We start from the raw sequence: 56,278 nt of genomic DNA, 5'->3' as shown, positions 1-56,278 counted from the left end.
AGCCGCGCAGTACGGCGTGACGCTCGGCCCGATCGAGGAGTTCCAGACCACGGCCACCGACTTCAGCGCCGTCTTCACGCACGTCCGCTCGTCCGACGCGCAGGCACTGATGCTGTGGGGGACCGGCGCCCCGGCCGTCGCGATCACCAAGGGTTACGCCGCCTCCGGCCTGACCATCCCGCTGATGCTGACCGGCTCACAGGCCAGCAAACTCTTTCTGGAACCGGCCGGTCCGGCCGCCGAGGGCGCCCTGATCGCCAGCTCGGTCGGGGTCGTCGGCGACCACCTGCCGGCCGGTGCGCTGAAGACCGCCGTCGACGAGCTGACCAGCGCGTTCACCACCAAGTACGGCTACCCGCCACCGCAGTTCGCACAGGACGGCTACAGCGGCGTGAAACTGCTGGCCGCCGCGATCGAGAAGGCCGGCGGCACCGACCGGGCCAAGGTCCGCGACGCGCTCGAAGGCCTGACGCTGACCACCCCGAACGGCACCTACACCTACACCGCGGCCGACCACTCCGGCCTGACCACCGACTACATCTCGATCAACACGATCAAGGACGGGAAGTTCGTACCCACCGAGTTCTCCACAAGCCGGTTCAAGTGACCGTCGAACTCACCGTCGACAACGTCTCCCGCGCGTTCGGCGGCGTCTACGCCGTGCGTGACGTGAGCCTGACGGTCCCGGCCGGCGAGCTGCGAGCCGTGATCGGCCCCAACGGCGCCGGCAAATCCACCCTGTTCGCCCTGATCGGCGGCCAGTTGGCGGTCGACTCCGGCTCGGTGGCGCTCGACGGTGTCCGCGTCGAGCGCCGCCCCGCCCATCGCCGGGGGATCGGGGTCGTCTTCCAGTCGGCGCGGGTCTTCCACGGCATGACCGCGTTCGAGAACGTCATGGTCGGCGCGCACGCCATCACCCGCGCCGGCTTCCTCTCCGCCGCACTGCGCCTGCCCCGCCACCATCGCGACGAACGCCGCATCCGCGAGAAGGCGCTGACCTGCCTCGACCGGGTCGGGATCGCCGACTGGGCGGACCGGCCCGCCGAGGAACTCCCGCTCGGCCGGCAACGCTCCCTGCAACTGGCCCGCGCCCTCTGCGGCGAACCCCGCCTGCTCCTGCTCGACGAACCGGCCTCCGGCCTGCGCGCCGCCGAACGCGAACACCTCGCCACCCTGATCACCCGCCTCCGCGACGAGGGCCTCACCATCCTGCTCGTCGAACACGACGTCGCCTTCGTCATGCGCCTCGCCGACCGGATCACCGTCCTCGACCTGGGCCGCGTCATCGCCGACGGCTCACCCGCCGAGGTCCGGGCAAACCCCAAGGTCAAAACCGCTTATCTGGGGGTACGGCCGGACGAGCTCGCCGATCACGCAAAAGGCGTCGTCGAATGACCGGTGCTGTCGACATCGGCAACCTGACCGTCCGGTATGCCGGCGCCACCGCCCTCGACGACGTCAGTCTGTCCGTCGCCGAGAACGAGATGACCGCCCTGATCGGCGCCAACGGGGCCGGCAAGTCCACGTTGGTCAAAGCGCTGGCCGGTCTGATCCGCCCCGCTTCCGGGACCATCACCGTGCACGGCCGGCTCGCCCACGTACCCGAGGGCCGCGAAATGTTCCCGGACATGACGGTCGACGACAACCTGCGACTCGGCGGCCGGCGCATCCGCAACCGGAACACCGCCCCGATCTACGAACTGCTCCCCGACCTGGCCGCGATCCGCTCTCGGAAAGCGGGCAGCCTCTCCGGTGGCCAGCAGCAGATGGTCGCGATCGGCCGGGCCCTGATGGCCGACCCGGACGTGCTGGTCATCGACGAGCTGAGCCTCGGCCTGGCCCCGATGATCGTCACCACACTGGTCGACCACCTGCGGACCCTGCACGCCACCCGGGAACTGGCCGTCCTCCTGATCGAACAGAACGCCCGCCTGGCCCTCGACCTGTGCCACCACGCCTACGTCCTGGAGTCCGGCCGGATCGCCCTGCACGGCCCGGCCGCCACCCTGGCCCGCGACCCCCGGGTGACCGCCGCCTACCTGGGCGGCCACGTGACGGTGACCCCATGAGTGACCTGATCGGCTATCTGATCACCGGGCTCGGGATCGGGGCCGGCTTCGCGCTGGTCGCCAGCGGACTGGTCGCCATCCACCGGGTGACCAGGGTCGTCAACTTCGCGCAGGGCGGGTTCGCGGTCCTCGCCGCCCTGCTCACGTCGACCCTGCTCAGCGCGGGACTCCCGCACGGCGTCGCCGAGCTCGGCGGGGTGGCCCTGGGCGCGCTCGCCGGGCTGATCGTCGGAGTGGTCGCGATCGGCCGCCCCGACACCAGCCCCGGAACCTCGCTGATCGTCACCCTCGGGCTGGGCGTTCTCGCGTACGCCATCGAGGTCTTGATCTGGGGCGACCAGCCCCGGTCCTTCCCGGGCGTGCCCGGCGTCGCCGAGGTCGGCGGCGCCCGGATTCCGGCCCACTACCTGCTGATCATCGCCGTGACCGCGGTGGTGTTCGCGCTGATGACGTGGTTCTTCGGCGGCACCGACCTGGGCCGTGCGCTGACCGCGTGCGCCTCCAACCGCTACGCCGCGCAGGTCGTCGGCATCGACGTCCGCCGGATGGGGCTGCTCGCGTTCACCATCGGCGGCGCGCTCGGCGGGCTCGCCGGTGTCCTGACCACGCCGGTGCAGCAGGTCACGTTCGACAGTGACGTCACCCTGATCGTCAACGGGTTCGCGGCGGCGGTCCTCGGCGGACTCACCCGCCCGACGATCGCGCTGGCCGGTGGCCTGCTGCTGGGCGTCACCCAGACGGTCGTCGCGGGTTACGGCGGCGGCGCCTACCAGACGGAGGTCGCCCTGGTGCTGATGCTCACCGTCATGATCGTCCAGGCGGCCCGCACCGGCCCGGTCCCGGAGACGGCCCGATGAACCGCTGGGCGCTCGCCGGCGTCGCGGTGGTCACGCTGGCGCTGCCACCGCTCCTGCCGGAGCGCCATCTCGCGACGTTCGTGCTGCTCCTGCTGGCCGCGACGGTCACCGTCGGCGTCTCGCTGTTGATGGGGTACGCCGGACAGGTCTCGCTGGGACAGGCGTCCTTCTACGCGATCGGGGCGTACGCGGCGGCGCTGCCCGCGGTCCACGGCGTGCCGTCGCTGCTCGGCCTGGTGCTGGCACCGGTGGCCGCGGCCGTGGCGGCGGTACTGCTCGGCGCCCCGCTGCTGCGGCTCCGGGGTCACCACCTGGCGTTCGCGACCCTGGCCGTCCAGCTGATCCTGCTGTCGTTGCTGGCCCAGGCCGACTGGGCGGGCGGCGCCATCGGGCTCCAGGGCATTCCACGGCTCACCATCCTCGGGTTCGAACTCCGCGATCTCGGTTACGCGTACGCCGCATGGTCGGTCCTGGCCATCGCCCTGCTGATCGCGCGCAACGTGGTCGACTCCCGCCCCGGCCGCGCCCTCCGAGCCGCCGCGACGAGCGAAACGGCGGCCGCGGCCAGCGGCGTCGCGGTCGGCCGGCACCGCCTGGCCGTCTTCACCCTGTCGGCGGCGCTGGCCGGTCTGGCGGGTGGTGTGTACGCCTTCTACCTGGGCTATCTGTCGCCGGGTTCGTTCCCGGTCCTGCTGTCCATCGAGTTCGTGGTGATGGCCGTGGTCGGCGGGCTCGGCACCCTGGCCGGTCCGGTGGTCGGCGCCACCGTGATCATCCTGCTGGTCCAGCTCCTGAACACGCTCGGCACCCAACCCGGCATGCCGGACTACGCGCCGAGCGTCCTCTCCTACGCGGTCTACGCCCTGCTCCTGATCACCTGCGTCCTCTACCTGCCCAAAGGCCTGGTCCCGGCGCTCCGCCATCCACGAAAGGCCGGCATCACTCGCTAGACCAGAGTCACCGGAGCCGGGATGGGCCGCGATTCTGGTTCGGCCTCTGTGTGTAGCTGGGCCTCAAGTTTCGGCGAGCGGCACGTGGTGGCTGTTTTCGGGTGGCAGGGGGTGGGCTGGCGGCACGTGGTGGCTGCTTCCGGGTGGCAGGGGGTCGGCCGGCGGTACCTGGTGGCTGCTTCCGGGGAGTTTTAGGGTCTCTGGTGCGCCGCTGGCGGCGCTTCCAGGACGTTTAGGGTCTCTGGTGCGCCGCCGACACCACGTCTCCAAGACATTCAAGATCTCTGCTGTGCCGCGATACCTGGTCGTGGCCGCGCGCGAAGCGGCCGCCCCTGATTCCGGAGGCTCTCCAGACTCAGCCGGCCAGCACCTCGCGGAGAGTCGCGGTGAACGGCACCGGGTCGCCGTGCTGGCCATACTCGCCGCCCAGGAAACCCGAGTGATTACTCGGGAAGACGGTGGGGGAGAGACCCAGCCGCTCGGCGACACCCCGCCCACTGCGGTGGGCCAGCTCGTCCGCCGACTCCGCACCGACGCCGACGACGATCCGGGTCGGTGCCGCGCCCAGGGCGTCGAAGTCGGGCTCGAAAAGGCAGCAGGTCACCAGGTTCTGGCCGAGCAGCGTGTCGTTGCGGGAGCCGTCGTCCTCGGCGGGCAGACCGAACGCGGCCGGATCGGGCCCCGGCTCGTCGGCGAACCCGGGCGGGACCGGCCCCTTCAGCGACACGATCTGGATGAACTTCACCATCGCCGGCCCCAGACCGGACCGCTCGTAAAGGGCACGAATGCCCAGCACCGCGGCCTCCGCCTCGGTGCTGTCGGGCGTGAACCGGACCGCCGGCGGCTCGTGCGCGACGAGCGTCCGGACGAGAGTGGGATGCTCGGCGACCAGGGCCAGCGAGTTGACCGCGCCACCGCTGCTGGCGAACAGATCGACCGGCCCGCCGACCGCCTCGATGACCCGGCGGATGTCGTCGGCGTGCTGCCCGGGCGTCGACTCCGGAGCCGGATCGGTGCGCTCACTACGGCCGGTGCCCCGCGGGTCGTAGGTGATCACCGTCCGGTCGGTGAAAAGGCCGGCCAGTGTGACGAAGCCGCTCGCGTCCATCGGTGAGCCGATCAGCATCAGCGGCGGCTCGTCGGACGGCGTCGCGGGTGGGCGTACGTCATAGGTGATGACGGCGCCGGGGACGTCCAGGGCGTGGGTCGCGGTCATGCTGCGACCTTAACGCCGGAGCGCGGGGCCCGTCGGGCCCCGCGCGAGTTTCAGCTTTCCGCCGGGCGGGTGGCGGGCCAGGTCAAGACATCGTCCGGGATGACGGTACGCCGGAGCGCGCGCTCATCCCGGCCGGGGATGGCCCGGCCGTTCGCGACCACCAGCCGGGCCGTCTCGATCGCCCCGTGCGCCTGGAAGTGCGTGTTGTCCTGCACGCCGTCCGGATAGTTGACCGACTCGCCGGCGTCCAGCCACAGGAACTCGTCCTTGGTCGCCTCCGGCCCGAGCGCGCCCCACCGCGCGAACGACAGCGCGGTCAGGTCGATCAGCGGCGTCCGGGTCTCGGCGGCCAGCGCCCGCATCGAGTCCGGGTACTCGCCGTGCGACAGATAGGGCGTGCCGTCCGCCGTGAACCGCCGCCGCTCGACTGGCGTGACCAGGATCGGCCGGGCCCGGGCGGCGCGCGCCCCGTCCAGATACAACCGCAGATAGTCCTGGAACGTGGTCCACGGGAGGGTGCCGCGGGCCGGGTCGGTGGTCTTCTCGTCGTTGTGCCCGAACGACACGAGCAGCACGTCTCCGGGCCGGATCGCGGCGAGGATCCGGTCGAGGCGGCCCAGGTCGGCGAAACTCTTGGAACTGGCCCCGGACAGCGCCTCGTTGACCACCCGCACGTGGTGGCGCAGGAAGACGTGCAGGGCCTGTCCCCAGCCGGCTCGGGGATGGTCGGCGACCGCGTAGGTGGCGGCGGTCGAGTCCCCGGCGACGAAGACGGTGGGCCGGTGACCACCGGCGAGGGCGGGCTCGGCGACGGCGAGGGTCCCGGCGATCGTCCCGCCGATCCCGGCGCGGAGCAACGTTCTCCGTTGAATCTGCATGACGCCACATTGAATCAATCAACCTCGATGCAGGCAAGCGCTTTCCTGCTGGTGGGAAGCAATCAACCATTCATTGATCAAATCGGGACAAGATCGGATCGAAAGATGTCGGACGGACGATGTACGTTACGTTCGCCGAGAACTGTTCAGAGGGGTGGTTATCGTGACGACATCCGTGGAGCGGGCACGGCCCACGGACGCCGCGGGGGCGTCGTTCACCGCACGCGAGCGATGGGTGCTGCTGGTCGCGAGCGCCTGGCTGGTCATCGGGTTGCAGCTCGACGCGTATGCGCATGCCACCACACCCGAGCTGGAGACCTTCTGGACCCCGTGGCACGGCGTCCTCTACTCGGGCATCGCCGCATCCGGGTTCACCCTGCTCTGGATCATGCGGTCCCGGCTGCCCGGCATCCCCACCTACAGCTCCCTGCTGGCCCTGCCCAACGCCTTGCGGCTACCCCTGGCCGGCATGGCGTTCCTCCTGGTCGGCGGTGGTGTGGACACGCTGTGGCACAACATCTGGGGCATCGAGCGCGACATGGAGATCTTCGTCAGCCCGAGCCACGAGTTCATCATCCTGGGCATGGCCCTGGTCGCCATGGGCCCGACGCTGATGCTCGCGGCCGGCCCCGGCGACCGACTCGGCGTGGGCGGCGGCTTCCTGGTCGGCATCTCCACCCTGTTCGCCGTCCTGCCGGTGCACATCTACTCACTGCACGCCTCGTCGATCGGCTTCCGCCATCTCGGCAGCGGCCAGGAGCCGGTCCCGGTCTTCTCGCCGGACGCCCAGTTGATCCACGGCTACATCTTCAGCACCATCCTCCTGCTGCTGCCGTTCATCGTGATCGGCCGTCGCTGGCCCCTGCCGCTGGGCCTGCCGTCCATCCTGGTCGCGATCATCGCCGTGCTGATGCACCTGATGTTCGACTCCCGAGACGACTGGTGGCCCGCCCTGACCCTGGCCGCCGTCTCCTTCGCCATCGAAGCCGTCTGGCGCCTGGTCACCCCACTGCTCAAGATCCCGAGCAACGGCCGCTGGGTCCTGTTCGGCCTGGCCACCCCACCCGCCGCATGGGGCACGGTCCTGCTGGTCGGCAAGATCCAGGAGGGCAGCACCGGCTTCAACATCCACATGACGACCGGCCTGCTGACTCTGACCGCGCTGACCGGCGCGGCCACCGTTCTGGTAGCCCGCAGCGTCCAGCACCTCCCGAGGTGACCGGCCCACTCCCGCCCGCTCCCACCCCGGCCTCCCGCGACGCCGTTCAGGCAGGGATTTCCCTTGGTTCCGTGGTCTTTCGGGAGGCTGGTCGGGTCGCGGTTTCCGGCGGCTCGGTCTCGGCCTTGTGTGATGCCGTTCAGGAAGGGATTTCCCTTGGTTCCGTGGTCTTTCGGGAGGCTGGTCGGGTCGCGGTTTCCGACGGCTCGGTCTCGGCCTTCCGTGATGCCGTTCAGGAAGGGATTTCCCATGGTCCCGCCTCGGATGCGGTCTCTCGAGAAGCCGGTCGGGTCGCGGTTTCCGACGGCTCCGTCTCGGCCTTCCGCGATGCCGCCCCGGCCGCGGTTTCCCCAGACGCCGGCCCGAGTGTGGGTCGGGGTGGTTCCGGGTTGGCGGTGCTCGCTCGAATTGCCGGTCCCGGTGTGGTTTGGGATGGTGCCGATTCGGAAGTTCTTCTTCGTATCGCCGGTTCGGGCGGGTTTCGGGGTGGTGTCGGTTCGGCCGTGCTTGCTCGAATCGCCGGTCCAAGCGGGGAACCTTCTGGTTCGGGCGTGCTCTCGCGCGGTGCCGATTCGGCCGCGGTGTCCCATGCGGCTTCCCGCGGTGGCATTTCCGCGGAGGTCTTCTCCCACCCCGCCCCGGCGGCTCGCGGGAGTTTCTCGACCGCGACCCGCCGTCGGCTGGTGATGGTCTTCCGCCGCTCCGGCGGAGTCACACCGCATCCCCGCCCCGCGAACCGGCGGCACACCGCGGAACGAGGCGCTCGCAACACGGTGACCTCGGCGATCGGCGGATGGGCGGCACGGATGCTGTCGGTGCTGGTCACCGTCGCCGGGCTCCTCGCGGTCACCGGTGGGCCGGCGGCGGCGCACGCCGGCGGCCTAACCGCCACCGACGCCCGGGGCCGGGTGGTCTCGGTGACACCCGCGGTTCCCGGCTTGGAGATCACCGCGATCGAGGCCGGCGCCCGGCTGCGGCTGCGCAACGGCACCTCCGGCCCGGTGACGATCAAACCCGGCGGCGGTACGGCGACACCCGCCCTCATTCCACCCGGCGGCGAGCTGACCTGGATCGACGAACGAGCCACCCCCGACGGCCGAACCGTCGCCGCCGGTGAGACCGTCCAGTGGACGATCCCATTGGACGCCGCCGGCACCGAGGTGACCGTCACCGGCGCCCTGGTCGGGGAGCAGCGCCCGGCCGCCGCACTCTGGTGGCTCGCCGCCGCCCTCACCGCCACCGCGATCATCCTGGCCGCCCGCCGAACCCGCCGAGCCGATCTCCTGCTCGCCGCCGCCGGAACGATCGCGGCCATCTCGTCCATCGCGCACGTGATCGGCTCCACCCTGGCCGTCGAGTCCGCCCCGCTCGCCGGCACGTTCCTGAGCGCTGCCGGCATCAATCTCCTGGCCTGGCCCTTGATCATCGGCGGCGCGGTGACGGCCTTCCGTGGGCGTCCCGCGGGGATCCTGGCGGTCTGCGCCGGAGCGGCCCTGACCGCCGTCTTCGTCCTCCCCGACGTGACGTCGTTCCATCGCCCGGTACTCCCGTTCGAGGGCCCCGCCATACTCGAACGCATCCTGGTCTTCCTGGCCCTCGGCCTCGGCGCGGGCGTGGCGGTCGCCGGCGCCGGAGTCCTCCGAGACCTGGCCCAGAAGGCCGCGGCCCAGAGTGTCGTGTCCGGAGAGTCGGGCCAGCAGGTGGCGGCCTCGGTTGCGGCCGAAGGCGCGGTTCGGAAGGCCGTGGGCGGAGAGTCGGGCCAGCAGGTGGCGGCCTCGGTTGCGGCCGAAGGCGCGGTTCGGAAGGCCGTGGGCGGAGAGTCGGGCCAGCAGGTGGCGGCCTCGGTTGCGGCCGAAGGCGCGGTCCGGAAGGCCGCGACCGAAGACCCGGGCCAGAAGGCCACGGCTGCGGCCGAAGAACCGGCAGCGGACACGTGACCGTCCGGGAGCCGCTGGCGCATGGGGTGGGCAGCGTCGAGGGTCTGCCGCTGCCCCTCGACCTGGTGCTGCAAGCCGGCGCCGCGACCGTTGTCGTGTCGTTTCTGATCGCCGCGGTCTGGTGGCGGACGCCGCGGCTCAAGCCCTCCGAGCCGCGCCGCTTCGGAGTAGCCCGCCGGTTGCGCTATCCGGTGCTGGTCCTGGCGTTGTATATCACCGGCTTCGCGCTGGTCGGCCCACGCGACGGGAACCCGGCCGCACACGCCCTGTTCGTCTGGCTCTGGGTGGGACTGATTCTGATCAGTGTGGTCTTCGGGCCGGTGTGGCGGGCGGTCAACCCACTGCGGACGATCTTCACCCTGCTGGGCCTGCCCCGGACCGGGCTGCGTCCACTCGCGCCGGGCCGCCCGCGGTCGTCCTGGCCGGCGGCGGCGTTCCTGCTGGCGTTCGTCTGGTTCGAGTTGCTGGCGCCGCACCACGGCGATCCGGTCGCGGTCGGCCTGTGGATCCTGGCGTACGGCCTGTGCCAGGTGATCCTCGCGCTTCTGCGTGGCGAGGAGTGGTTCGCCCGCGGCGACTGCTTCGAGGTGTACTCCGAACTGGCCGGACGCCTCAGCCCGATCCGTCACCGACAGCCGCTCTCCGGCCTGGCTCCCGCCGGGAGAGGACAGCTGCTCTCCGGCGTGGCCCCCGCCGGAAGACGACAGCCGCACCTCGCCTCCGTTCCCGGACCGCATTCGGATCTCCCGGCAGCTCCGGTCCCGGAACAGCCCGCGTTCGCCGCCGCCGGGGTCGCCGGTTTCATCGCGATCTGGTGGGGCTCGACAGTCTTCGACAGCGTCTCGGCCTCACCGTTCTGGACGGGTCTCACCACCCGCACCGGTGCACCGCTGCCACTCGGCACAGCCGCCCTGATCCTGCTCTGCGCCCTGGTCTTCCTGGCTGTTCGCCGGACCGCCGCCCACCTGGAGATGTCGCTGATCCCGATCGCGGTCGGCTACACCCTCGCCCACTACCTGTCCCTGCTGATGGTCGAGGCCCCGCGGGGCGTCCTGTTGCTGTTCGGCGCCCCCGCCACCGACTGGAACCCACAACCGGCCCCAGCCGTGCTCACCACCGCCCAGATCGCCCTGATCCTGATCGGACACGCGATCGGAGTGATCGTCGCCCACGACCACTCCCTGGCCACCGCACCGCAGCGCCCCACGCTAGCCGTGCTGGCCGACGAGCTTCCGATGATCCTCGTCATGATCGCCTGCACCTGGGCCGGCCTGTTCCTGCTCTTCGTCCGCTGAGAAGCCGAGACGAAAGCCGAGACGGAAGCCGAGAAGACACGACTGACTTCTCACTGACACTTCCTATGAGAAGAAGTCTTTGCATAGATATCTTCTCACTCATGCGCCGCAACCTGACGGACATCGACTCGCTGAAGGCACTGGCCCACCCGCTGAGGCAGCAGATGTTCACCCACCTGAACCGTTTCGGACCAGCCACCTCAGCCGACCTGGCCACCCGCTTCACCGTCGACCGAGGTGCCGCCAGCTACCACCTCCGCCAACTGGAACGCTTCGGTTTCGTCGAGGAGGACACCGACCGCTCCGCAGGCCGCCGCCGCTACTGGAAGGCGATCGCCCTGGACCTGCGCCTGCCGTACGACTCGGACGACCCGACGGTCTCCGCGGCCGCCGACGCGATCGGACAGCAGTGGATGGACCAGGGCCAGCGCGACCTGCACACCTACCTGGCCGACCGGACCGCGTTCGGCGAGTTCGGCGAGGCCGCCATGCACTCGTTCAGCAGCACGTCACTGACCGCCGAGGAGCTGACCCGGTTCGCCGAGGAGTACGTCGCCTTCATCAGCCGCTGGCACCGCTACCCGGTCGAGGCCACCGACGGAGCCCGCCCGATCACGGTCCTGTTCAACGCGTTCCCCACGCCGTCATGACCCCGCTCTGGCGCAACCGCGACTTCACCCTGCTCTGGAGCGGCCAGGTGATCTCCAGCCTGGGTGCCGCGATCAGCAGCACGGCCACCCCGCTGTTGGTCCTGTCGACCACCGGTTCCCCACTGGACGCGGGCCTGGTCGGCGCGGCCGGAACCCTGCCCCACCTGATCGCGAACCTCCCGGCCGGCCCGCTGGTCGACCGCTGGAACCGCCGTCTGATCCTGCTGATCAGCGAGATCGTGGCGGGCATAGCCCTGCTGAGCGTCCCACTGGCGATCTGGTCCGGCGTGTTCACGATCGCCCAGCTGTGTGTGGTCACGTTCCTCCAGGGCCTGTGTTTCGTCTTCTTCGGACTGGCCCAAGACGCGGCCCTGCCGATGGTCGTCCCACCGGACCAGTTGGCCACCGCGATCGCCGCGGACGAGGCCCGCAGCCGCGGCGCGACCCTGGCCGGCCCTCCGATCGGCGGAGCCCTGTTCGGCCTGGACCGGGCGGCCCCGTTCCTGGTCGACGGCATCTCCTACCTGATCGCCGCCGCCGCGCTGCTGTTCCTGCGTCGTGACCTGCAGAAGCCCGCGGAGGGGCCGGCCGAACCACTGTGGCGGGCCGCGGTCACCGGCTTGCGGTACGTCTGGCACAACCCTCTGATCCGCGTCTCACTACTGCTGATCGCGGTGAGCAACTTCGTCTTCCAGGCCCTGATCCTGGTACTGGTGGACCTGGCCGGCCGGCAGGGCGGCACCGCCTCCGACATCGGCCTGATGCTCGGCCTCTACAGCGCGGGCGGCCTGCTGGGCGCGTTCGCGGCGAGCCGCCTGCACCGGATGGTGTCGTTCCGGGGCGCGCTGGTCGGCGTCAACTGGGTGTGGGCCGTACTGCTACCCCTGTTCCTACTGACCACGGCCCCATGGCAGATCGGCGTAGTGGGCGCACTGACCGCCTTCGTCGGCCCCCTATGGAACGTAGTGATCTTCACCTACGCCGGCGTAGTGGTGCCCAACGAGCTGCTGGGCCGCGTGATGAGCGCCGCCGGCACCCTCACCTGGGGCGTGATGCCGATCGCCTCGCTGACCGGCGGCCTGATGCTGACCGCGTTCGGAACAACAGGTTCGTTGTGGTCCCTCTCCGCGATCATGCTCATCGCCGCGATCGCGGCAACCCTCTCCCCTTCGGTACGCCGTACGCCCGCCGTGCCCGAACTGGTCACCGAGTCGCAGCCCTGAGCCTCTCCAAGCCCAGAGCCCACCCCACCCCGCACCCACCCGTGGCGCGACCACAAACGGCACACGTCGCGGGTGGGGAGGAGCGGTCGGTACCGGCTTCGTGCCAGGCGTGGGCCGTAGTTGATTTTGTGGCGGAGAGTGGCGGAAGAGTAGCCGCCATGACACGGAACAACCCGCGCTCCATCGCCCTCCGGACGTTCATGGCCCTCACTCCGGCCCTGCTCGTCACGGGCGTCGCCGTCGCCCTCGTCGGGGGCGGCCGGGCCACCGAGGCGTCCGCGGGTGCCATGCTCCCCGCCGCGCCCAGTCCCGCCTGCCTCACCGACGACCTGTCCGGCACCGTCACCGGGCACGGCGGCGACCGGGTGCGGGAGGCGGTGCTCAGCCTCACCAACACCGCCGATCACGCCTGCCGGATTCCGGGCTGGGCCGACGTCGCCCTGGTCACCCCGCCCGGCGAGGTGGTCCGGGTGCCGACGACCGAGATCGGTACGGCCGGCCCGGCGATCGTCCTCGAGCCGGGCGCCACCGCGTCGTCCAGTCTCCAGTGGGACACCTGCGCCGCGGGCCGTAAGGGATGCGGCACCGGCGTGGCGTTCCAGTTCATCGTCGACGCCGACTCCACCGGCACCGCCGCCGACGTGGCCGAACTCCCCGAAGCCGACGGCCCGGGCATCACCATGAAGGCCCTGCGGATCGGGCCGCTGCAGGCTCAGGCGTAGAGGGCGAGCACCTGATCGGCCACACAGGCCGGTCGCCGTTCGCCCTCGATCTCGGCCCGGGTACGCACGACGATCCGCGCCCCCGACCCGAGCGGACGTGACTCCAGCAACCGCACCACACCACGCAGCCGCGACCCGGCTCGCACCGGCGCCTGGAACCGCACCTTGTCGAAGCCGCCGTTGACGACGAATGTCACCCCGTCGACCTCCAGAACCTCGGTCAGGAACGTGACGCACAACGACAACGTGAGCGCCCCGTGCGCGATCGTGCCGCCGAACGGTCCCTCGGCCGCGGCCCGGGCCGGGTCCACATGGATCCACTGCCGGTCACCGGTGACCTCGGCGAACTGATCGATCCGCGCCTGGTCGACGGTGTGCCAGCCGCTCGTGCCGAGCTCGTCGCGCCCGAGCAGATCGTCGATCCCGGTGAACCGTGTCATGCCGGAAGCATAGAGACGCTCCCCTCACGGCCCGCAGTGGTCGGCTTTGCTCGCGATGAAGATCTCGTCGCGGGGCGGGCCGACCCAGGCGCTCCACCGGACGCACGCGCCGTTCTTCCCGCTGACCATCACGGCGAAGGTTCCGCCGTTGTCGTCGTTGACGAGATTCATATCGCTCTCGATATGCACGGCGACCGACGCCACGACGTCCTTGCCCTGCCCTTTCTCCTCCATCGTGACCGCGCAGTGCGAGCCGTCGACGTCTGAGTAGAGCAGGTGGAAGACACCCTTCAGCACGCCACGGGAGGTCTTCAGCTTCCGGGAATCGACCACCCGGTAACCACTGCCGTAGGCGTTGCAGATCTCGACCGGGGTGTGGTCGCGCGCCGTGGTCACGCTCGGGACGGACCGGGGAGACGAGGAGACGCCGGCCGTGGCCGACGGTTCCTCCCTGCCCATCGAGGCCGGGCTCTGCGCGGCGTCGGGTTTGCCGTCGTCGAGTAGCCGACCGCCCCAGGCCCCGGCGCCGGCCAGCAGAACCGCGAGTGCCGCGGCAAGCGTCACGATCCTCCAACGTCCACTCCCGGCCGCCGGTGCGGCGATCTCGGCAGACGCACCCGGATTCACCACGGCCCGGGCGGCACCGACGACAGAATCCGGCGAGGGCGAGGGCGAGGGCGAGGGCGAGGGCGAGGGCGAGGGCGAGGGCGAGGGCGAGGGCGAGGGCGAGGGCGAGGGCGAGGGCGAGGGCGAGGTGGGGGCGGGAGCCGCGATCGTTCGGGCGGCCGCGGCCAGATCCGAGGCGCCGGCGAACCGTTCGGCCGGGTCCTTGGCCATCGCCCGCGAGACCAGGGCGGCGGCTTCGGCGGGTACGTCGGACGGCAGCACCGCCGGCTGCCCGTGCACCAGTTGGGCCAGGACCGCGAGCGGAGTGTCACCGAGATACGGCGGCCGCCCGGCCAGGCACGTGAACGCGACCGCACCCAGCGAGTACACGTCGGTCGCCGCCGACACCGGCCGTCCCTCGGCCTGTTCCGGCGCCATGTAGTGGACCGTTCCGATGACCGCGCCGGTGCCGGTGAGCCCGGTCATCCCGTCCGAGCGGGCCACCCCGAAGTCGACCAGCACGACGTCGCCACCGGGCCGCAGCAGCAGATTGTTGGGTTTGACGTCCCGGTGCACGATCCCGGCGTCGTGGGCGGCCTGCAACGCGTCCGCGACCTGGGCGACGACGGCCATCGTGTCAGCCACGTCGAGCCGCCCGGCCTCCTGGATCCGCGTCGACAGGGGCGTGCCGTCGATGTACTCCATCACCAGGTAGTCGAACCGGTACGGCCCGACCGCCGCGTTCTCGCCGTAGTCGTGGATGGGCGCGATGCCGGGATGCCTCAGCGCGGCCATCATCCGTGCCTCGGCCCGGAACCGGGCGACGAACTGCCGGTCCGACATCAACGCCGGCAGCAGCACCTTGACCGCGATCTCCCGATGCAGCAGCAGGTCCTCGGCCCGCCACACCTCACCCATCCCGCCCGCGGCGATCGGCTCGGTGAGCTGGTAACGGCCGTGCAGCACGACTCCCGCGGAGAGCATCGGCCCATGCTAATCGGCGACATCCAACCGGGCCGATCCCCGAATCGGCCGGAGACGTGGCGGTACGCGATTAGATTCGGCTGCATCTATCGATTGGTGAACGGGGAGTCCGGTATGAGGTCGCGTCTGTGGTGGATCCCGGTGGGGCTGCTCACGGCCTATGCGGTCGCGTACTTCGTCCCGGGCCTCTCCGCGTACGCCCGTTACCCCGTCTACCACGTGAAATGCGGCGGGCCGCCGATCGTCGGCACCACCTTCGCGTCCGCCTACAACTACTGGCTGCCCGGCGATGGTGACTACTCGGTCAACCTCTTCTCGAACGCCTACTTCTGCACCGAGGCGGAGGCGAAGGCGGCGGGCTTCCACCGAGCGCCCTGAACCGGTCAGACGATGGCCGGGCCGAAGGTGTCCGACATGGCGGCCACACCCAGGCAGAGCAGCGGGCCGGGGAAGGCTTCGTCGACGTCGGTCAGGTCGTGCCACTGCTGGATCACCGGGTCGGTGGAGTGCCGGTGCAGCGAACGGTGTCCCGGATCGGGGACCTGGTGGCCGGCGGCCCGCAGCATCCCGGCCACCGTGTCGAGTAGCCGGCGGACCGCGGCCGCGATGTTGCCGGGTGCGGCGTTCGGGCCGGGCAGGGCGTGGTCGGTGACCCAGGCGGCCAGTTCCGGGCCGGAGACGACGTGGCCGCGGGCCCGGGTGCCGAAGGTGCGGCCGTAGACGACCAGCGAGGTCGTCTGCACCAGGACCTGGTGTACCGGTACCCGTCTGGGCAGGGTGATCACCGGATGTGTCGGCGCGAGCAGGATGGCGGCGCGCCGGGTGGCGGCCAGCCAGGAACCGGTGTCACCCGCCGCGACCTGGTTCGCGTACTCCCAGATTGTCGGCACCGGACGATCTTGGCGATTCGCGGGCCGGACGGCATCGGTCGTCGGGTCGGGCCCGGTGTCCTCCGAACGTGCGGTTTCCGGTCACGATTAGTACATCTGATCTAATCATGGGGTAAGGTGCGCGCATGAGCATCGACAGCGGTGCAGATTCCCGTCCGCCTCTGACCGCCCGCCAGCTGCGCATCCTCGCGGTGATCGAGGATTGGGTGCGTGAGCGTGGCTATCCACCGACGGTTCGGGAGATCGGCGCGGCCGTCGGTCTGGTCTCGCCGTCGTCCGTTTCCTACCAGCTCGGCGTCCTGGAGAAACACGGCCTGATCCGGCGACAGCCCAACAACTCCCGGGCCGTCGAGCTGTGCCGACCGGTGCCGGCCGAGGCCGATCCACGGGTGGTGCGGATTCCGCTGCTCGGCGCCATCGCCGCCGGTGCGCCGATCCTGGCCGAGGAGCACGTCGAGGATCATCTGACGGTGTCGGCCGCGATGGTCGGCGGGGGCACGCTGTTCGCCCTCAACGTCAAGGGCGACTCGATGATCGACGCCGCGATCTGCGACGGCGACGTGGTGGTGATCCGCCGGCAGCCGGTCGCCGAGAACGGTGAGATCGTCGCCGCGATGATCGGCGACGAGGCGACCGTCAAGGTCTTCCGCCGGCGCGACGGCCACACCGAGCTGCTCCCGCGAAACCCGGCCTACCAGCCGATCCCAGCCGACGACGCGGTGATCCTCGGCAAGGTGGTGAGCGTCTTCCGCCGCCTCTGAAACGACCCGGGAGGCCGAGACTGCAGCCCCGGAGGCCGAGACGGCGACCGGGAAGCGAGACGACGGCCGGGGACGGCGAAGCGGCGGCCCGGGAGTCGAGACGGCGACCCGGGACGGCGAAACGCGGTACCACCGGATCAGCCCGGCGGTCGCGTTTCGGTCCGGTGCCCGGACCGCGTCGCGGCGTAGGGAACGGTGCTCTTCGTGGCCGTACCGAATGGGGGTCAAGTGCGGTGGATCTCGACGCCGGAGGCGTCCACGGTGACCGGCGGGATCGCGGTGACCTTGCGGATCTCCTCGAGGCAGGTCTCGAAAACCGGCCGGAAGGCCGCCGGATCCCCGCCGACCGAGACGGCGGGTGAGGCGCCGGCCGAGACGGCGACTGAGGCGGCGGGTGAGGCGCCGACCGAAACGGCGGATGACCTGGCGGCCGAGGCGGCGGATGAGGTGGTGCGTGCGGCGGCCGACCCGGTCGAGGCGAAGAACCTGGCGTGTACGGACTCCCAGGTGAAATGTCGGGCTTCGTCGAGGTAGGTGCCGATGTAGGTGAGCCAGGCATAGACATCGAGCGCCGTGCACGAATGCCGCCCGAGGACCCGGACCACGTCCCCGTCGAGCGGGATCCAGCGCAGCGCCGACTTGGCGAACTCGGCGTCCAGGGTGACCACCGGCGGCCGGTCCGAGGTGGAGTCGAGCAGGCCGTGGCCGGGTCGACCGCGGCCGGCGACGAGGGCTCCGGTGCTGCCCGGCTGTTCGGCGACCCAGCCGTGCCGGAGGATGCGCTGAAACTGGCCTTCGAGTTCGGTGAACCAGCCGCCGCGCACCGACTGTTCGGAGAGGGAGCCGAGCGCGGCCAGGAATGCGTAGACCCGGTGCGGGTGCAGGGTGATCGTGCGGGTGCGGCAGCGGAACGCCTCGGTGCACAGGAACATCACCAGGTGGCGACCGAGCAGGCCGTACGGGATGCCCGCGTACCGGCTGAACTCGCCGTCGCCGGGGCCGGAGCGCCAGCTGCCGAGCCCGGCCCGGTAGTGGAGTTCGACGTCGCCGGGATCGTTGACCGGCAGGACCAGATCGGCGTGGGCCGGCGGGTAGAGGATCGTCTCGCCACCGGATGAGCCGCCCGGTGGGCGGTAGGCGCTCGGGCCGTCCGCCGGGTCGACGGTGATGTGCACGGCGACGTCGCCGTGCCGGAACGAGAAACTCACGTCGACAGCAACGACTGATCATGAAGAATGTGTCAGGCCGCCAGCATGCTGTGGTCGTAGCGCATCCAGGTGCCCTTGCCGTCGTGCTTGGCCGCGTACATCGCGGTGTCCGCGGCGTGCAGCAGGGTCCGCAGGTCGTCGCCCTCCTCCGAGCTGGCCACGCCGATGCTGGCGTTGGCGCAGACCGGAGCGCCGTCGATCATGATCGGTTCGGTCATCGCCTGCAGGATCCGCTGGGCGGTGCGTTCGGCGTCGCGGGCGTCGCAGTCGCGCAGCAGTACGGCGAACTCGTCGCCGCCGAGCCGGGCCGGCAGGTCCTCGGCGCGGACCGAGGCGCGCATCTTCTCGGCGACTCCGGCCAGCAGGGCGTCGCCGGCCGCGTGGCCGAGCGTGTCGTTCACACCCTTGAATCCGTCCAGGTCGATGAGCAGCACCGACACGCTGCCCGGTTCGGCGTCGGCGAGGGTGGCGTCGACCTCCTCGCGGAAGTGGGTGCGGTTGGCGAGCCCGGTCAGGTCGTCGAAGAGTGCCTGCCGCCGCAGCCTGGTCTCGTGTTCCCGCAGCTCGTGCAGCGTGCTGTCGAGTTGGCCGATGAGGGTCTTGTTGTCGTGGAAGGCGAGCAGTTGGCGGGCCACCACGAGGCTGACGATGACGCCGAGGCCGCCGACGGTGCCCCACAGGCGGGCGTCCTTGTTCTCGTTCTGCGACAGCATGATGATCATGACGGAGAAGACGATCAGGATCGAGCCGTACGGCAGCAGGCTGTACGGTTTGCGCCGCCGCGAGCCGAACGCGTACTGGTCGAACTGCGCGATGATCTCCTGGACCCGGGGGCCGACGGCGATGAACAGCGACGGCAGGAACCGGATGGCGTACGCGTAGGCCGGCATTGATCCTTCCGCCTCGGGGGCGACGAACAGGCCGGCCGCGTTGACGACGGCCGCGAGGATCAGCGGGACGGCCGCGTTGCGGTGCATCGGCGCGTTGCCGCTGAGGATCATCTTGACCGCGGCGAACGCCGAGGTGAGCACGAGGGCGGCGCCGAACAGCGCACCGATCAGGTTGGTCTCGCGGTCCTCGTTGTTGATGGCGAAGCACCAGGCCACGACGGCGCCGCCGACCAGCACGGTGGCCGAGTCGAGCCAGAACGCGAGCCGTTCCTTGCCGCTGCGCCCGGAATGCGGGTGGATCAACATCCCGATCACGATGAGGGTGATCCCGATCCCGAAGCAGGTCGACTGGAACGTGCCGCCGGCCGTCGACCACTGGCCCTGCTCCCAGTAGGAGGTCAGGGTCTGTACGGTGTCGCCGGTCGTGAACAGGATGCCGGCGATGGTCATGAGCCGCCAGAATCGGCGGATGGCGCCGGTGGCGATCCGGAAGACCCGCCACGAGGAGTACGCGAGCAGCACGTCCAGTGGCACCTGGAAAGTCCAGAAGACATCGACCTGAGTGTCCGAATGCCCGCTGAGGATGAACAACAGCGCGGTCCCGAGAAGGGTCCACGCTGTCGCCACGGCGAGCACCGGGTCGTGCCGTATCGATCCGCTCCCGATCACTTTGAGACTATCGGCTGTTTCGGCCGATGTCTGAGGAAACCGGTGAGCCGGGCGTGATCTTCGTCCTCGACTACGCTACGTGGTCTTGACAGTTTTGCCTCGACACCGTCAAAGTGCCAGCCTGACCTGCTGTTTTTGCTATCAGGGTAAAGGCTGGCGCAGATGGAATTGCATCCGGACGATCACGCAGAGTTGCTTAAGGGTGGCTCGGTGCTGGAGGAGTGGCGGCGTAGCGACCACGCCTTCGAGGTGGCCGAGGAGTTGATGCGGATGCACGGCGGCACGGTCCCGATGAGCGACCTGCTCTGGTTGGGTGCCGAGTCGTTCCTGCCCCGGCCCTGGAAGGCCGGCCGCGCCCCGGAGCCGGTCGAGGCCGCCGTCGAGGTCTACAACCGCTGGCGACGCCTGGAGCAGTTGCGTCTGAAGCGGCGTCAGCGGGCCGGCGAGGACGCCGCGTAACCGAGCGCCGCCGCGGCCGTCGTCTCGGCGGTCCAGCAGGCGCCCGGCAGGTCGCCGACCGGAACCGCCGGCGCCAGCGCGTGCCCCTGGGCGTAGTCGCAGGTCATTCTGGCCAGATGGGCCAGGATCGCCAGGTCCTCGACGCCTTCGGCGACCACTTCGAGGCCGAGGTTGTGCCCCAGGTCGATCGAGCTGCGGACCATCACCTCGTCCGGGGTGCCGGGGGTCAGGTTGCTAAGGAAGATCCGGTCGATCTTCAGCTCGTCAGCGGGTACGTCCCGCAACTGCACGAGCGAGCTGAAGCCGGTGCCGAAGTCGTCGACCGACACGGTCACGCCGCTCGCGCTGATCCGGCGCAGCGTCTCCAGCGCGGCCCCGGAGTCGGCCATGATGCCGGTCTCGGTCAGCTCCAGCCGCAGCATCTCCGGCGGCAGCCCGGCCGCCTGGATCGTGGCGAGCACGTTCTCGGCGAACCGCTCGTCGCCCAGCGCCGCCGTCGACACGTTGAACGACACCCGCCCTCGCCAGCCACCGGCCAGCCAGCCCGCGGCCTGCCGCGCGACCAACGCCAGCAGGTGGTAGGTGAGCCCGGCGGCCAGGCCTCCACGGTCGGCGACCGGCAGCAGGGTTTCCGGCATGACCAGGCCGCGGACCGGATGGTGCCAGCGGACCAGCGCCTCCACCCCGGTGACCCGGGCGTCGCGCAGGCGGACCTGCGGCTGGTAGTACATCTGGAGCCGGCCCTGCGGGTCGCCGGTCTCCACCAACACCCGCAGGTCGGCGAAGAGTTGCATCCGGTCGTCGTGCTGGTCGACGTCGGCACCCGGGTCGTAGACGACGACCCCGCCGCCGTGCCGTTTCGCCCGGTACATGGCGGCGTCGGCGTGCCGGAACAACTCGTCGGCGTCACCGGATCCGGCGGCCGGGCTCAGCGCGATTCCCAGGCTGCCGCTGATCGCGGCCGGTCCGTCGTCGAGCACGAAGTCCCGGTTGAGCTCGGCGACCAGCCGGTCGGCCAGGGTGGTCGCCTCGGCCAGGCCGGTCACGCCGGGCAGCAGCACCGCGAACTCGTCACCGCCGAGCCGGGCCACCACGGCGGGGGATTGGATGTGTGCGGCCAGCCGCCGCCCGGACTCGATCAGCACCTGATCGCCGGCGTGGTGGCCGATCGTGTCGTTGACCGCCTTGAACCCGTCCAGGTCGATGATCATGAGGGCGGACTGACCGTCCCGGGCCAGCGCCTTCTGCAGGTCGCGCTGGAACAGCGCCCGGTTCGGCAGGCCGGTCAGTGAATCGTGCAGTGCCTGATGGCGGCTGTCGGCGGCCTGGGCGACGAGCCGCCGCTGGTAGCCGAGCACCATCCGCATGATCATCGCGACCAGCGTGAGGCCGACACCGAAGCCCATCGCGGTGCCGACCAGCAGCCGGCCCTGCCGCTTGCCGAGCGCGATCACCTGCTGCTGGGCGTAGTCGTGGTAGGCCCGGGACACGTCGTCCACGTCGTTCTGGAGTGTGTAGAAGGCCGGAGTCACCTGGAGCCGGTCGAACGCCATGAAGTCCGGGTCGCTGTCGGCCACCTTCGCGATCAGGTCCTCGGCCAGTTCCCGGTACGCGATCTGCCCGGCCAGCAGGCGCTTCGCGTCGTCCCGGGTCTGCTCGTCGGAGGACTGGGCGATCTCGGCGAGGTTCCGTTCGGCCTCGGCCGCGACCTGGTCGAACCGTGCGCGTACCGCCACCGACGGCTCGACCTGGTAGTGGCGCAGGTTCACCTCCTGCATCGCGACGGCGATCCGGGCCTCGGTGAACTTCATGTCCACGATCAGGGCGTCGCTCTGCTGCTCGGTCGCGCGCGTGGTGCTGAACATGGCCTGGAGCACGAAACCGGCGAGGGCCAGCAGCACGACGGCCAGCGCCACCGTCATCAGCAGGCTGCGGCCTCGCCCACGTATGCGCCCCAACACACCCTGTCTGTCGGCAGCCGGATCACGTGTTCAAGGAAACCCGTTCAGGTTTGGCGCGCCCACGTCGATCGGACCGTAGAGACCACCGATCGGAGCCGCTCGTGTCACGCCCCGCAAGTGCCGCCGTCCTGACCGCTCTCCTGCTGCTGGCCGGCCTGTCCGGCTGCGGCGGAGAGGACGCCACACCGCAGACCGGCGGAGGTTCCTCGGCCGCAGCCGGCGAACCCATCCGGCTCGGCAGCCTCGCGCCCATCAGCGGCCGCAACAGTTCCTCCGGCGAGGCGATGGTCAACGCCGCGAAACTGGCGGTGGCCGAGGTCAACGCGGCCGGCGGGGTGCTCGGCCGGCAGGTCGAACTGGTGGCCGAGGACGACGCCTGTGACCCCGGAACCGCCGTCACCGCCGCCCAGACCGTGGTCAAGAAGGATGTGGCGGCCTTTGTCGGTGGCTACTGCAGCAGTGCCATGGTGCCCACCCTGAAGATCTTCCACGACGCCGGCGTCCCGATGATCATCGCGCTGGCCAACTCCACCGACCTGCTGGATCCCGGCTACAACAGCCTGTTCCTGATCTGCGGCACGGTCACCGCCGAGGCCGAGTTCGCGGTCGACTGGATGGAGAAGCTCGACGGCACGAGACTGTCGGTGGTCCACGACGGCACCAGCTTCCCGATCACCCTGGCCGACTCCACCGCCGCGTACGCCCGCAAGACCGGCAAGCTGAAGGTGGCCGGCGAGCTCAAGCTGAGTCAGGGTGCCGCCGACTACCGGCGCACCGCCCTGTCGATCATCGGCAGCAAGGCCGACATCGTCTACTACACCGGCTACTACGGCGAGGCCAACCAGCTGATCAAGGACCTGCGCGGCGCGGGCTTCACCGGCAAGATCGTTGTCGGTGACGGCGCCACCGACGGGCCGCTGCTGGAGAACCTGACCGCGGCCGAGAGCCGCGACGTGTACGGCACCGCGATGCTCGTGCCCGAGTTCATGCCCGAGCTGAAGGGCTGGTCGGAACGGTACAAGGCGGCCTACGGCATCGACCCCGGCCCGTCGACCGCCGAGTCCTACGACGCCGTGATGGTGGCGGTGGAGGCGATCAAACGGGCCGGGAACGTCGACCGCGAGGCGATCCGCACCGCGCTCGGCGACACCGACTACTCCGGGCTGTCCGGCCCGATGACCTTCAACGACGACGGCACCCGCAAGACCCCGAAGTTCCTGCTGCTCAAGGCCGACGGCAAGGAACTCAAGCTGGTGTCGTAGACAGCGGGTACGGCAGCGTCCCGGGCACGATCGTGGCCGGGACGCCGCGCAGCGCCGACGCTGTCCCGAGCGGGTGACGCCGGTAGAGCCGCCCGCCGAACCGGAACCAGCCCACCGAGCCGTCCGGGTCGCGCACGAAATCACCCCGGCTGTACGTGTCCGACCCGTCCGGCGCCCATGCCAGCACCCGGTCGCGCCGGTAGAACGGCAGCACCAGCGCCTCCTGCCCGCCGAGCCGCACGCTCAGTCGCCCACCGACACCGACCAGGTCCAGCTCGACCGACACCGGCACGCCGTCCACGCCGACCTGTTGAACGACGTAACGCCCCTGGTAGGGCGCCAGCTCGGCCGGAGACAGCAGACGTGGCCGGGCCGGCAGATTGTGCAGACCGGCGAACCGGCTCAGCGCCCAGTCGTCGGCGAACAGCTCGGACACCAGCAGCGGGCCGCCCTCCGAGTTGGTCAGCACGGTCAGCGCGAAATCCCGCTCCGGCACGAACAGGAACCCGGAGTGCTGCCCGCCCAGGTCACCACCGTGCTGAATGACCCGCGGCCCCTCCGCGGTGGGCCGCAGCATCCAGGTCACCCCGGCCCCGTCGACCTCCACGAACAACATCCCGGCCGGCCCCGGACGCCACCGCATCGCCCGCAACGACCGCCGCGTCAGCAGCGGCGAGCCGTCACCGAGGTGATAGCGGGCCCACCGCAGCTGGTCCCGCGCGCTGGAGAACAACCCACCGAAGGAATGCAGGCTCCGCGGAATGGCCAGCGCCTCCGGCACGGCCACGACATTCCCTTCAAGATCAAATCCATGGGGTACGGCCACCCGCGCCCCCGGCACACCCTGAGGCGTGAACGCGCTCTGCCGCAGGCTCAACGGGTCGAGCACCAGTGACCGCAGGGCGTCCTCGTAGACCCGCCCGGTCGCCACCTCCAGGACCCGCCCGGCCACCCCGATCGCCGCGTTGTTGTAGGCGAACACCCGCCCCGGCTCGGTGAGCTGCGGCAACGTGGCCATCGACGCCACATACCGCTCCAGGGCGTCGTCACCGTCACCGGTGTCCACGAACGAGTCACCGAGCCAGCCCGCACTGTGGTTCAGCGCCTGCCGCAGGGTGACCCGCCGGGACGCCGCCTCGTCGGCGGTGCGGAACCCGGGCAGGTAGCCGCGCACCGTCCGGTCCAGATCCAGCCGGCCCCGCTCGACCAGGCGCATGATCGCCGTACCGGTGAAGGTCTTGGTGGTCGACGCGATCCGGAAGAGGGTGTCGCCGTCGACCGGCTCCGGCGCGGACACGTTCGTGACGCCGAACCCGCCCACATAGTCGCGGCCCCGATGGCGCAGACCGTAGGCCACGCCCGGAATCCCGTAGGCGGCCATCCCGGCCCGGATCTTCTCCTCCAGCTCCCGCACCACCCGTGGAACTCCGGTGGCGGATCCGGCGGTGGCCGGGGATCCGACGGCCGTGACGGCCGCCCCTCCCGCCGCACCGAGCAACAGGGCCCTTCGCGTCACCGGCTCGCTCATCGCCCCACTCTATCCACGGCTGTCACTAGTCCGAAGATTTCGTTGACGTTGCCCGATGCCTGCCCTACCGTGCAGAGGAAAGCGCTTTCCCCCAGCGCAATCCCCATAGTGAAGTAGGAGAGTGGTATGCGACGGCGTACCTTCCTCGGCATGTCCTCAGGCCTCGGCATCGTCGCCACCGGCCTGGTGCAGGCCCCGGCCACCGCCGGTGTACGGCGGCCCGATCTGATCGTGGCGAGCGACGGCAGCGGTGACCACACCGGCATCCAGGCGGCCATCGACGCCGCCCCGGCCGGTGCGACCGAGCCCTACGTCATCGGGGTGCGCCCCGGCACGTACCTCGGGCAGGTGATCGTCCCGTCCGCCAAGACCCAGATCGAGCTGCGTGGCCTGGGCCGCCGCCCGGAGGACGTGGTGATCGCCGACGACCGGGCCAACGGCACCCCCAAGCCGACCGGCGGCACCTGGGGTACCTCGGGCAGCGCGTCGGTGACCGTGGACGGTGCCGGGTTCCGGGCCGGCAACCTGACGTTCGCCAACCTGTTCGACGAGGCGGCCCACCCGGAGATCACCAACCGGCAGGCGGTCGCCGTCCTGACCCGGGCCGACCGACTGGTCTTCGAGCGGGTGCGGTTCCTCGCCAACCAGGACACCCTCTACGTCAACAGCAGCGCCGCCGGTGTGATCGCCCGGGTCTACCTGCGCGACTGCTATGTGGAGGGCGACGTCGACTTCATCTTCGGCCGGGCCACCGCGGTGTTCGACCGCTGCCGCGTCCACTCGCTGAACCGGGGGACCACCCCGAACGGGTACGTCACCGCCCCGAGCACCGACCTCACCAACCCGCACGGGCTGCTCTTCGACCACTGCCGGTTCACCTCCGACGCCCCGGCCGGGACCGTCCTGCTGGGCCGCCCGTGGCACCCGAGCAACGACCCGAACGCGATCGGCCAGACGGTCATCCGCCGATCGTGGATCGGCACCCACATCCCCGATCTCGCCTGGAGCGACTTCGGCACGTGGCCGTGGCGGGAGGCCCGCTTCGCCGAGTACCGCAACTACGGCCCGGGCGCGCTGATCTCGGAGAACCGTCCACAACTGACCGACGAGCAGGCCGCATTCAACACGATCGAGGCGTTCCTGCGCGGCCCGGACGGGTGGCGGCCGGACCGCTGTTAGATAACGGACGATGACGCCCGTGCGGGTGACCACGGGAGGACCGGGCCGGGAGCGCCACATATTCTCGGCCCGTGCCGGTCTCTCGTAAACGCAAGAAGTCCGCCAAGTCCACCGCCGCCGTCCGGGCCGAGCGCCGCCGCGCGCACACCCGGCAGGTGCGGCTGGCACAGTCGCTGGCCGAGATCGTCGCCGGTCAGGAGCAGGGCCAGGCGATGCGGCTCGAACTGGCCCACCCGCACGCCGTCGCGCTGGCCGCCGAGCTGATGACCACGCCGAAGACCGGCACCGCCCTGGAGGACGAGCTCTGCGCCCGGCTCGGCCCGCTCCTCGCCGGACTAGCCGAACTGCCCCTCGACGCGTATGTGGGACCCGACCACCTGACCGACGCGCTGGCCGGGGTGCTGCTCGACGCCGGCGACGACGAAGCGGCCCGGCGGGTGCTCGCCGCCCTGGCCGCCATCCTGCCGTCCACCGCGCTGGACCGGACCGGCCTGGACGCTCCGGACCCGCAGGTCGCCGGTGAGGTTCGCTGGACCCGGGACCGCTGGGGCAGCCGGTTCGCCGTGCTCGCCCCGTTCGCCACCCCGGAGGGGCCGGTCCGCTGGTACCTGTGGGACATCGACGCGTGCGCCTTCGTCCCGGTGGCGGTGCACGCCGGTTTCTACGCCTCGCCCGAGGAGGCCCTGGCCGCATGGCAGGTCGGGGTGGGCGCGTTCGCGGCCGGCGGCACGTCGTGGCGCCGGATCGACGACTTCGGGCTGCTCCTCGATCTGCTGCCGAAACCGGACGAGGTCTCCGCGCTGGGCGGGGAGTCGGCCGAGCAGTTCACCGAGTACCACCGCTGCCGCCGCCTGGCCGAGGCGGTCCTGGATCTGCCGCCGGTACTCACCATGAACGTCCCGGAGACGGCGCTGGACCTGGGCCCCGAGCGGTTCGTCACGTGGTGGCGCACACGGGCCGAGGGTCCCGAACCGGCCAACCTGAAGGCGCTGACCGAGGAGATGTTCGACTCGTGGCCGATCCTCGCCCGCGCCCTGTTCGACACCTGCTCCCCGCACCGGGTCGAGTCGGTGTCGCACCAGATCCGCGAGGAGTACCGGGAGGACGCCGACGAACTGCTGGCCCTGCTCCCGGCCTGGGTGACCTGGCTGTCCGAGCGCACCGGCCTCCCGGCTGAGCTGCGCGAACGGGCCCTGGCCCGGACCGGTGGGGCCACGACCACCGAGAACGACCTGATGCGCCGGGTCGTCGAGTAGGCGAACCGCCTACCGGGCCTCGCCCATCACCGGGCCGAACAGTCTCCGGGCCTGCTCGGCTCGTAGTGCCACGAACACCCCGGTCGCCTCGACCAGCACGTCGCCGGGCTCGTCGGCGGTGGCGATCGTGCCGGTCGCGGTGATCCGCCGCCCGTCGATCCCGGCCACCCGGGACGTCAGCCGCAACGGCGTGTACAGCGGCACCGGTCGGCGGTAGCCGGTGTCCAGGCGGACGGTCATCCCCGGATGACCGGCGACCCCGCACGCGTAGCCGAGCATCTGGTCGAGCAGCATGGCGCTGACCCCGCCGTGCGCGAAACTGGGCGGTCCCTCGAAGGCCCGGCCCAGCGTGCAGACACCGACCGCCGTGTCACCGTCCCGGCGGATCTCCAGCGGCGGTGCGAAGGCGCTGCCGCCCCCGGTCACCGGGTTGTAGAGACGCACCCCGCCCAGCAGGTCGTCGGCGGCCGCGGTCTCGAAACGGCTCCGCACCCGCTCGCCGAGCGGTGCCGCCGCCTGCCGGATCAACTCGGCCGCCCGGAGCAGTTCCGCGGTGGGCGCCTCGGTGGCCGTCGCCTGTTCGATCAGCAGCCGCAGCGCGTCGCCGAGCCCGGTGATGGCCTCCCGGCGGCGCTGCAATCCATGGCCGTTCTCGATCTCGCTCACAGCAACAGGCTGCTATACGCGGCGCCATCGGACCTAGTGAATCTCATCACACTGCTATAACCTGTTCTAGTTATTGCGGAGGGGTAAACGACCCAGCGGATGGGGATGCCATGCCGGTCACCGTGGAATACGACGTGGTCGTGGTGGGTGCCGGCGCCGCCGGCATGACGGCCGCGCTGACGACAGCCCGTTCCGGGTTGAACACGGTTCTCATCGAAAAAGCGTCTGTCTACGGTGGATCGTCGGCCCGGTCCGGCTCCGGGATCTGGGTGCCGAACAACGACGTCCTGCTCGCCGCCGGAGTGCCCGACACGTTCGCCAAGGCCGACACCTACCTGGCCGCCGTGGTCGGTCCCGAGGTGCCCGCCGCCCGTCGACAGGCCTTCCTCACGTACGGCCCACGCGCCATCGCCTACCTGCAGAAGTGGACCCCGCTGCGATTCGCGTGGATGGAGGGCTACCCCGACTACTATCCCGAGCTGCCCGGCGGCATGCCGAACGGCCGCTCGATCGAGCCGCGAGCCCTCGACGCCAACGTCCTCGGCGACGAGCTGGCCCACCTCAACGGCCCCTACCAGGCCAGCCCGGCCGGAACGGTGGTCTACACGGTCGACTACAAGTGGCTGTCGCTGATCGCCCGGCACCCGCGCGGGCTCGCCGTCGCGTCCGAGATCGTCTGGCGCTACCTGCAGGCCGCCGCCCAGGGCCAGAAACCCGTCACCATGGGCCAGGCGCTCGCCGGTGGGCTGCGGGCCGGTCTGATCGCGGCCGGTGTGCCGGTCTGGCTGGACACCCCGCTGCTCGACCTGCACGTCGAGAGCGGCCGGGTCGCCGGGGTGCTGGCCACCCACGACGGTGCCGAGACGCTGATCCGGGCCCGGCGCGGGGTGGTCGTCGCGAGCGGCGGGTTCGAGCACAACGAGCGGATGCGCAAGCAGTTCCAGGCCGCACCGATCGGCACCGACTGGACCATCGGCGCCGACTCCAACACCGGCGACGGCATCGAGGCGGGTGAACGGGTCGGGGCCGCGCTCGGGCTGATGGACGACGCGTGGTGGGGGCCGATGATCCCGCTGCCCGGCGAGCCGTGGTTCTGCCTGTCCGAGCGCACCCTGCCCGGCACGGTCTTCGTCAACCAGGCCGGCAAACGGTTCGTCAACGAGGCCGCGCCCTACAGCGACGTCGTGCACACCATGTACCAGAAGGGGCACATCCCCTGCTGGATGATCACCGACCAGGACTACCGGAACCGGTACCTGTTCAAGGACCTGGCCCCGATGCTGCCCTACCCCGACGACTGGTACACCTCAGGCGCCCTGGTCAAGGATTGGACGCTCGCCGGACTGGCCGCGAAGATCGGCGTACCGGCGGCGGCGCTCAGCGCGACGATCAGCCGGTTCAACGGACAGGCCCGGGCCGGTCGTGACCCCGACTTCCACCGTGGCGACAGCGTGTACGACGCCTACTTCGCCGACCCGACGAACCTACCCAGCCCGTGCCTCGCGCCGCTGTGGCTACCGCCCTACTACGCCTTCAAGATCGTGCCCGGCGACCTCGGCACCAAGGGCGGCCTGGTCACCGACGCCCGCGCCCGGGTGGTGCGCCCGGACGGCACGGTCATCCCCGGCCTGTACGCGGCCGGCAACGCCAGCGCCGCCGTGATGGGCCACAGCTACGCGGGCGCCGGATCGACCCTCGGCCCGGCGATGACCTTCGGCCACGTGGCCGGCCTCGACCTCGCGGCCGGCGCCTGACCGACCCACCCTGAGTAGCCCGCCTTCAACGATCCGCCTTCAACGATCCGCCCTCGACGATCCGCCCTCGACGATCCGCCCTCGACGATCCGCCCTCGACGATCCGCCTTCAACGATCCGCCCTCAACGATCCGCCTTCGACATCCGCGCTCAACAGTCCGCGCTCCACAGGAGGAGTCAAAATGCCCAAGGTGAGCGTCTCGGCGAACTCAGCGGCCGAGCCCGACAAGGTGTGGCAGGTCATCACCGACCTGCCCCGGACCCCCGAGTGGAACAGCATGCACCAGGGCTTCACCGGTGACCTGCCGGCCGCGGTGACGGAGGGCGCCACGTACAAACAGAAGGTGAAGCTGATGGGCATGCCCGCCGAGATGGCCTGGAAGGTCGTCACCGCGGACGCCCCGAACCATTTCGAGACCGCCGGCGACGGCCCGATGGGCGTCAAGGCCAAGAACCGCTTCCTGATCGAACCCGACGGCGCCGGCTCGAAGATCACCTACGAGATGGAGTTCGTCGGTCCGGCCCTCAACGGCCCGATGGCCGCCATGCTGGAGAAACAGGCCGGCCCGGCCGCGAAGCAGGCCCTGGAGAAGCTGACCGCCCTGATCGCCTGACCCCGGCGGCCTCCACCCCATTCGCTCCGCCTCCCACCCGCGGCGATCAGGATCACCGCGGGTGAGGGGCGGGTGGAACACAGCCGAGCGAGCCTGAGCCGCCGGGTGGGCCTGAGCCGCCGGGTGGGCCTGAGCCGCCGGGTGGGCCTGAGCCGCCGGGTGGGCCTGATCAGTGCAGGAGCAGGCGGGTGGCCAACTCCAGGTGGTTGACCACGTCGTTGGCCGAGGCTCGGCGGGTCACCCAGGCGACCAGGTTGGACAGCCAGACGTCGCCGATCACCCGGGCCTTCGCGCGGTCGTCGGCCGAGGGCTCGACGTCGTCACCCTCGTGCATCGCGCGGGTGAACATCTCCTCCATCAGCCGCGCCACCGCGTTGACCTCGGCCGACGCCGACGGGTCGGCGAACATGAAGGCCCGCGTCATGGCTTCGGCGAGCAGCGGTTCCCGCTGCATGGCCCGGGTCATCCGACCCAAAACGAAGATCATCCGATCGTACGGAGTATCGCCCGGAATGGGTTTGCGCCCGAGCTTCTCCTGGATCGTCTCGAACTCGGCGGCGAGTGCCGACACGAGCAGGTGGATCTTCGAAGGGAAGTAGCGGTAGAGCGTGCCCAGGGCGACCCCGGCCCGCTCCGCGACGGTGCGCATCTGCACCGCGTCGTAACCGCCCTTGGACGCCAGGGCGAGCGTCGCCTCCAGAATCCGCCGCCGCCGATCACGCTGCGCGGCCGAACCCTGCTCGACCTCGGCGCCCGCGAGAGCGCTGCGCGTTGTAGTACTCGTTCTCGCTGCTGCAGTGCCCGTTTTGACAGCCATGGTCGCCCCTTTCTAATGAATCAAGCCTAGCAACGTCGCGTTGCGTCCCTGTGTCGCCCGGCGCTGGCGAGCACAAACTGAAACATGTTCTAATCAGTCTCATGGATTTTCGGGTGGACGAGACGCAGGAGGCGATCACCCGTCTGGCGGCCGAGGTGCTGGACTCCAGCGACAAGCCGTGGGCCGATCTGGGTCAGGCCGGGCTCCTCGCGCTCGCCGTTCCGGAGCGCCTCGGCGGGGCCGGGCTCGGCGTGCTGGAGACCGCGCTCGTGCTCACCGAGGTCGGCCGCCGAGCCGTCGACGTCCCCGCCCTCCACCATCTGGCGCTCGGTGTCCTGACCGTCGCCCGCTGGGGCACCCGGACTCAACAGGACGAGCTCCTCACCGGCCGCACCCTCGGCGCCGCGATCGCCGAGCCCGGAAATCCGCTACCGGCCGCCCCGCGCACCACGGTCGCCCCCGACGGAACGGTGACCGGCGTCAAGACCGGCGTCATCACCGCCGACCGCCTACTGGTCACGGTCGCCGGCCCGGCCGTGGTGATCATCGATCCGGCGGGCCCGGGCGCCACCCTGACCGGCGGAATCCTGTACCTGAACAACGCCCCGGCCCAACCCCTGGGCGGCGGCGCGGCGGGAGAGCACAGCGGCGCGGTGGGGGAGCGCGGCGCGGCGGGAGAGCGCGGCGGCGAAGCGGGGGAGAGCAGCGCGGTGGGGGAGAGCGGCGGCGCGGCGCTGCGGGATGGCGCGGATTGTCACGCCGATCTGCATCGGTTCGCGATCGCCGGGGCCTGTGCGCTCGGCGACGGGGCGCTGGCCGGAGCCCTCGCGCTGACCGCGGAGCATGTGCGGACCAGGGAGCAGTTCGGGAAGCCGCTCGCCACCTTTCAGGCCGTCGCGCAGCAGATCGCCGACGTCTACGTGGCGAGCCGCACCCTGCATCTCGCGGTGACCAGTGCGGTCTGGCGGCTGAGTGCCGGCCGGGACGCCGACGACGACCTCGACATCGCCGCCCAGTGGCTCACCGCCGAAGCGCCACCGGCCGCCCGCACCTGCCACCACCTGCACGGCGGGCTCGGGCTGTCGGTCGACTACCCGCTGCACCGGCACACCGCGCTGATCCGGGACCTGGTCCGGTTCCTCGGCGGCGGCGAGTACCGGCTGACCGTGCTGGGGGAGCGCCTGTGTTCATCGAACTGACCGACGATCAGACGAGGCTGCGGGACGAGCTCCGGTCGTACCTCCGCAAGGTCTTGACGCCCGCGGAGCGGGTCGTGCTGCTGCGGGAACGGCATGGCGCCGCGTTCCGCGACCTGGTGTCCCGCCTCGGTCGCGACGGGTGGCTGGGGCTCGGATTCCCGGCGGAGTACGGCGGACGCGGACTGGGCCACGCCGAGCAGCAGATCTTCGTGAACGAGGCGGCCCGAGCCGACGTGCCACTACCCGCCGTCACGTTGCAGACGGTGGCGCCGACCCTGCTCGCGCACGGTTCCGAGGAGCAGCGGCGGGAGTTCCTGCCCCGGATCCTGGCCGGGGAGCTGCATTTCGCGATCGGCTACACCGAACCGGAGGCCGGCACCGATCTCGCGGCGCTGCGAACCCGGGCCGTGCGGGACGGCGACGAGTACGTGGTGGACGGGCAGAAGACGTTCACGACCGGGGCGCACGAGGCGGACTTCCTGTGGCTGGCCTGCCGGACCGATCCGTCGGCGCAACGGCACCGCGGACTGTCGATCCTGATCGTGGACACCCGGGATCCGGGGTACTCGTGGACACCGATCATCACCTGTGACGGAACACATCACGTCAACTCGACCTATCTCAGCGGGGTGCGGGTACCCGTCGCGCGGCGGGTCGGCGGCGAGGGCGAGGGGTGGCGGCTGATCACCACCCAGCTCAACCACGAGCGCGTCATGCTCGGCCCGGCCGGGCGGATGGGTGCGCTGTTCGATCGGGTGCGCGAGTGGGCGTACGCCGCCGGGGTGGAGGAACACGCGGACGTCCGCCGCGCCCTGGCCCGCACCCACGCCGCACGCCGCGTGAACGAGCTGCTCAACTGGCAGGTCGCCGGGGCGGCGCCGAGCCCGGCGGACGCGTCGGCGACGAAGGTCTTCTCGTCCGAGCGGCTGCTGCGGCTCGGCCAGGAACTGTCCGAGGTGGTCGCCCGTCACGGCGATCCGGGTGATCCGGCGACCGCTGAGCTGCTCGACTGGCTCGACGTGCACGAGCGGCGGGATCTGGTGCTGACGTTCGGCGGCGGCGTCAACGAGATCCAGCGGGAGATCATCGCGAGCGCGGGCCTGGGCCTGCCGAGAGTCCCGAGGTAGGTACGGATGATCACGGAAGCGGCGCAGCGGCTGATCGACGCGGGGGAGACGGCGGCGAAGCCGGGGCGGGATCCGGTCAACCTGCCGATGATCAGGTCGTGGCTGGAGGCGATGGGGGACGCGAATCCGCTCTACGAGAGTGACGGGACCGCGCCGCCCGCGATGATCCAGGTCTGGACGATGCGTGGCCTGGCGCCGCCGTCGCTCGACGATCCACTGCAGTCGGTGTCCGATCTGTGCGAGAGATCGGGATACCGGGCCGTGGTCGCCACCGATTCCGCGCAGACCTACCACCGCTACCTGCGGGTCGGTGAGGAGATCACCGTCCGCAGTCGACTGGAGTCGGTGGTCGGCCCCAAGCGGACCGCGCTCGGTGAGGGCTGGTTCATCACCACCGCCACGAGATGGCTCGTCGGGGATGAGCTGGTCGCGGAGATGACCTTTCGGATCTTGCGCTACCGGCCGGAGCCGCGACCGGAGACCGCCGGAGCCGAGCCGATCCAGCCGGTGATCACCGCCGACAACGCGTTCTTCTGGGAGGGCGTCGGCGCCGGCGAACTCCGGATCCAGCGCTGCGGCGAGTGCCAGGCTCTGCGTCATCCGCCCGGCCCGGCCTGCCCCGCCTGCGGCTCCTTCAAGCAGGAGCACACCGTGGCCGCGGGCACCGGCACGATGCACAGCTACGTCGTCCACCATCACCCGCCGGTCCCGGGGCGGCGTGCCCCGTACACCATCGGGCTGGTCGATCTCGCCGAAGGCGTCCGGATGGTCGCCGAGTACCGCGGCCCGCGCCCGAAGATCGGCGACCCGGTGCGGGTCACGTTCGACGCGGGCCTGCCGGTCTGGCGCCCCGACGTGCCCACCCTGGACCCGTGGGAGCTGCACGTCACCCCCACGATGATCGTCAGCACGGCCCTGGCGACCCGTGACTTCCAGAACGTCCACCACGACCGGGACGCCGCCGTCCGCCTCGGCGGAACCGACATCTTCGTCAACATCCTGACCACCACCGGCCTGGTCCAGCGCTTCGTCACCGACCGGCTCGGCTCCTCGGTCACGATCAAGGGCATCCGGATCCGATTGGGTACGCCGTGCCTCGCCTACGACACCCTGACCTTCACCGGCCAGGTGTTCGGTGACCGGGTCGACGTGCTCGGCCGGACCGCGAACGGCGTGCACGTCACCGGAACCGTGCAGGTGCAGTGGTGACCGCCGCGATCGCCGGGATCGGCGCCACCGAGTTCTCCAAGGACTCCGGCCGCAGTGAGCTACGCCTGGCCGTCGAGGCGATCCGTGCCGCCCTGGACGACGCCGGCCTGCGTCCCGCCGACGTGTCCGGCCTGGTCACCTTCACGATGGACAACAGCAGCGAGATCGCCGTGGCCCGCGAACTCGGCATCGACGAGCTGACCTTCCTGACCCGGATCGGGTACGGCGGTGGCGCCGCGTGCGCGGTCGTGCAGCAGGCGGTCCTCGCGGTCGACGCCGGGCTGGCCGACGTGGTGGTCTGCTACCGCGCCCTGAACGAGCGGTCCGGCCGCCGGTTCGGACAGGCCTACGCGTCGCCCGACCCGGACACCGGCTGGCACGCGCCGATGGGCCTGGCCACCCCGGCCGCGCAGGTGGCCATGGTGGCCCGCCGCTACCTGCACGACTCGGGGGCGACCGCCGACGACTTCGGCCGGGTCTCGGTGGCGGCCCGGCGGCACGCCGCGACCAACCCGCACGCGTGGTTCCACGGCCGGCCGATCACGCTCGACGACCATCGCGCGTCCCGGTGGATCTCCGAGCCGCTGCGGCTGCTCGACTGCTGCCAGGAGAGCGACGGCGCGGTCGCCGTGGTGGTGACCTCGCTGGAGCGCGCCCGTGACCTGGCCCGGCCGCCCGCGGTGGTCGCGGCGTCGGCGCAGGGCAGCGGGCCCGGCCAGTACGTGATGACCAGCTACTACCGGCCGGACATGGGCGCTCTGCCGGAGATGGGGGTGGTGGCCCGCCAGTTGTGGCAGCGCTCCGGATACCGGCCGGACGACATCCGGACCGCGGTGCTCTACGACCACTTCACCCCGTACGTCCTCCTGCAGTTGGAGGAATTGGGTTTCTGCGGTCGTGGTGAGGCCCGGCACCTGATCGCCGACGGCGGGATCGAGATGGGCGGCCGCCTGCCGGTGAACCCGCACGGCGGACAGCTGGGGGAGGCCTACATCCACGGCATGAACGGCATCGCCGAGGCGGTCCGCCAGGTCCGTGGGACCGCGGTCAACCAGGTGCCGGGTGACGGCCCGGTGCTGGTCACCGCGGGAACCGGCGTTCCGACGAGCGGACTGGTCCTCACCCCTAGTCTATGATTCATGAGGTTTGTCCCCTTTGTGGCGCTGATCCTGCTGGCCGGCTGCACCGCCCCTGAGGTTGAGCCGGCGCCCACCCCGTCGCCGTCCTCCGCGTCCGAGCTGCCGGAGGCGGAAGGACCGGCCGGCAACCTCGCGGGCGCCGGAAAGGACGCCGACTGGGACACCTTCGTGCTGCCGTGCGAGGACAAGTCGAAGGAACCGGTCATCCAGCAGGTGGTGACCGCCGACGTCACCGGGGACGGCATCGCCGACGCGCTCGTCGCCCGCGCCTGTGAAAGCTCGACGGTCGAGGTCTTCGACGGCTCGTCCCCGGCCCAGCGGCCCTGGCGGATCGATCAACCCCTGCTCAGCAGCCCCACCGCGGAACTGCGCCGGCCCTGGGTCACCGGCCTGGAGGTCAAGGCCGGGGAGATCATCATCAGGGCCAACGGCCACGCCATCGACGACGCCGCCGAAACCTGCCGCAAGGACCGCCTGGTGTTCGCCTTCAAACTCGCCGGAACCGACTTCACCCAGCTCCGGCTGGAGAACAACCCGACCGGCAAGTGCCTGCCGGCCGGGTGAGCTCACTCAGCCCTGGATCTGACCCTCGACGGCCGGCTTGTCGCCGTTCACCTTCGTGCCACCGAGCCGGGCCAGCAGCCCGGTCAGGTCGATCCCGGTCAGGTCGGTGCCGATCTGCAGACCCTGCGCCACGTTGCCGGCCACCGACTTGGTCAGCGACGTCGCCCCGTCGGTCGAGATGACGGTCAGCTTGTCGACGTTGCCGAGCGGGGCGCTGGCCGCCTCGACGACCTGCGGCAGCACCTTCACCAGCAGATCGATGACGGCCGCGTCGCCATACGCCGCGAACGCCTCGGCCTTCTTGGCCATCGCCTCGGCCTCGGCCTGACCCTTCGCGAGGATCGCCGCGGCCTCGGCCGCGCCCTCCCGCTCGATCGCCTCGGCGATCGCGGTACGACGCCGCTGCTCCGCCTCACCCTCCTTGGCACCCTCGATCGCGTGCGCCTCGGCCAGCGCGGCCCGCCGGGCCCGCTCACCCTCACCGGTCAGGCGGGCCTGCTCGGCCTGCGCCTGCGCACCGGCGATGGTGGCCTGCCGCTGCGCGTCGGCGTGCAGCACCGCGGCGCTGCGGGACGCCTCGGCCTCCTGCTCCACCCGGTACCGGGCGGCGTCCGCCGGCTTACGCACCTCGGTGTCCAGCTGACGCTGCTTGAGCTCGGCGTTCTGCTCGGCCACCTTCTGCTGCTCGGCGAGGATCTTCTGGTCCCGCTCGGCCTGCGCCAGCGGACCGGCCGCCGCCGACTGGGCCTTCGCCGCGTCGATCTCGGCCTGGATGGCGGCCTGCTTCAGCGACAGGTTCCGGTTCGCCTCGGCGATCGCCTCCTCGGCCAGCAGCCGCTCCTGCTCGGCGGCCTGCCGGGCCCGGGCCTCGGCGATGGCCGCGTCCTTGAGCACCCGCGCCGCCTCCGGGCGACCCAGATCCTGCAGGTACGACCCTTCGGCCAGGATGTCCTGCAGCTGGAACGTGTCGAGCACCAGACCCTGGTTGGTCATCGAGTGCTCGGCCTCCTCGGCGACCGCGCTGGCGAACGCCGCCCGGTCCCGGATGATCTCCTCGATGGTGAGCCGGCCGACGATCGACCGCAGCGCACCGGCCAGCACCTCACGGGTGAAGTCCTCGATCTCCGACTGCTGGTGCAGGAACCGCTGGGCGGCCGCGCGGATCGCGTCCTCGGTGCCGCCGACCTTCACGATCGCCACACCGTGCAGCTCGGCCCGGATGCCCTGCTTCGACACCGCGCCCTTGATGCCGACGTCGATGCGGCGGCTGGACAGGTCCAGCGACTGCAGTTTCTGCACGACCGGCAGCACGAACACCGACGCACCCATCACGACCTTCTGACCGGACAGATCGGTGCTGCTGGTGCCGTCCAGCCCCTGCGTCACCTTGCCCTTGCGGCCGGTGATGATGAACGCCTCGTTCGGCCCGGCCACCTTGATCCGGGACAGGATGAACACCACGAGCAGCACGATCAGCAGCACACCGCCGGCGATCGCGATCAACAGTCCAGACATCTATGCCTTCCCTATGGTGTCTCTTCGACGATTACGCTCGTGTCGCTGGGCGCCTCGATCACGAAGACCTCGGCGCCCGCGGGGATGGCCCGGTCGGCGCGTGCGTTCAGTTTCACCGGCTGTCCGCCCAGCCGGATCCGCACCTCGCCGTAACCCGAGCCGGCCGGCACCGGCGTGACCACCACGCCGATCGAACCGACCAGATGCCGCCGCTGCGGTGTCGCGTCGGTGCGCATGTTCCGCGCCGCGCGCGACAGGCGCCACGCGATCCAGGCGGCGGGCACGGCGGCCGACGCGCCGACGGCCGCCGCGATGACGATCCCGACGGGGGTACGGGCACCGAGCAGCTCCGCCGCAGCTGCTCCGGCGAACCCGAACGCCCCCAGGAAACCGGCCGCCACCTCGGTCGACACCGGGCCGCCGGCCTCCGGATGGCCGAAGTGCAGGAGCTCGCCGCCGAGCAGCGCCAGCGCCAGGACGGCGACGGCCACGCCGCCGATCACCAGGAACACCACAGTCGCCGTCAGCACGCGCTCAGGGTAGTGCAGGCCGTCTACCTGCACAGTCGTCAGTTCTGGTAGACCGGCACGGGCGGAGTGGCCGGGCCCAGCCGCTCTTTGAGCCACTTGTTGTAAATGTCCGTCCAGGTCCCGTCGGCGCGCATCTTGTCCAGCACCCCGTTGACGAACCCGGCCATGTCCCGGTGCTCGAGGGGGATGCCGATCCCGGCCGGCTCGTCGGACACCGCCGTCCCGGTCACCTCGGTCGTCGGGTCCTGCGCGGCCAGACCGGCCAGCAGGATGTCGATGGTCGAGACCGCGTCCACCTGCCCCTGCTGGAGCAGGACCAGACAGTCCAGCGTGCTGTCGGTGCTCACCGGGATCAGGTTGTACGGCTGCTTCGCGATCGTCACGATGCTGGTGCTGCCCTTGGTGGCGCAGACCTTCTTGCCCTTGAGGTCCGGGAAGTCGTTGATCTTGTCGGCTTTCCGGACCAGCAGCCGCTGCCGGGACGGGATGTACTCGGTCGAGAACAGCACCTGCTGCCAGCGCTCGCAGGTCATCGACATGGTCCGGATCACCAGGTCGACCTCCTCGCTCTGCAGCTTGGGGATCCGCTCGGCGGTGGTGATCGCCCGGAACTCCACCTTCGTCGGATCCCCGAAGATCGCCCGCGCGATCTCCCGGCCGAAGTCGATCTCGAAGCCGACCAGCTCGCCGCTGCCCGGATCACGGAACCCGAAGAGGTACGCGTTCTGGTCGATGCCGATGATCAACCGGCCGCGCTGCTGGATCTCCGCCATCGTGCTGTCGACCGGCATCCGGTTCGGTTTCGGCATCGACGCGGGCGGCCGCAGGCTGGCCCGCGGGTTGCAGGTCGGCGCGCCGGAGGGGCTCGGCACCTCGGCCGGGTCCTGCACGTTCAGCGGCCTGGGCACGGTGGCGGTGGCCTCGGCCGACACCGGCCGCGGCGGCTCGTCGGGCGTGCCGCATCCGGCCGCGACCAGCGCGACCGTCACCATGACCGCGGCGATCCTGAGGTTCTTCTTCACCGGTACTCCCCGATTCGCGGCCGGAAACCGAGCCCTACAGCGGCCACCAGGCCGATCGTGAGCAGGACGAATCCCGCGGCCAGGCCGGTCAGGGCACCCTCCGCGCCGTCGGCCTGCCGGTCGACCTGCTGATTGCCCGCCGACAGGGCGTTCGTCAGCGCCTTGTCGAGCCGGGCGAACACCGCCGGAAGCGCCTGGTCACCGGAGGCCGTCGCCAGCTCGACCGCCTTGTTCCAGTCGCCGCCGTCGTCCGCGGCTCGCACCTGCAGATGCAGCGTGCGCCACTGGTTCGCCTCGGCGCGGGCCTGCTCGATGAACGCCCGGTCGTCGTCCTCGGCCTGCGCCAGCGCCTTCCCGAGCAGCCCGCTCGTGCCGTCCACCCCGATCAGCTCGTCCATCCGGCCGACGAACTGCGTCTCGAACGTGGCCCCACCACCCCGGGCGACGAGCGTCAGCGACTCGTTGGCCCGTGCCTGCAACGCCGCCCGGCCCGAGTTGGCCAGCACCGACACCTGCTCGGCCGGACTGCCCGGCCCGGTCTCCAACCGGCCGGTCGAGGCGCCGAGCGCGACGAACGACCAGAGCAGCGCCAGGACGGCGATCCCGCTCGCCCCGACCAGGCCCAGGTTGAACGTGCGCCGGCTCCGGCGGGCCACCAGCACCTGCGCGGCGAGCAGCGCCCCGGCCAGCAGCACCCCGAAGAACGCGGCCGGCCAGGGGAAACCGTCGGCCGCCGCCTGCTCGCCGACCAGTCGCCGATGGGTGCTGTCGAAGACCCCGGCGGCCGCCGGGAGGATCGTCTGCTGCATCAGCCCCGACGCCTCCCGCAGGTAGGCCCCGCCCAGCGGCACGCCGTGACGCTGGTTGGACCGGGCCGTCTCGATCAGGCCGGTGTACACCGGCAGCTGCTCGGCGACCACCCGCAGCCGGGCCGTCTCGTCGTCGTCGGCGTCCCGCAGCGCGATCGTCAGCGCCGAACTGGCCTGCGCGATGTCGTCGAGATAGCGGGTACGCAGGTCGGACGACTCGCCACCGGTGGACAGGAACGCCGTCGCGGCGGTGGCGTCGGCGTCGGCCAGCGACCGGTACAGCGTCTGCGCGTCGACACTGATCGGCGCCTTCACCTCGGAGACGTCGGTGAGCAGCGCGGACCGCTCCCGCACGTCGGCCAGCGCGGCGACGCCGGTGGCCAGTGCCAGCACCACCAGCCCGGCGGCCACCAGCCAGTAGAGCCGCGGCGTGGACAGCCGTCTACTCCCGGTTCGCGGTGGTGCCAGTTCTCTTGCGGACGCCAGCTGGGTCGGCACGCACACCCCCGGTTGCTCCATGTGGGACGGCCACGATAAGACGACACCGCCACGGTAGGGAACCGAGTCCACCGCCCTCCGGTCAGCCGGCCATGTCCCGAGCCGCCAGGTAGCCGAAGGTCATCGCCGGGCCGAGGGTGGCGCCCGCGCCCGCGTAGCCACGACCCATCACCGAGGCGCTCGTGTTGCCGGCCGCGTACAGACCGGGCACCGGCGTCCCGTCCTCGCGCAGCACCCGGGCCCGTTCGTCGGTGCGCAACCCGCCCTTGGTTCCCAGATCGCCCGGTACCAGCGAGAACGCCAGGAACGGCGGCCGCGTCAGGGCGCCCAGGCACGGGTTCGGCCGCTGCCGCGGGTCACCGTAGTACCTGTCGTACGCCGAATCGCCCCGCCCGAAGTCCTCGTCCCGCCCGCTCGCCGCGAACCCGTTGAACCGCTCGACGGTCGCTCGCAACGCCTCGGCCGGCACCCCGATCCGCTCGGCCAGCTCGTCCAGGGTGTCCGCCCGATGCGCGATCCCGGCGTCGAACCACCGCTTCGGCAGCGGGGCCCGCGGCGCCCGCCCGGCGAACAGATACCGGTCCCGGTACGAGCGGTCGGTCACCAGCCAGGCCGGCAGATGCGGGCCCGAGCCGGTCCGTCCGAGCATGGTGTGGACCACGTCGACGTACGGCGCCGCCTCGTTCACGAACCGTCGCCCGGTGCCGTCGACCACCAGGCTGCCCGGCAGGTTGCGCTCGGCCAGGCAGAAGTACGCCCCACCGGTCAGCGGCAGCGACGGCCCCCACCAGGCCTCGTCCATCAGATCCAGGGCCGCCCCGAGCCGCTGCCCCTCCTCGATGCCGAGCCCGGTGTTCCCGGCCGCGCCGACCGTCCACGCGGTACCCAGATCCTGATGCTCCCGGCGCATCCGCTCGTTGTGGTCGAACCCGCCGCACGCCAGCACCACTCCACGCCGGGCGGTCAGCACACCGTCCGGCGTCGCCACTCCGGCGACCCGGCCGTCGGAGACGTGCAGGGCGGTCATCGGCGTACCCAATCGCACCGGAACCCCCGCCGACCGCAACCCGGCCCGCAACCCCGCCGCCAGCGCCTGCCCCATCGTGAGCCGCCGCCCCCGGAACCGCCCGGCGGCCAGTTTCACCGCGGTCAGCGCCGACCGCGGATGCCGCAGCCCGAGCGACAGCCAGCGGTAGTCGACCGCGGTCACCGCCATCCCGTTCGGCGCGGCCCGATACGGCGGCGCGAGTGTGCCGACGTCCTCGGCGACCCGGCGGACGTCCAGCGGGCGCGGCTCCAGCGTGCGGCCCTCGGCGAGCCCGCCCGGCGCCTCCGGATGATAGTCGGGGTAGCCCGGCACCCGGGCGAACTCCAGCGGCGTGTGCGCGGTGACGAAGGCCAATACGTCCGGCCCGTGCTCCAGCAGCGCATCCCGGCGCGCGGCGGGCACCTCATCGCCTGCAACGTGTTTCAGATAGGTGCTCGCCTCCGGGCCGGGGAGCCACAGGCCCCCGCCGGATCGGGCGGTCGAACCGCCGTACACCTCGGCGCCGTCCATGACCACAGCGCTGAGCCCATGGTGCGCGGCGGTGAGCGCGGCGGTCATCCCGGCCGCGCCGCTGCCCACCACGACGACGTCGAATTCCTCTTCGCGCAACACTAGAACAGGTTATAGTTATCCGGTCGCCGACGCCATTACCCCGGAGGGCCGCATGTACGTCGTGGTGGTGGGCTTCGGCGCGGCGGGCGCCTGTGCCGCCATCGAGGCCGCTGAATCCGGCGCCGACGTCCTGGTGATCGACCGCTTCACCGGGGGCGGCGCCACCGCCGTCTCCGGCGGCATCGTCTACGCGGGCGGCGGCACCCGCCTGCAGCGCGCCGCGGGTGTCACCGACACCCCGGCGGCCATGTACGAATATCTGCGCCACGAGGTCCGCGACGCCGTCTCCCCGGCCACCCTGCGCCGCTTCTGCGACGAATCGGCCGACATGCTCGCCTGGCTGGAGGAGCACGGAGTCCCGTTCGACGCGAGCCTGTGCCCGGACAAGACGTCCTACCCGACGAATCGCCACTACCTCTACCAATCGGGCAGCGAACACGCCTACGCCGACCCGGCCCCACGCGGCCACCGAACTCACGCCCGCGGAACCTCCGGCGGCACCCTCCACGCCCGTCTGGCGGCCGCCGCCGCATCGCGACGAGTCCGTTTCCTCCGGCAATCCCAGGCCCTCTCGCTTCTCTTCTCCGCAAACCCCTCCAGCGGTACGCCCACCGCTCACCAACCGCATCCATCGACATCCGCCGCGGAAGCCCGTCTCGCGCACCACGACCCTCGCGCGGAGCAACCGGAGCAACCGGCGCCGGAGGAGGCCCGTTCGCGGCCGGGCGAGCCGGGTGACCGGGTGACCGGGCTGGTCTGCCGCACGTTGCGGTCGGCGCCGGTCTGGGCCCGGGGCGCGCATCGGTGGCTGCACCGGTGGTCGGTCAAGCCCGGTGTCTACGTGCCCGGTTTCGGGCGGCTGCTGCATCGAGGAGTCGCCTGGATCGAGGACCGCTACGGGCGGGAACTGCGGATTCAGGCCGATGCCGTGGTGCTGGCGGCCGGTGGGTTCGTCTTCGACCGGGCGATGATGCGGGAGCACGCGCCCGGGTATCGCGGGCTTCGGCTGGGGACGCCCGGAGACGACGGGTCCGGGATCCGGCTCGGCACGGCGGTCGGCGCGGCGACCCGGTTTCTCGACCGGGTCACCATCTGGCGGTTCCTCACGCCGCCTTCCGCCCTGCTCGGTGGGGTTCTCGTCGACCGGGACGGGCGGCGGGTCTGCGACGAGTCCCGGTACGGCGCGGCGATCGGCGAGGCGATCCGGGCCTGCCCCGACGGGAAGGGCTGGCTGCTCGTCGACGCGGATCTGCTCCGTGCGGCTCGGCGGCAGCTGTCCTCGCAGACGCTGTGGTTCCAGCGCTGGCAGAGCCGGTGGCTCTTCGCCGCCCGCCGGATCTCGGCCCCGACACTCGCCGAACTCGCCCGCCGCGCCGGCATCAACGAGACCAACCTGATCGAGACCGTGACGGCGAACAACACCGCCGCCGGGATTGACGCCACCGCCGCCGCGGGCGACCGTTTCACCGCCTCCGGAAACGATGGTTCCACCCCCGCCGGAAACGATGGTTCCACCCCCGCCGGGAGCGGTGGTTTCACCGCCGCCGGCGTTCGAGTGGGGCGAGATGTCGTCGGTAAGCCCTTGGAGTTCGTTCGCGGTCTGGTCAACGCTCCTTTTTCGGCTGTCGATGTGTCGTTGCGGGCTTCCCCGGCGCCGATGCTCACCCTGGGCGGACTGACCGTCGACGAGGAGAGCGGCCAGGTGCTACGCCCGGACGGTACGTCGATCGACGGGCTCTATGCGGCCGGGCGGACGGCCGTCGGAATCTGTTCCGGGTCCTATGTCAGCGGGCTTTCGTTGGCCGACTGCGTGTTCTCCGGTCGCCGCGCGGGCCGTCACGCCGCCACCGCGCCGGTGGGTTCCCCATCCGCCGGCGCCGCGTTTTCCGAATCGGGAGAAGATGATGATCGGTGAGGCTGAGATCGAGGCGCTGGCGGATCGGCTCCGCGACGCGGAACGGGATCGGGCGCCGATTCCACCGCTCGTCACCGAGTCGCCCGGGCTCACCGCGGACGACGCCTATGCGATTCAGCTGCACAACATTCGGCGGCGCAGCGCTGCGATCGTGGGGCACAAAGTGGGGCTCTCCTCGAAAGCCATGCAGGAGATGATGGGGGTGGACGAGCCCGATTACGGGCATCTGCTCGCCGACATGCGGCTCTCCGAGGAGGTCGCCGTCGACACCGGACGGTTCTGCTATCCGCGGGTGGAGATCGAGGTGGCCTTTCTCCTCGGTGCGGATCTGCCCGGCAAAGGGTGCACCGAGGATGACGTGCTCGCTGCCACGGCCGCGTTCGCCCCGTCCATCGAGCTGATCGACAGCCGGATCGTCGACTGGCGGATCAGTCTGGCCGACACGATCGCGGACAACGCCTCGTCCGCCGGATTCGTGGTGGGCGCTCAACGCGTACCGCCGAAGGAAATCGATCCTCGCGGCATCGCCGCGGTCTTGTGGCGTGGGGATGAGCAGGTCGCGGCCGGGCGGTCGGACGCCGTTCTCGGGAATCCGGTCACTGCGGTCGCCTGGCTCGCGCGGAAGGTCGCGAGATTCGGGGTGCGCCTGAAAGCCGGGCATCTGATTCTGCCGGGGGCGTGCGCGCGGGCCGTCGACGCGCGGCCGGGTGATGAATTCCGGGCCGAATTCAGCGGGCTCGGTGACGTGCGATTGGCATTCGCCGCCGCGAAGGAGCCGGTCGGTAAGGAGCCGGTCGGTAAGGAACCGGCCGTGAAGGAGCCGGTCGTGAAGGAGCCGGTCGGGAAGGAACCGGCCGCGAAGGAACCGGCCGGGCAGGCGCCCACCGCGAAGGGAATCGGGGCCGGTGTGGCGCGAGCCGCCGCGGAAGAGAGGGGTCGGGAATGACGTTCAGCGCGGCGATCGTCGGGTCCGGGAACATCGGCACGGATCTGATGTACAAACTGCTGCGATCACCTGTCATCGAGCCTCGATGGATGGTCGGAATCGATCCGGAAAGCGCCGGACTCCGGCGGGCGGCCGAGGCCGGGCTGGCCGTCAGCAGCGCGGGCGTGGATTGGCTGCTGAGTCAGGACCCGGTGCCCGACCTGGTGTTCGAGGCCACGTCGGCGGGCGTGCACCGGGCGAATGCGCCGCGTTATGCGGAGGCCGGGATCCGGGCGATCGACCTGACTCCGGCGGCGGTCGGACCGGCCGTGGTGCCCGAGGTGAACCTCGGCGGGCACCGGGACGCGCCGAACCTGAACCTGATCACCTGTGGCGGGCAGGCGACGATTCCGATGGTGCACGCGGTGTCCCGGGTGACGCCGGTCCACTACGCGGAGATCGTAGCCACCGTGGCGTCCCGCTCGGCCGGGCCGGGGACCAGGGCGAACATCGACGAGTTCACCCGGACGACGAGCCGTGGGCTGGAGACGATCGGCGGAGCCGCGCGGGGCAAGGCGATCATCGTGCTGAACCCGGCCGAACCACCGCTGATCATGCGGGACACCATCTTCTGCGCGGTGTCGCCGGACGCCGATCAGGGTGCGATCACCAAGTCCGTCGTGGACCTGGTGTCGGCGGTCGCGACCTACGTGCCGGGGTATCGGCTGCTGGACGAGCCGCAGTTCGACCCGGTGGGTGACCGGCTGCGGGTGGGGATCTTCATCGAGGTCGAGGGCGCGGGCGACTTCATGCCGTCGTACGCCGGGAATCTGGACATCATGACCGCTGCGGCCACCAGGGTGGGTGAGGAACTTGCTCGATCTCAGGATCACTGACTCGTCGCTGCGGGACGGGTCGCACGCCAAACGGCACCAGTTCACCGTCGACGAGGTGACCGCGATCGTGGCGGCTCTCGACGACGCGGGTGTACCCGTCATCGAGGTCACCCACGGTGACGGGCTGGGTGGGTCGTCGTTCACCTACGGGTTCAGTCACACCCCGGAGCAGGACCTGATCAGCGCGGCGGTCCGTACCGCGACCCGCGCGAAGATCGCCTTCCTGATGCTGCCCGGTGTCGGTGTCCTCGACGACATCCGGGCCGCGGCCGGCAACGGCGCCACGGTCTGCCGGATCGCCACCCACTGCACCGAGGCCGATATCGCCGTCCAGCACTTCGGGATCGCCCGTGACCTGGGACTGGAGACGGTGGGGTTCCTGATGATGGCGCATTCGATCCCGCCCGAACGGCTGGCCGAACAGGCCCGGATCATGGCCGATGCCGGGTGCGAGTGCGTCTACGTGGTCGACTCGGCCGGGGCGCTCGTGCTCGACCAGGTCGGTGACCGGGTCGCCGCTCTCGTCGCCGAACTCGGGCCGGACGCGCAGGTCGGCTTCCACGGGCACGAGAACCTGGGGCTGGGCGTGGCGAACTCGATCCTGGCCTACCGGGCCGGGGCGCGGCAGATCGACGGCAGCACCCGCCGGTTCGGTGCCGGTGCCGGGAACACACCTGTCGAAGCGTTCGTCGGCGTCTGCGACAAGCTGGGCATCCGTACCGGCGTGGACTTCTTCAAGATCGTCGACGCGGCCGAGGACGTGGTGCGACCGGCGATGGCCGACGAGTGCAAGCTCGATCGGATGGCTTTGATCATGGGGTACGCCGGGGTCTACTCCAGTTTCCTCATGCACGCTTACGCGCAGGCCGAGCGGTACGGTGTGTCGGGCGCGGAGATCCTGGTCAAGGCGGGGGAGCGGCGTCTCGTCGGCGGCCAGGAGGACCAGCTGATCACGATCGCCCGGGAACTGTCCGCGCGATGAACCCGGTGGGGGCGACCACGACGGGCCACCCCCGCCGGAACCGTCAGCGGCGCCGTGTTCCGGCCGTTCAGTAGTAGGTGACCGAGACCGAGTCGGTCACCGGGATCGCCTGGCACGCCAGGATGTAGCCCTCCGCGAAGTCCTCCTCCTCGAGAATCTCGTTGTTGACCAGGTCGACCTCGCCGCTCACCAGCCGCACCGCGCACGCGCCGCACTGACCCTGCCGGCACGAATACGGCGGGTTGAGACCCGCGTCGATGATCACGTCGAGGAGCCGTTTGCCGGCCGCCCACGGCAACACATGCGTCTGCCCGTCGATCGCCACCTCGGCCACCGCCGCCGGCCCGTCTTGGTCCTCTTCGACCGGTTCCGTTGCGGTCTGGTTCGCCTCGAATCGTTCGACCCGGATGCGGGAGGCCGGCACGCCCGCCGATTGCAGCGCCTTCTCGGCGACGGCGACGAACGCCTCCGGTCCGCAGACGAAGGCCTCCCTCTGGAGGTACGGCAGAAGTAGCTCTTTCAGGAAATCAGCCGTCGGAATGCCCCGCTCGCTGTCCAGCCAGTGGATGACCGGCAGCATTCCGTCGAGCCGTGCCCCGAAGATGATCGATTCGGCGTCCCGGTTGGCGTAGATCAGAACCGGATCGCTCCGCAGCGCCTTGACGATCCCCATGATCGGCGTGATGCCCGAGCCCGCGGCCAGGAACAACAGATCGTCATCGAGCGAGTCGGGCGTGAACGTCCCGGCCGGGCCCGCCATGTCGAGGGTGTCACCGGCGCGGACGTGGTCGCAGATCCAGTTCGAGACCCGGCCGCCGGGCACCCGCTTCACGGTCACCGTGGGCCGATCGTCGATGCCCGGCGCACTGGACAGCGAGTAGCAGCGTGGCCCGGCCGGGGTGCGCACCGTCAGATACTGACCGGGCCGGTAGTCGAAGGTGGTGTCGAGCACCAGGGAGCAGGCGTCCGCGGTCTCCGGGATCACCGCGGCGATCCGGACAGGGCGGAAATACGGCATCAGCTCACCTCCAGACGACCCTCGCGAACCGCCCGGTCGATGCTTTCCCGCAGCTCCGGGCAGGTGGGGACGAGCGCGTTCGGTCGCCCGGCGGCCACCTCGGCGAGCCGGTCGCAGGCCGGCCCGGACCACTGCACGCTGGTCTGCATCGCGCTGCGTTTCCCGGCCCGGACCGGAAGCCCGCACGCCTCGCACCGAACCTCGGCAAGCCCGCCGCCCAGATACTCCTGCCGCTCGTCACTCTGCTGTGGCTCATCGCGCCGTTGCCGCTCATCGCTCTGCTGCCGGGCCTCGCTGCCGGCCCGCCCCGGTAGCTGCTTGTCGCTCGCGGTGACGTCGTGGCCGGTGACGTCGTGGCCGGTGACGGTCATGAGGCGGCGGCCCGGGCCTGGTTGGCGGCGACCTCGGCCTCCCACGTCTCGACCGCCCGCGTCGTGTCCACCTCGAACTCGTAGCGCGCCACCATGTCGTCGGTGACGTCCTCCACGTCGACGTAGAACTGCTCGTACCATCGGCGGAGCTGGTAGACCGGCCCGTCCTCGGCGCAGAGCAGCGGGTTGTCGATGCGCGTCTTGTTCTTCCAGATCTCCACATCCTGCAGGAAGCCGACGCCGATGCCCTTGGCGAACTTGGCCGCCGCCCGGCTCGCCTGCTCGGTGCTGAGACCCGGCAGCCGTTTCATGCTCAGGCCCCACTGGAGGACGAACGAATCCGGGGTGACCGGGTAGTGGCAGTTGATCAGCACCGACTCGATGTCAACGCCGTGCCAGTCGTTGTACAGGTAATCGATCATGTACGCCGGCCCGTAGTAGGCCGCCTCCGACCGCAGCGTGGCGTCACCCGACTGGCTGGCCGAGGCCGGCACGTCCGGGCGCGGCCGGGTCTGCAGGAACTGCGCCGCCACGTGCCCCTCCATCACGTTCTTGAAGAACGTCGGGAAGGCGAAGTGGATGTAGAAGAAGTGCGCCATGTCGACGACGTTGTCGATGATCTCCCGGCAGTTGGCGCCCTCGATGAGCACCGAATCCCAGGTCCAGTCGCTCCACTCGTCGGAGAACGCGCCCTCGATGCGGGGGATCGCCACCTCGGGCGGCGGCGGATTGCCCTGTGGATCGTTCCAGACGAACAACTGCCTGTTCTGCTCACAGGTCGTCCACGACCTGGTCCGCGCGCGCATCGGGATCCGGTGCGCGTAGGGCACCTCGACACATCGGCCCTCCCCGTTCCACCGCCAGTCGTGGAACGGGCAGGCGATCGTGTCGCCCTTGATCGTGCCCTGGGTGAGGTCGCCACCCATGTGCCGGCAGTAGCCGTCCAGCACGTTCAGCTTCCCGGAGGAATCGGCGAACACCACGAGCTTGGTGCCGAACGCCTGGATCGCGTGCGGCTGCCCGTCGCGGAACGTGTCGGCGAGCCCCAGGCAGTGCCACCCCCGGGCGAACCTCACCGGTGGCCGCCCGGCATCGATGGTGCGCGGTTGCTGGCTGATGCTCATGTCCCACTCCTGGTCCCTAGGTAGAACGTGTTCTAGTATAGGGGTCGCTCGACACGCGGCCAACCAGCCTGGAGGGATCTCATGGAAGCGGTCCTCGCCGGAGTTCGAGAACTGTTACCTGTTCTGCGAGAGCGCGCTCAGGAGACCGAGGATCGGCGCGCGCTCGCCCCGGAAACGGTCAAGGCCCTCGCCGAGACCGGCTTCTTCCGCCTCCTGCAACCCGTCCGGTTCGGCGGGCACGAGGCACACCCGCTCGACTTCCTGACCGCGGTCCGCGACATCGCCTCGGCCTGCGGCTCGACCGGCTGGGTGGCCTCGGTCATCGGGGTGCACAACTGGCAGCTCGGGCTCTTCCCGGACCGGGCCCAGCAGGACGTCTGGGGCGCCGACCCCGGCACCCGGATGTCCTCGTCCTACGCCCCGACCGGCAAGATCACCAGGGTCGACGGCGGTTACCGCGTCAACGGCCGCTGGAGTTTCTCCTCCGGCTGCGACCACGCCACCTGGGTGCTGCTCGGCGGCATCGTCCCGCCGGGCGACGACGGCACACCCGCCGACTTCTGCACCTTCCTGCTGCCGGCCTCGGACTACACGATCGAGGACGTCTGGCACACCGTCGGCCTGCGCGGCACCGGCAGCAACGACATCGTCGTCGACAACGCCTTCGTCCCGGCCCACCGGGCGCTCAGCTTCAACGACACCGCCCGCTGCGTCTGCCCCGGCCAGGAGCAGAACCCGGGACCGCTCTACCGCATCCCCTACGCCTCGATCTTCACCTACGCGATCACCACACCGATCATCGGCATGGCGACCGGTGCCTACCGTGCCCATGTCGACTACACCCGCGAACGGGTCCGCGCCGCTTACGTCGGCGTCAAGGCGGCCGAGGATCCACACTCGCAGGTGCGCGTCGCCGAGGCCGCGGCCGACATCGACTCCGCCTGGTACGCCGTGCAGACCAACATGCGCGAACTCATGGACCTCACCACCGCCGGCACCAAGCTCCCGATGCCGCTGCGCCTGCGGGTCCGTCGCGACCAGGTCCGCGGGACCGCCCTGGCGATCCGCGCGGTCGACCGGCTCTTCGAGAACTCCGGCGGCCGGGCCCTCGCGGTCGGCACCCCGATCCAGCGGTTCTGGCGCGACGCCCACTCCGGCCGGGTGCACGCGATCAACGACCCGGAACGAGCCCTGTCCATGTACGGCCGAGGCGAATTCGGCCTGCCGCTCAACGACGCGATGGTCTAGCCATGACCGACTGCACCGACCGGCAGCCACCCGCACCGTCCGACGGACGTCGTGGGCGGGGGCCGGGAGGGCATGGCCGAGGAGGTAACGCATGACACTCGCCTTCCACCGCGAGGGCGCCGGATCGCCGGTGGTCCTCCTGCACGGGGGCGGCCCCGGGGCGTCGGCCATGAGCAATTTCGGCCGCACCATCCCCGCGCTCGCCGAGCACTTCGACATCCTCGCCGTCGACCAGCCCGGATACGGCGGCTCGCTGGGTGACCCGATCACCGGGCAGTACTTCACCCACGCCGCCACCGAGCTGGCCGCGCTCCTCGACAAACTCGGCATCGACAAGGTCGACCTGATCGGGAACTCTCTCGGCGGCGGAACAGCCGTCCGCTTCGCCCTCATGCACCCCGGGCGCGCCCGCCGGCTGCTCCTCATGGGACCCGGCGGGCTGTCTCTGAACGTCTTCTCCGCGGACCCGACCGAAGGGGTCAAACGCCTCGGCGCGTTCGGCCGCAACCCCAGCCGGGAGAGACTGGCGGCCTTTCTCCGTACCCTCGTCTTCGATCCGTCCTTGATCTCCGAAGATCTGATCGAGGAACGTTTCCGGGCCGCGGTCGACCCGGCCGCGATGCGCGCCATGCGCGAGATGGGTGCCTCCTTCAGTAACCCGGAGACATACGAGGAGGGGCTGCTCTGGCGCGACGCACATCGGCTGCGCCACGAGACCCTGCTGGTCTGGGGCCGTGAGGACCGGGTCAATCCGCTCGACGGCGCCCTGGTCGCCCTCAAGGTGCTGCGCAACGCCCGCCTGCACGTCTTCGGCGGCTGTGGCCACTGGGCCCACCTGGAGAAATTCGACGAGTTCAACCGCTTGGCCATCGACTTTCTCACCCCCTGAAACCTGCCTTCACCTCGTCTATCGCGCCCGCCCCGATTCCTGGTTCTGTGAGAGGGGACACCACCCGTGAGCAACCTCATCCGATCCCTCGGTTACCTGCGCGTCGAAGCCACCGACCTGCCCGCCTGGCGTGACTTCGGCGTCAAGGTGCTCGGCATGACCGAGGGACGCGGCCCCGACCCGCAGGCCCTCTATCTGCGCATGGACGAGCTGCCGGCGCGCATCGTGGTGGTGCCCGGCGAACGGGACCGGCTCGCCGCGTCCGGCTGGGAACTCGCCGACCCGGCCGCCCTCACCAGGCTCGTCGGCGTCCTCGACGAAGCCGGCATCGCCGTCAAACCGGCCGGCGCCGACGAACTCGCCGACCGCCGCGTCTCCCACCTGATCAGCGTCGACGACCCGGCCGGCAACCGGCTCGAGTTCTTCTGCGGCGTGGCCCTCGACAGCCGGCCGGCGCTCAGCTCGTACGGCACCCGGTTCGTCACCGGCGGCCAGGGCATGGGGCACGTCGTCCTGCCGGCCCGCGACGACGTCGCGTCGCTGCGGTTCTGGAGCGAGGTCCTCGGGTTCCGGCTGCGCGACTCGATGCGCCTCGTCCCCGAGCACCTCGGACTGCCGCCGAGCGACAAGCCCCTGTGGATGCGGTTCCTCGGCTGTGGTCCCCGGCACCACAGTGTCGCGCTCGCCCCGATTCCAGCGCCGACCGGACTCGTACACCTGATGATCGAGACCGAGACCCTCGACGACGTCGGCCGGGCCATCGACCGGTGCGCCCGCAACAAGGCCCCGATGATCTCCACCCTGGGCCGGCACGCCAACGACGAGATGGTCTCCTTCTACGTCCGGACCCCGAGCGGATTCGACATCGAGTACGGCTACGGCGGCCTCACCGTCGACGACGACACCTGGGTCGCCCGCCAGACCACCGCGCACAGCGTCTGGGGCCACCGGTTCTTCGGCGGCGGCGGGCATTGACCACCCACCCGTCCGTGCCGGTGTCGCCGGCCGCCGGATTCCGCAGGGTCTTCGGCCACTTCGGAACCGGCGTCACCGTCATCACCACGGCCGATGCCGACGGCCCGGCCGGATTCGCCTGCCAGGCGTTCGCGCCCCTCTCCCTGGACCCGCCGCTGGTGCTCTTCTGCCCGCAGAGCGGCTCGGACACCTGGCGGCGGATCCGGGCGTCCGGCATCTTCTGCGTCAACATCCTGGCCGCCGACCAGCGCGACGTGTCCCGGCTCTTCGGCACCCGCGGCGCGGACCGGTTCGGCGCGCTCGACTGGGTGCCCGCGCCGTCCGGGGCGCCGGTCCTGGACGGCGTCCTGACCTGGGCGGACTGCTCGGTGGAGGCGGTCCATCCGGGCGGCGATCACGCCATCGTCACCGGGCGGGTGACGATGCTGGGGCCGTGCCGCGACGTGACACCGCTGCTCTTCCATCGCAGCCGATACACCACGACGACACCGACCTCACCGTACGAGCCACCCGAGGTCGTCGACACCCTCCTGTCCTGGCCCCGCCACACCGACTGGATGTGAGGCAGTCAGCGCTACCCGGCGAGCGACATCTAGGTGGACAGCAACTGTCCTCAGGCCTATAGTCGCTTGCAAGAGCCCGTTGGGGTCGATCGCCGCTGAGGGGGTGTCTGCGTGGGTGGGCTGCGGGAGCGAGAAATCGCCGCAAGGGAGGCCGTTCCGTGAGCGCTGAATCAGCGATCGAGTGGAATCAGCCGCCAGCGGAGGGATTCACCGCCGATGACCTTGATCGGATTCCCGATCTCCCACCCCACGCGGAGCTCATCGACGGACGCCTCGTCCTCGTGAGCCCGCCGAAGGTCTTTCATTCGCTGATGCTCGATCTGCTGACCCGGTCCCTGCGTTCGGCGGCACCGCGACCGGAGTTCCTGGTCCGGCGCGACATGTCAGTGGTTCTGAACAGGAAACAGAGGCCGGAACCCGACGTGGTCGTCGTGCGCGGCGATGCCGAGGCGAGTCTTTCCGTCACCTGCTATCCGGCCGAGGCGGTTGTGCTGGCGGTCGAGGTCGTCTCGCCCGAGTCGGAGATCCGTGATCGGGTGCTTAAGCCGCAGCTCTATGCCGAGGCGGGTATTCCGTTCTTCTGGCGGGTGGAGGCAGTCGAGGGCAAGCCGGTCGTCCACGCTTTCGAGCGCGCCCCGGAGAGCGCGCCTACGAGTCGATCGGGACCTTCCACGACCGGATCGACCTGCGAGTCCCGTTCCCGATCGACATCGACCTCAGCGAGATCGAACGGATGTGAATTCCGGTTGTATGCCGACGAACTCGATCGGATGCCCGGTCTGCCCTCTCATTCCCAACTCATCGACGGCAAGCTCGTCGTCGGGCGCCCCCGGCCGCGCTTTCACCAGAAGGCGTTGCGTCTTCTCGAGAGCGGGTTGTGCCGGCGCGCGCCGAGGGATCGGTTTCTGGTTGATCGGGAGATGTCGGTCGTCCTGGGCCCCAGGCAGCGGCCTGAACCTGACGTGATCGTCGTCCAAGCGGATGCCGAGATCGATGATGATGCGAGTTGGCATCCGGCTGAGGCCGTCTTTCTCGCGGTCGAGGTTGTGTCACCCGAGTCGGAGATTCGTGACCGGAAGAGGAAACCGCAGCTCTATGCCGAAGCGGGCATTCGGTTCTTCTGGCGGGTGGAGAACGTCGAGGGTAAGGCGGTCGTCCATGCCTACGAGCTCGATCCGGCGCTCAGTGCGTATACACCGCTTGGGATCTTCCATGATCGGGTTCAGCTGTCAGTGCCGTTTGTGATCGACATCGACCTCACCGAGATCGAGCGGATGTGAGGGGTCAGCCGCAGTGGGAGAAGTCGCTCTCGAAGGACATTCCCCCGATGGAGCCGCCCCATTTGACGCAGGTCTTCGGGGCCGTGGCGCTCACCGGGCCGGCGTAATACTGGAACGTTCCGGTGTCGGCGACCGGTGTGCCGCCCTGGACCTCCAATGTGGCGGACATCGAGGTCTTCTCGTCGAGAGTGTCGGCCTTGATGGTGACCACACAATTCTTTCCACCGGAGGCGCGGTAGAGCAGATGGATCGTGCCGCGTAGCACCCCGGCTGACGTCTCCAGCTTCTTCGAGTCGACCACCTGGAATCCGTTTCCGCACAGCGCGACCGGATCGCTGTAGGGGTTCGTCGCCGGTTCGGTGGCGTCCGGGTCGCCCGGCTCGTCCGGGTCGGCTGTCGCGGTGGCGGTCGGCTGGCCGGGGTCGGCCGGGCCGGTGGCCGGGTTCTTGACCGCCGGTGCGGTGTTGCCGTTCGCGGAGCCGCCCTTCGGAGACGACTTCGGCCGGCCGGTGGACTGGCCGTGCGGCTTTTCGCTCGTGTCGTCCGCCTGGAGTTGTTGCCGATCCGGGTCCTGCGACTCGATCGCCGGGTCCGTTTTGCCCGACCCGCTGTTCAGGATGATCCCGATACCGGAAAGCAGAGCCACCACCGCGACAGCCGCGAGCGCCACGGTCATGGTGCGCCGCCGCCGCGAAACCGCGGAGCCCTGCCCGGTCGCGCCACCCATCGCGGAGCCGTGCCCGGTCGGACCGCCCACGTTGGCATACGCGCCGCTTCTTCCGGCCGCGCCGCCGAAGGTGGAACCTGCCGCGATCCCGCTGCCGGGCGCGCCGCCGCTGGGCGCGGCCCCGACCGATGCGGCGCCCGGCGTGAAACCGGATCCGTTCGGAACCCGCCCGTCCGCTGGGAAACCACCGGTGCCGGGCCGCTGCGCCGACGCCGCCGGATACCGGCCACTCGGCGAGCCAGAGGGGAACGAACTTCCGGCAGCGGCGGGACGGCCGCCCCCAAGAGGAGCGACGGGCGAAGACTGCGACGGGAACGGCGGCCGCGACGAGGGCGGAGACGGCGGCCGGGCGGGGGACGACCCGGCCCCGAGGGCGGCCGCCGCCAGCGCCGAAGCGCTCGGGAACCGCTGGCCCGGGTCCTTGGCGAGCGCCCGCATCACCACCGCGGCCACCGCCGGCGGGACATCCGGCGGCAGGACCGGTGGAGCCCCGTGCACCAGCTGGGCGAGAACGGCGAGCGGGTTGTCCCCGACATACGGCGGCCGCCCGGTGAGGCAGCTGAACGCGACGGCACCGACCGCGTACACATCGGTGACGGCCGTGACCGGGCGGCCCTCGGCCTGCTCCGGAGCCATGTAGTGTGCGCTGCCCAGCACCACATTGGTGCTGGTGATCCCGGTGACCCCGGTGGACCGGGCGACTCCGAAGTCGACCAGCACGATGGCGCCGGCCGGCCGTACCAGAAGATTGCTGGGTTTGACGTCCCGGTGAATGATGCCGGCGTCGTGGGCGGCCTGGAGCGCGTCGGCGACCTGCGCGATCGCGGCCATCGTCTCGGCGGGGGAGAGTCGACCGGCCTGCTGGATCTTCGCCGACAGTGGGGTGCCGTCGATGAACTCCATCACCAGGAAGTCCAGCCGGTGCGCGCCGACCTGCGCATTCTCGCCGTAGTCGTAGACCTGCACGATCCCGGGATGCCGCAGCGCCGCCATCATCCGGGCCTCGGAACGGAACCTGGTGATGAAGTCCGAGTCCGACATCAGGGCCGGGAGCAGCACCTTCACCGCGATCTCGCGCTGCAGCAGCAGGTCGTCGCCGCGCCACACCTCACCCATGCCACCGGCGGCGATTC

The 56,278-nt window shown here is 70.6% G+C and carries 52 protein-coding genes and 3 pseudogenes (2 of these 55 running past the window's edge); 35 read left to right on the top strand and 20 right to left on the bottom strand.

The genetic code is table 11. From position 1 onward, the window contains the following. The 5 genes in view from Q0Z83_RS32630 to Q0Z83_RS32610 are tightly spaced (each overlapping or abutting the next) and all read left to right on the top strand, a layout consistent with a single transcriptional unit that may run on beyond the window. On the top strand, window positions 1-607 hold the 3' portion of the coding sequence (locus Q0Z83_RS32630) for an ABC transporter substrate-binding protein (protein ID WP_317787074.1). It extends 554 nt beyond the left edge of the window; only the last 607 of its 1,161 coding nucleotides appear in the window; its start codon lies beyond the left edge, outside the window; it ends in the stop codon at window positions 605-607. Beyond that, on the top strand, window positions 604-1,395 hold the full coding sequence (locus Q0Z83_RS32625; protein WP_317787073.1) for an ABC transporter ATP-binding protein: 792 nt from the start codon (window positions 604-606) through the stop codon (window positions 1,393-1,395). The genes Q0Z83_RS32630 and Q0Z83_RS32625 overlap by 4 nt, the downstream gene beginning before the upstream one ends. Beyond that, window positions 1,392-2,069, top strand: coding sequence for an ABC transporter ATP-binding protein (locus Q0Z83_RS32620; RefSeq protein WP_317787072.1), 678 nt, complete (start codon window positions 1,392-1,394; stop codon window positions 2,067-2,069). The genes Q0Z83_RS32625 and Q0Z83_RS32620 overlap by 4 nt, the downstream gene beginning before the upstream one ends. After that, complete coding sequence (locus tag Q0Z83_RS32615) at window positions 2,066-2,926, top strand: branched-chain amino acid ABC transporter permease (protein ID WP_317787071.1); 861 nt, start codon at window positions 2,066-2,068, stop codon at window positions 2,924-2,926. The genes Q0Z83_RS32620 and Q0Z83_RS32615 overlap by 4 nt, the downstream gene beginning before the upstream one ends. Beyond that, window positions 2,923-3,876, top strand: coding sequence for a branched-chain amino acid ABC transporter permease (locus tag Q0Z83_RS32610; protein WP_317787070.1), 954 nt, complete (start codon window positions 2,923-2,925; stop codon window positions 3,874-3,876). The genes Q0Z83_RS32615 and Q0Z83_RS32610 overlap by 4 nt, the downstream gene beginning before the upstream one ends. Window positions 3,877-4,231: 355 nt before the next feature. On the opposite strand, the gene Q0Z83_RS32605 is transcribed toward Q0Z83_RS32610, so the two are convergent. After that, a complete protein-coding gene (locus Q0Z83_RS32605; protein WP_317787069.1) occupies window positions 4,232-5,092 on the bottom strand; it encodes an alpha/beta fold hydrolase in 861 nt (286 codons plus the stop codon). Window positions 5,093-5,142: 50 nt separating this feature from the next. Then, window positions 5,143-5,970 (bottom strand): rhamnogalacturonan acetylesterase, encoded by an 828-nt coding sequence (locus tag Q0Z83_RS32600; RefSeq protein WP_317787068.1) that lies wholly within the window; start codon window positions 5,968-5,970, stop codon window positions 5,143-5,145. 163 nt (window positions 5,971-6,133) lie between these two features. Here Q0Z83_RS32600 and Q0Z83_RS32595 point away from each other — a divergent pair, with 163 nt between their 5' ends. The 6 genes from Q0Z83_RS32595 to Q0Z83_RS32570 all read left to right on the top strand — a co-directional run bounded on the left by Q0Z83_RS32595 (window position 6,134) and on the right by Q0Z83_RS32570 (window position 13,016). Beyond that, window positions 6,134-7,189: a hypothetical protein gene (locus tag Q0Z83_RS32595; protein ID WP_317787067.1), complete on the top strand. Its 1,056-nt coding sequence runs from the start codon at window positions 6,134-6,136 to the stop codon at window positions 7,187-7,189. 551 nt (window positions 7,190-7,740) lie between these two features. Beyond that, entirely contained in the window at window positions 7,741-9,126 is a 1,386-nt protein-coding gene (locus tag Q0Z83_RS32590; RefSeq protein ID WP_317787066.1) for a hypothetical protein, read from the top strand. Beyond that, complete coding sequence (locus Q0Z83_RS32585) at window positions 9,123-10,421, top strand: hypothetical protein (protein WP_317787065.1); 1,299 nt, start codon at window positions 9,123-9,125, stop codon at window positions 10,419-10,421. Before Q0Z83_RS32590 ends, Q0Z83_RS32585 begins: the two co-directional genes overlap by 4 nt. Before the next feature lie 101 nt (window positions 10,422-10,522). Continuing rightward, a complete protein-coding gene (locus tag Q0Z83_RS32580; protein ID WP_317787064.1) occupies window positions 10,523-11,071 on the top strand; it encodes an ArsR/SmtB family transcription factor in 549 nt (182 codons plus the stop codon). Then, complete coding sequence (locus tag Q0Z83_RS32575; protein WP_317787063.1) at window positions 11,068-12,294, top strand: MFS transporter; 1,227 nt, start codon at window positions 11,068-11,070, stop codon at window positions 12,292-12,294. Before Q0Z83_RS32580 ends, Q0Z83_RS32575 begins: the two co-directional genes overlap by 4 nt. 158 nt (window positions 12,295-12,452) lie before the next feature. Further along, on the top strand, window positions 12,453-13,016 hold the full coding sequence (locus Q0Z83_RS32570; RefSeq protein WP_317787062.1) for a DUF4232 domain-containing protein: 564 nt from the start codon (window positions 12,453-12,455) through the stop codon (window positions 13,014-13,016). Here the strand turns inward: Q0Z83_RS32570 and Q0Z83_RS32565 are convergent. Further along, a complete protein-coding gene (locus Q0Z83_RS32565; protein ID WP_317787061.1) occupies window positions 13,007-13,456 on the bottom strand; it encodes a MaoC family dehydratase in 450 nt (149 codons plus the stop codon). The two genes, Q0Z83_RS32570 and Q0Z83_RS32565, sit on opposite strands and share 10 nt — an antisense overlap. 24 nt (window positions 13,457-13,480) lie before the next feature. After that, window positions 13,481-15,046, bottom strand: coding sequence for a serine/threonine-protein kinase (locus tag Q0Z83_RS32560; protein ID WP_317787060.1), 1,566 nt, complete (start codon window positions 15,044-15,046; stop codon window positions 13,481-13,483). Between the two features lie 114 nt (window positions 15,047-15,160). On the opposite strand from Q0Z83_RS32560, the gene Q0Z83_RS32555 reads away from it, so the two are divergent. Next, complete coding sequence (locus Q0Z83_RS32555) at window positions 15,161-15,424, top strand: hypothetical protein (RefSeq protein ID WP_317787059.1); 264 nt, start codon at window positions 15,161-15,163, stop codon at window positions 15,422-15,424. Window positions 15,425-15,429: 5 nt separating this feature from the next. On the opposite strand, the gene Q0Z83_RS32550 is transcribed toward Q0Z83_RS32555, so the two are convergent. Beyond that, window positions 15,430-15,936, bottom strand: a complete 507-nt coding sequence (locus Q0Z83_RS32550; RefSeq protein ID WP_317787058.1) for a hypothetical protein — start codon at window positions 15,934-15,936, stop codon at window positions 15,430-15,432. 125 nt (window positions 15,937-16,061) lie between these two features. Between Q0Z83_RS32550 and lexA the strand changes: the two genes are divergently transcribed. Further along, on the top strand, window positions 16,062-16,697 hold the full coding sequence (lexA, locus tag Q0Z83_RS32545; RefSeq protein ID WP_317787057.1) for a transcriptional repressor LexA: 636 nt from the start codon (window positions 16,062-16,064) through the stop codon (window positions 16,695-16,697). 224 nt (window positions 16,698-16,921) lie between these two features. On the opposite strand, the gene Q0Z83_RS32540 is transcribed toward lexA, so the two are convergent. Both Q0Z83_RS32540 and Q0Z83_RS32535 read right to left on the bottom strand, forming a co-directional pair. Beyond that, the gene (locus Q0Z83_RS32540; RefSeq protein WP_317787056.1) at window positions 16,922-17,905 is read right to left on the bottom strand and encodes a replication initiation protein; all 984 of its coding nucleotides are present in this window, start codon (window positions 17,903-17,905) and stop codon (window positions 16,922-16,924) included. A gap of 32 nt (window positions 17,906-17,937) precedes the next feature. Next, window positions 17,938-19,464, bottom strand: coding sequence for a GGDEF domain-containing protein (locus Q0Z83_RS32535; protein WP_317787055.1), 1,527 nt, complete (start codon window positions 19,462-19,464; stop codon window positions 17,938-17,940). A gap of 162 nt (window positions 19,465-19,626) precedes the next feature. Between Q0Z83_RS32535 and Q0Z83_RS32530 the strand changes: the two genes are divergently transcribed. Continuing rightward, a complete protein-coding gene (locus Q0Z83_RS32530; RefSeq protein WP_317787054.1) occupies window positions 19,627-19,923 on the top strand; it encodes a hypothetical protein in 297 nt (98 codons plus the stop codon). On the opposite strand, the gene Q0Z83_RS32525 is transcribed toward Q0Z83_RS32530, so the two are convergent. Next, window positions 19,896-21,845, bottom strand: coding sequence for a putative bifunctional diguanylate cyclase/phosphodiesterase (locus Q0Z83_RS32525; RefSeq protein WP_317787053.1), 1,950 nt, complete (start codon window positions 21,843-21,845; stop codon window positions 19,896-19,898). The genes Q0Z83_RS32530 and Q0Z83_RS32525 overlap by 28 nt on opposite strands. A 140-nt stretch (window positions 21,846-21,985) precedes the next feature. On the opposite strand from Q0Z83_RS32525, the gene Q0Z83_RS32520 reads away from it, so the two are divergent. After that, window positions 21,986-23,146 carry a branched-chain amino acid ABC transporter substrate-binding protein gene (locus Q0Z83_RS32520; RefSeq protein WP_317787052.1) on the top strand — a complete coding sequence of 387 codons (1,161 nt, stop codon included), beginning with the start codon at window positions 21,986-21,988 and terminating at the stop codon, window positions 23,144-23,146. On the opposite strand, the gene Q0Z83_RS32515 is transcribed toward Q0Z83_RS32520, so the two are convergent. After that, entirely contained in the window at window positions 23,130-24,674 is a 1,545-nt protein-coding gene (locus Q0Z83_RS32515; protein WP_317787051.1) for a serine hydrolase domain-containing protein, read from the bottom strand. The genes Q0Z83_RS32520 and Q0Z83_RS32515 overlap by 17 nt on opposite strands. A gap of 126 nt (window positions 24,675-24,800) precedes the next feature. Here Q0Z83_RS32515 and Q0Z83_RS32510 point away from each other — a divergent pair, with 126 nt between their 5' ends. Next, entirely contained in the window at window positions 24,801-25,853 is a 1,053-nt protein-coding gene (locus tag Q0Z83_RS32510; protein ID WP_317787050.1) for a pectinesterase family protein, read from the top strand. 71 nt (window positions 25,854-25,924) lie between these two features. After that, window positions 25,925-27,109 carry a hypothetical protein gene (locus Q0Z83_RS32505; protein ID WP_317787049.1) on the top strand — a complete coding sequence of 395 codons (1,185 nt, stop codon included), beginning with the start codon at window positions 25,925-25,927 and terminating at the stop codon, window positions 27,107-27,109. 9 nt (window positions 27,110-27,118) lie between these two features. Here Q0Z83_RS32505 and Q0Z83_RS32500 read toward each other — a convergent pair whose 3' ends face one another. After that, window positions 27,119-27,775, bottom strand: a complete 657-nt coding sequence (locus tag Q0Z83_RS32500) for a PaaI family thioesterase (protein WP_317787048.1) — start codon at window positions 27,773-27,775, stop codon at window positions 27,119-27,121. A gap of 110 nt (window positions 27,776-27,885) precedes the next feature. Between Q0Z83_RS32500 and kstD the strand changes: the two genes are divergently transcribed. Then, a complete protein-coding gene (gene kstD, locus Q0Z83_RS32495) occupies window positions 27,886-29,529 on the top strand; it encodes a 3-oxosteroid 1-dehydrogenase (RefSeq protein WP_317787047.1) in 1,644 nt (547 codons plus the stop codon). 182 nt (window positions 29,530-29,711) lie between these two features. Then, complete coding sequence (locus tag Q0Z83_RS32490) at window positions 29,712-30,143, top strand: type II toxin-antitoxin system Rv0910 family toxin (protein ID WP_317787046.1); 432 nt, start codon at window positions 29,712-29,714, stop codon at window positions 30,141-30,143. Window positions 30,144-30,312: 169 nt separating this feature from the next. Here Q0Z83_RS32490 and kstR read toward each other — a convergent pair whose 3' ends face one another. After that, window positions 30,313-30,960, bottom strand: coding sequence for a cholesterol catabolism transcriptional regulator KstR (gene kstR, locus Q0Z83_RS32485; protein WP_317787045.1), 648 nt, complete (start codon window positions 30,958-30,960; stop codon window positions 30,313-30,315). 101 nt (window positions 30,961-31,061) lie between these two features. Here kstR and Q0Z83_RS32480 point away from each other — a divergent pair, with 101 nt between their 5' ends. The 6 genes and pseudogenes from Q0Z83_RS32480 (at window position 31,062) to Q0Z83_RS32455 (ending at window position 36,198) form a co-directional block, all read left to right on the top strand. After that, window positions 31,062-32,159 carry an acyl-CoA dehydrogenase family protein gene (locus Q0Z83_RS32480; RefSeq protein WP_317787044.1) on the top strand — a complete coding sequence of 366 codons (1,098 nt, stop codon included), beginning with the start codon at window positions 31,062-31,064 and terminating at the stop codon, window positions 32,157-32,159. After that, the gene (locus Q0Z83_RS32475) at window positions 32,144-33,286 is read left to right on the top strand and encodes an acyl-CoA dehydrogenase family protein (RefSeq protein WP_317787043.1); all 1,143 of its coding nucleotides are present in this window, start codon (window positions 32,144-32,146) and stop codon (window positions 33,284-33,286) included. Before Q0Z83_RS32480 ends, Q0Z83_RS32475 begins: the two co-directional genes overlap by 16 nt. Before the next feature lie 6 nt (window positions 33,287-33,292). After that, window positions 33,293-34,135, top strand: a pseudogene (locus Q0Z83_RS32470) (bifunctional MaoC family dehydratase N-terminal/OB-fold nucleic acid binding domain-containing protein); the annotation flags it as partial. A 48-nt stretch (window positions 34,136-34,183) separates the two neighbouring features. Beyond that, the gene (locus tag Q0Z83_RS32465; RefSeq protein WP_317797174.1) at window positions 34,184-34,495 is read left to right on the top strand and encodes a hotdog family protein; all 312 of its coding nucleotides are present in this window, start codon (window positions 34,184-34,186) and stop codon (window positions 34,493-34,495) included. Continuing rightward, entirely contained in the window at window positions 34,492-35,631 is a 1,140-nt protein-coding gene (locus Q0Z83_RS32460) for a lipid-transfer protein (protein WP_378079143.1), read from the top strand. Before Q0Z83_RS32465 ends, Q0Z83_RS32460 begins: the two co-directional genes overlap by 4 nt. Before the next feature lie 3 nt (window positions 35,632-35,634). After that, a complete protein-coding gene (locus Q0Z83_RS32455) occupies window positions 35,635-36,198 on the top strand; it encodes a hypothetical protein (protein ID WP_317787041.1) in 564 nt (187 codons plus the stop codon). A 6-nt stretch (window positions 36,199-36,204) separates the two neighbouring features. On the opposite strand, the gene Q0Z83_RS32450 is transcribed toward Q0Z83_RS32455, so the two are convergent. From Q0Z83_RS32450 to Q0Z83_RS32430, 5 genes are all read right to left on the bottom strand, one after another. Next, window positions 36,205-37,713, bottom strand: a complete 1,509-nt coding sequence (locus Q0Z83_RS32450) for a flotillin family protein (RefSeq protein WP_317787040.1) — start codon at window positions 37,711-37,713, stop codon at window positions 36,205-36,207. Window positions 37,714-37,724: 11 nt separating this feature from the next. Then, window positions 37,725-38,243 carry an NfeD family protein gene (locus tag Q0Z83_RS32445; protein ID WP_317787039.1) on the bottom strand — a complete coding sequence of 173 codons (519 nt, stop codon included), beginning with the start codon at window positions 38,241-38,243 and terminating at the stop codon, window positions 37,725-37,727. A gap of 38 nt (window positions 38,244-38,281) precedes the next feature. Further along, window positions 38,282-39,265, bottom strand: a complete 984-nt coding sequence (locus tag Q0Z83_RS32440) for a glutamate ABC transporter substrate-binding protein (RefSeq protein ID WP_317787038.1) — start codon at window positions 39,263-39,265, stop codon at window positions 38,282-38,284. Further along, window positions 39,262-40,572 (bottom strand): hypothetical protein, encoded by a 1,311-nt coding sequence (locus Q0Z83_RS32435; protein ID WP_317787037.1) that lies wholly within the window; start codon window positions 40,570-40,572, stop codon window positions 39,262-39,264. Before Q0Z83_RS32435 ends, Q0Z83_RS32440 begins: the two co-directional genes overlap by 4 nt. 82 nt (window positions 40,573-40,654) lie before the next feature. Continuing rightward, the gene (locus Q0Z83_RS32430) at window positions 40,655-42,178 is read right to left on the bottom strand and encodes an FAD-binding protein (protein WP_317797173.1); all 1,524 of its coding nucleotides are present in this window, start codon (window positions 42,176-42,178) and stop codon (window positions 40,655-40,657) included. Between the two features lie 106 nt (window positions 42,179-42,284). Between Q0Z83_RS32430 and Q0Z83_RS32425 the strand changes: the two are divergent. From Q0Z83_RS32425 to dmpG, 5 genes and pseudogenes are all read left to right on the top strand, one after another. Next, a pseudogene (locus tag Q0Z83_RS32425) lies at window positions 42,285-42,818 on the top strand (FAD-dependent oxidoreductase); the annotation flags it as partial. A 150-nt stretch (window positions 42,819-42,968) separates the two neighbouring features. Continuing rightward, window positions 42,969-44,147, top strand: a pseudogene (locus tag Q0Z83_RS32420) (FAD-binding protein); the annotation flags it as partial. Further along, complete coding sequence (locus Q0Z83_RS32415; protein WP_317787036.1) at window positions 44,137-45,093, top strand: 2-keto-4-pentenoate hydratase; 957 nt, start codon at window positions 44,137-44,139, stop codon at window positions 45,091-45,093. The pseudogene Q0Z83_RS32420 and the gene Q0Z83_RS32415, both read left to right, overlap by 11 nt. Further along, complete coding sequence (locus Q0Z83_RS32410) at window positions 45,090-45,968, top strand: acetaldehyde dehydrogenase (acetylating) (RefSeq protein WP_317787035.1); 879 nt, start codon at window positions 45,090-45,092, stop codon at window positions 45,966-45,968. The genes Q0Z83_RS32415 and Q0Z83_RS32410 overlap by 4 nt, the downstream gene beginning before the upstream one ends. Next, window positions 45,946-46,950 carry a 4-hydroxy-2-oxovalerate aldolase gene (dmpG, locus tag Q0Z83_RS32405; RefSeq protein WP_317787034.1) on the top strand — a complete coding sequence of 335 codons (1,005 nt, stop codon included), beginning with the start codon at window positions 45,946-45,948 and terminating at the stop codon, window positions 46,948-46,950. The genes Q0Z83_RS32410 and dmpG overlap by 23 nt, the downstream gene beginning before the upstream one ends. 67 nt (window positions 46,951-47,017) lie before the next feature. Here dmpG and Q0Z83_RS32400 read toward each other — a convergent pair whose 3' ends face one another. From Q0Z83_RS32400 to Q0Z83_RS32390, 3 genes are read right to left on the bottom strand one after another with little or no spacing between them, the layout of a single operon-like run. Continuing rightward, complete coding sequence (locus tag Q0Z83_RS32400; RefSeq protein ID WP_317787033.1) at window positions 47,018-47,968, bottom strand: ferredoxin--NADP reductase; 951 nt, start codon at window positions 47,966-47,968, stop codon at window positions 47,018-47,020. Beyond that, on the bottom strand, window positions 47,968-48,339 hold the full coding sequence (locus tag Q0Z83_RS55960; RefSeq protein ID WP_378079138.1) for a hypothetical protein: 372 nt from the start codon (window positions 48,337-48,339) through the stop codon (window positions 47,968-47,970). Before Q0Z83_RS55960 ends, Q0Z83_RS32400 begins: the two co-directional genes overlap by 1 nt. Next, the gene (locus Q0Z83_RS32390) at window positions 48,336-49,463 is read right to left on the bottom strand and encodes a Rieske 2Fe-2S domain-containing protein (RefSeq protein WP_317787032.1); all 1,128 of its coding nucleotides are present in this window, start codon (window positions 49,461-49,463) and stop codon (window positions 48,336-48,338) included. The genes Q0Z83_RS55960 and Q0Z83_RS32390 overlap by 4 nt, the downstream gene beginning before the upstream one ends. Window positions 49,464-49,544: 81 nt before the next feature. Between Q0Z83_RS32390 and hsaA the strand changes: the two genes are divergently transcribed. The 5 genes from hsaA to Q0Z83_RS32365 all read left to right on the top strand — a co-directional run bounded on the left by hsaA (window position 49,545) and on the right by Q0Z83_RS32365 (window position 54,418). Continuing rightward, entirely contained in the window at window positions 49,545-50,711 is a 1,167-nt protein-coding gene (hsaA, locus tag Q0Z83_RS32385) for a 3-hydroxy-9,10-secoandrosta-1,3,5(10)-triene-9,17-dione monooxygenase oxygenase subunit (protein WP_317787031.1), read from the top strand. 91 nt (window positions 50,712-50,802) lie between these two features. Continuing rightward, the gene (gene hsaD / locus Q0Z83_RS32380) at window positions 50,803-51,600 is read left to right on the top strand and encodes a 4,5:9,10-diseco-3-hydroxy-5,9,17-trioxoandrosta-1(10),2-diene-4-oate hydrolase (RefSeq protein WP_317787030.1); all 798 of its coding nucleotides are present in this window, start codon (window positions 50,803-50,805) and stop codon (window positions 51,598-51,600) included. Between the two features lie 66 nt (window positions 51,601-51,666). After that, complete coding sequence (hsaC, locus tag Q0Z83_RS32375; RefSeq protein ID WP_317787029.1) at window positions 51,667-52,575, top strand: iron-dependent extradiol dioxygenase HsaC; 909 nt, start codon at window positions 51,667-51,669, stop codon at window positions 52,573-52,575. 14 nt (window positions 52,576-52,589) lie between these two features. After that, the gene (hsaB, locus tag Q0Z83_RS32370; RefSeq protein ID WP_317787028.1) at window positions 52,590-53,138 is read left to right on the top strand and encodes a 3-hydroxy-9,10-secoandrosta-1,3,5(10)-triene-9,17-dione monooxygenase reductase subunit; all 549 of its coding nucleotides are present in this window, start codon (window positions 52,590-52,592) and stop codon (window positions 53,136-53,138) included. A 158-nt stretch (window positions 53,139-53,296) separates the two neighbouring features. Beyond that, window positions 53,297-54,418, top strand: coding sequence for a Uma2 family endonuclease (locus tag Q0Z83_RS32365; protein WP_317787027.1), 1,122 nt, complete (start codon window positions 53,297-53,299; stop codon window positions 54,416-54,418). Between the two features lie 4 nt (window positions 54,419-54,422). On the opposite strand, the gene Q0Z83_RS55955 is transcribed toward Q0Z83_RS32365, so the two are convergent. Continuing rightward, window positions 54,423-56,278, bottom strand: partial view of a serine/threonine-protein kinase gene (locus Q0Z83_RS55955; protein WP_378079137.1) — the 3' portion only. It continues 49 nt past the right edge of the window; the window shows 1,856 of its 1,905 coding nt (coding positions 50-1,905); its start codon lies off the right edge, out of view; it ends in the stop codon at window positions 54,423-54,425.

It is taken from the genome of Actinoplanes sichuanensis (genome assembly GCF_033097365.1).
Lineage (GTDB): Bacteria > Actinomycetota > Actinomycetes > Mycobacteriales > Micromonosporaceae > Actinoplanes > Actinoplanes sichuanensis.
The sequence above is the reverse complement of the archived record's forward strand: the minus strand, read 5'-3'. Positions and strand labels throughout refer to the sequence as shown.

Excerpts from the sequence above, each read along its gene's own strand:
- Q0Z83_RS32480 (WP_317787044.1), top strand. The coding sequence starts at position 31,062 with ATGGATTTTCGGGTGGACGAGACGCAGGAGGCGATCACCCGTCTGGCG.
- Q0Z83_RS55960 (WP_378079138.1), bottom strand. The coding sequence starts at position 48,339 with ATGACCGTCACCGGCCACGACGTCACCGGCCACGACGTCACCGCGAGC.
- Q0Z83_RS32430 (WP_317797173.1), bottom strand. The coding sequence starts at position 42,178 with ATGACCGCCGCGCTCACCGCCGCGCACCATGGGCTCAGCGCTGTGGTC.
- Q0Z83_RS32390 (WP_317787032.1), bottom strand. The coding sequence starts at position 49,463 with ATGAGCATCAGCCAGCAACCGCGCACCATCGATGCCGGGCGGCCACCG.
- Q0Z83_RS32575 (WP_317787063.1), top strand. The coding sequence starts at position 11,068 with ATGACCCCGCTCTGGCGCAACCGCGACTTCACCCTGCTCTGGAGCGGC.
- Q0Z83_RS32605 (WP_317787069.1), bottom strand. The coding sequence starts at position 5,092 with ATGACCGCGACCCACGCCCTGGACGTCCCCGGCGCCGTCATCACCTAT.
- Q0Z83_RS32580 (WP_317787064.1), top strand. The coding sequence starts at position 10,523 with ATGCGCCGCAACCTGACGGACATCGACTCGCTGAAGGCACTGGCCCAC.
- lexA (WP_317787057.1), top strand. The coding sequence starts at position 16,062 with ATGAGCATCGACAGCGGTGCAGATTCCCGTCCGCCTCTGACCGCCCGC.
- Q0Z83_RS32455 (WP_317787041.1), top strand. The coding sequence starts at position 35,635 with ATGAGGTTTGTCCCCTTTGTGGCGCTGATCCTGCTGGCCGGCTGCACC.
- Q0Z83_RS32525 (WP_317787053.1), bottom strand. The coding sequence starts at position 21,845 with ATGACGGTGGCGCTGGCCGTCGTGCTGCTGGCCCTCGCCGGTTTCGTG.
- Q0Z83_RS32560 (WP_317787060.1), bottom strand. The coding sequence starts at position 15,046 with ATGCTCTCCGCGGGAGTCGTGCTGCACGGCCGTTACCAGCTCACCGAG.
- hsaA (WP_317787031.1), top strand. The coding sequence starts at position 49,545 with ATGGAAGCGGTCCTCGCCGGAGTTCGAGAACTGTTACCTGTTCTGCGA.
- kstD (WP_317787047.1), top strand. The coding sequence starts at position 27,886 with ATGCCGGTCACCGTGGAATACGACGTGGTCGTGGTGGGTGCCGGCGCC.
- Q0Z83_RS32450 (WP_317787040.1), bottom strand. The coding sequence starts at position 37,713 with ATGTCTGGACTGTTGATCGCGATCGCCGGCGGTGTGCTGCTGATCGTG.
- Q0Z83_RS32565 (WP_317787061.1), bottom strand. The coding sequence starts at position 13,456 with ATGACACGGTTCACCGGGATCGACGATCTGCTCGGGCGCGACGAGCTC.
- Q0Z83_RS32610 (WP_317787070.1), top strand. The coding sequence starts at position 2,923 with ATGAACCGCTGGGCGCTCGCCGGCGTCGCGGTGGTCACGCTGGCGCTG.
- Q0Z83_RS32515 (WP_317787051.1), bottom strand. The coding sequence starts at position 24,674 with ATGAGCGAGCCGGTGACGCGAAGGGCCCTGTTGCTCGGTGCGGCGGGA.
- Q0Z83_RS32465 (WP_317797174.1), top strand. The coding sequence starts at position 34,184 with ATGATCGTCAGCACGGCCCTGGCGACCCGTGACTTCCAGAACGTCCAC.
- Q0Z83_RS32615 (WP_317787071.1), top strand. The coding sequence starts at position 2,066 with ATGAGTGACCTGATCGGCTATCTGATCACCGGGCTCGGGATCGGGGCC.
- Q0Z83_RS32490 (WP_317787046.1), top strand. The coding sequence starts at position 29,712 with ATGCCCAAGGTGAGCGTCTCGGCGAACTCAGCGGCCGAGCCCGACAAG.
- hsaD (WP_317787030.1), top strand. The coding sequence starts at position 50,803 with ATGACACTCGCCTTCCACCGCGAGGGCGCCGGATCGCCGGTGGTCCTC.
- Q0Z83_RS32530 (WP_317787054.1), top strand. The coding sequence starts at position 19,627 with ATGGAATTGCATCCGGACGATCACGCAGAGTTGCTTAAGGGTGGCTCG.
- kstR (WP_317787045.1), bottom strand. The coding sequence starts at position 30,960 with ATGGCTGTCAAAACGGGCACTGCAGCAGCGAGAACGAGTACTACAACG.
- Q0Z83_RS32415 (WP_317787036.1), top strand. The coding sequence starts at position 44,137 with ATGATCGGTGAGGCTGAGATCGAGGCGCTGGCGGATCGGCTCCGCGAC.
- Q0Z83_RS32600 (WP_317787068.1), bottom strand. The coding sequence starts at position 5,970 with ATGCAGATTCAACGGAGAACGTTGCTCCGCGCCGGGATCGGCGGGACG.
- Q0Z83_RS32400 (WP_317787033.1), bottom strand. The coding sequence starts at position 47,968 with ATGCCGTATTTCCGCCCTGTCCGGATCGCCGCGGTGATCCCGGAGACC.
- Q0Z83_RS32410 (WP_317787035.1), top strand. The coding sequence starts at position 45,090 with ATGACGTTCAGCGCGGCGATCGTCGGGTCCGGGAACATCGGCACGGAT.
- Q0Z83_RS32570 (WP_317787062.1), top strand. The coding sequence starts at position 12,453 with ATGACACGGAACAACCCGCGCTCCATCGCCCTCCGGACGTTCATGGCC.
- Q0Z83_RS32555 (WP_317787059.1), top strand. The coding sequence starts at position 15,161 with ATGAGGTCGCGTCTGTGGTGGATCCCGGTGGGGCTGCTCACGGCCTAT.
- Q0Z83_RS32620 (WP_317787072.1), top strand. The coding sequence starts at position 1,392 with ATGACCGGTGCTGTCGACATCGGCAACCTGACCGTCCGGTATGCCGGC.
- Q0Z83_RS32510 (WP_317787050.1), top strand. The coding sequence starts at position 24,801 with ATGCGACGGCGTACCTTCCTCGGCATGTCCTCAGGCCTCGGCATCGTC.